Source organism: Trabulsiella odontotermitis (assembly GCF_001297775.1).
Lineage (GTDB): Bacteria > Pseudomonadota > Gammaproteobacteria > Enterobacterales > Enterobacteriaceae > Trabulsiella > Trabulsiella odontotermitis.
In genome coordinates, this window is the sequence record NZ_LIFX01000009.1 from 1 (window position 1) to 57,671 (window position 57,671).

The following is a 57,671-nucleotide window of genomic DNA, read 5'->3' on the forward strand; positions in this document are numbered from 1 at the left end:
CGGCAACCGGATAAGTTGTTGCAGATTGCCGGGGTTATCCTCACGCAACATATTCCCCCACTCATCAAATTCTGCGCTCCAGACTATCTCCCCGTTAGCGTTAATCAGCGCCAGCGGCAGGCCTCGGTGGTCGCAGTGATACAGGTGGATTTTCCGTTGCGGACTGTACTCTGGCTCTATCTGGTTTTTCATCTGCTCCGGCGTCAGCCCGCACTGCGTCAGCCATTGCCGGCTTTGCCCGCTGACCTGGTTCGCCTTCAGTTCCCGCTCCAGATTATCCAGCATTGCCACCAGTTCCGGTACAAACACCATTCCCGCCTCCTGCTGGTGTTTTTCCGCCAGCGTGCGGCGGCGGGCTTTCGTCAGCTCTCCGGTTGCGGTTTCAATGCGGATTAATGGTGTAAAACTGCCCGGCAGATACACCGTCTGGATACGGACGGTGTCTGTCTGCATGGTGGTCAGCCGGTCGCCATCCCAGCCGTACCATACGGTTTCCTTCAGTTCCGGCTTTGTACACGAACCATCGTCACAGACCGTACATTCCCATATCCGCTTACCCGTGCGGCGGCCCGTCGGGTCATAGATATACCGGCTTTCCGTCAGCAGACTGCCGTGCTGCAACTGACGGTAATGCGTCAGCCGGTGCTGGTTATCATAGCCATAATGATGAGAAAGGCTGCCACGCGGACGGGGGCGACGCTCACCCTTTTCAGTGAGTCTGCCGTGTTCATCGTAATGGTAGACATTATCCACATCCTGACCGGTACGGTTATTCCGGAAGTTATCCGGCAGCATCGGGTATTCATCCCGCTCCGCTATCCGGTTGCCCGCCGGGTCGGTCAGGGTCCACTGCGTCAGGTCATGATGCGCTGATTTAATATGCGTACTGCGCAGCCGACCGGCGGGACCGTACTGATAATCACGCTGTTCATTCAGCCCGCTGATGCGGACAAGATGCCCGTCAGCGCTCCAGATGTAGTCACGGTTAAGCCGGGGAATGTTCAGGTGGTGGCTCTGTAACATGCCGCCCGGCGTGTATGCCGTGGTCAGTTCGTAATTACCAAAGCTGCGTTGCGTCTCGCGGTGCAGGCGGTCACGGGTAAAGTCGAGAAGTGGTTCATCACCAAGTTTCATGCCAGCCAGATAACCGCTGCCATACGTCAGCCATTCCAGCGGGGGCAGGTTATCCGGTGTGATGCGGTTCAGTAGTGCGCTGTCGTTGTAATCGTACCGGGTGTCATGCTGCCACACCAGTTCACCCGTGTCCGGGTGATGCACCCTCTGGCGTTCGTGGACAGTACGGCCCTGGTCGTCGTGCCCGTACTGCACAGTGACGCGGTGCCCGTCACTGACGTGGCTGATTTCAGCCAGCCAGCCGCGCTCACTGTAACGCCACTGCTCCGCCGGTTCATCATTCACCGTGCGGTGCGTCAGTCGGTCTGCTGCGTCATAGTGCCAGCAGGTAATGAGGCTGTCATCTTCACTGCGGATGAGCAGCCCGGTGGCGCTGTAGCCGTAACGCTGCGTCCTGCCGTCAAAACCGGTTTCCTGCGTCAGCCTGTCCAGTACATCATAAGTGAACGTTGTGTGGCTGTTGTTTTCATTCGTGAGCTGCGTGACCCGGCCTGCAGCGTCGTATTGCATCCGCCGCGTCAGCCCGTCCTGTGTGCTGCTGAGGATGTGGCCCCGGGCGTCATGCGTGTTTTCGCGGCGACTACCGTCAGGGAGTGTGGTCGCTGTCAGATCGCCAGACACGTTGTATTCATAGTGAGTTTCGCGTTCCTGTGCATCTTTTACACAGGTCAGACGGCCCCGGCTGTCATACGTAAGGAACTGACTGACACCTTCTTCCCGGTGCACTGCCGTCAGTTGCCCGAAGCGGTCGTATTCATAGCGGGTTTCATAACCGGAGCAGTCGGTAAAGGTGAGTAACTGACCGTAGCGACTCCAGGTCATATGCTTCCGGCTGCCGGTGGCATCTTCGGTGGAAGAAGGATATTCGCTGCGCGGATTATCATAAAAATAACGGGTCGTACTGCCGTTGCGCAGGGTTTCAGCCGTCAGTCTGCCGTGGTCATCATATTCCTGCCGGCTCTGCAGCCCGTCAGGGTGGACCGTGCTGGTCAGCTGGCGCCGGGCGTTATAGCAAAACTCCGTCAGCCTGCCATCCGGTGTGACGAGCGCCGTCAGTTGACCTGAGGCGGGGCTGTGCCGGTATTCGGTTTTCCGGCCCGCCGCATCCGTCTGCGCCAGCAGTCTGCCGGCGATGTCAGTGTCGTTGCGGGTGATGCTGCCGTCGGCATGCTCCTTTTTCACCACCCGTTTCATCCCGCCGTCGCCGTCGGTGTGCAGTACCTCCCGGCGGCCCAGACTGTCGGTGACAGTGACGCGATTGTGTTCATAAACATAGGAATAACTTAAGCCTTCCGGATTATGCTGCGCCGTCACGCGCCCGGCAACGTCATACCGGTAGCTGGTTTCCGGCCTGCCCGCATAGCGGTGTGCCACCATCCGTCCCGGATACTGCATGTCATAGGTCAGGTCGTGAACTGAAGTACCGCTGCGGTCATACACCCTCGCCAGTTCACCCCGGGATGAATATTCATAACGCACCAGGGGAACGGCGGGCAGGTTATCCGGGTATTCCGGGTCGCGGGACAGCCACACTTCGGCGAGGCGAACGCCACTGTCTGCGCCATAACCCGTGGCGGGGGGCGCGTCCTGACAGGCGGTCAGCACCAGCCGGAAATGGCGGCCTGCACCGTCTGTCACGGCGGTAATGTTTCCGGAGAATGCGCCGGATGCGGCGCGCTGGAAAGTCATTGTCCGCCCGAAACTGTCCGCCAGACCGGTCAGCACCCGGTACGGCGGCAACGGGGCGGGCAGCGCTTCCTCCGGCCCGGCAATGCGCTCAGACCAGCCCAGGATCCACCAGGGACCCTGAAGGCTGTTGGTTGCAAGATAAATATGCGGGCTGATGCGAATATCCTGCGGCAGTGTCTGCCAGAGTGTGCTCAGCGGGTTACTGTCGTGCAGTGCCGGGACGCCACCCCGCGCCAGCCAGAAGGACTCGCTGTGGCTGAAGGCCGTTTCCCCCGGAAACAACGGATGAAAATGAATACTGCGCCCGCCATTGTCGTTGAGTATCAGTTCCGCATCATGTATCTGCAGGCAAATATCAAAGGGCGCCTTCCAGCCGGGGCCGAACACACCCACCGGGGCAGGTGTTCTGGTCTGGTAGCTGCTGTAGGTACGCGAGAGTACAAACGGCAGCGGGCCGGGCAGGGCAATATCGGTTTCGCCGGGCAGTACCTTTGCGCCCAGCAGCGGATTGACCGGGTTGCCGGAGGTCATGCCGCCCGGACAGACCGAACAGGCCACGCCGGTCGGTGCGCCAATCATCACCCCCGCCGAGCCCTGGATTATTGGGCCACCTGTCATGGTGCCGTCACCCTGACGTGCTGCCGGTTTTCCGATCATGTTCCAGTCCTTCTGTTTTGCTGAATGTAATGCTTATTTTTTATTTATCGTTTTGTACTGTCGCGGGCTCAGTACTGCCGCATATCCGGCGACGAACTGCCGTTTTCTTGCGGCGCTTTCGGTGGGTCTTCTGCAATACCGCAGTTCCAGTTGATCATCAGAGCGTCGCCGCTGATGGTCTGCATACCCTGGAGGTTAATCGCAGTACCGTTAAGAAATATTTTGCCGTCCTGCGTCAGCACCAGCCGGGCCTGCCCGCAACGCAACTCCAGATGTTCCCCGGCGGAATAGACGGCCACCTTCCCGGTACTCTCGGTTTTGCTTTTACCCACCGTAAAGGTGACATTCTCCCCGACGCTGACGTTATAACCCTTACCGACCAGCAACGACTTCTGTATCCCCACTTGAGAGGACTGTGTCAGCGCCACCGAGGTATTCATCACACCGCCTACCGTGGTCTGGTACGCCACACCCACCGTCAGTGCACGGACCACCCCCACCGTTTCTGCCTGGTTCAGGCCGACAGTAATACTCTGGTTCTGCCCCACGGTCTCTTTCTGGTTCTGCACCACCGTCTGCACCTGGTTCTGCTGCACGGTAATAACCTGGTTGCCGCCAATGGTTTCGGTATGGTTCACTTTCACATCGGTGGTGCGGTCATTCAGCACTTCGGTATCCATATTCTTCTGCGCATGGATATAAACCTGCTCCTGGCCGGTGGCGTCCTCAAAACTCAGCTCATTAAACCCATCCCCTTTATAGGTTTTGGAACGAATGGTCATCTTCGTTTTTGTGCCCGGCAGGTCTCCGGGAGAGCGGTTATCTTCATGGTAGGTGCGGCCCATAATGATGGGCTGGTCAGGGTCACCATTGAGAAAATCCACAATGACCTCCTGACCCACGCGGGGAATGGCCAGGTTGCCAAAACCGGCCCCGGCCCAGGCCTGGGAGACACGGATCCAGCAGGAACTGTCTTCCGTGCCGCCGTGATAACGGTCCCACAGGAATTTCACCCGTATCCGTCCGTGCTCGTCACAGAAAATCTCTTCCCCTGCCGGCCCGGTGACCACCGCACTCTGCGGACCATCCACTTTCGGTTTTGGATGGGGTCTGGCACGCCAGGTGCGTTCTGCGGGGATGACAGTGAAATGGTTGGTGAGTGAGGTTCCGGCGCCCTGATTTCCGTGTTGAGCCTGAGGTTGTATGCCTGTCAGGGAACTGCTCACCACCTGCCATTCCCGGTTGAGACTGACAGACGGATGTCCGGAAAGGGTGAAGCGGGTTCCCGGCCACAGTCCGGGTGAATTACTGACACCGGTGGCCGTTTCGGCACCGCTGCGCCAGCCTTCCATTCTGTAACGGGTGAAATTCTCTCCGTGCTGCTCATCCTTGAAGCGGCCGGGATAATCAAAAATCTCGTACTGTGCCCGCTGGCCGTTCAGGTTGTCGGCTTCATGGTCATAAATACCCGGCCAGTCGGGAACCTTGAAGGTGTAGTCCTGGCTCTGCACAGAAGAGGGACTGACGGTGGCTTCATAGCGGAACACGCTGATGCATTCTGTTGAAACGTCCGTTGTGGTGTTCGGGTTAAAGGCGACGGGGTCAGTCAGGCATCTGAGTCCGGCGACGTTATCGCACAGCGTCAGTTTTTGTTCCGGTGTATCCGGGGCAGATTTGTCAAAAAAGAAGATACCTTCCTCAGCCCAGAGACGGGTCAGGAACGCGAGGTCTGATTCACCGTACTGTACACAGAATTCACGGGGCGGATGGTCATCGTTAAACCCGTCAGTCCAGTCAGTGACACCGTTTTCCCTGAGGAGGATGTCGGAGACAGCCAGGATATCCTGTTGCTGGAATATGCGGAAATTCTGCCGCAGGCTGCAGCGCCAGAGGGGAGGGCGAATGACGAAGCGGTACAGCATCTGCCAGCCATTATTCTCTTTTGTGCCGAAGGTGGCGATGACACCGCTGATATGGCGCAGCACCTGCTGCCCCTGCCAGACCGTAAGGGTGGCGTTTTTTTCGAGTAATGTTTCTGCGGTCTGCCTGAAGGAATCACTGGCGACGTCGACATCAAGGACAAACGGAAGTGAATAGTCCTGTTTTAAGCCGAAGCTGATGACAGCGAAAGTATCCGGCTCCTGGCCATCCACTTCGAGAGTGAAGCGCAATCCCTGCTGTGGCATGTGTTTGTCCCTGTCTTATTTATGAGCGTGATGAATAACGAGAAATTATAAAATAAACATATAAAACAATGCGTTACGTCGCTGCGATGTTTGCATGAGCCCGGGTGGATGAATGTGATCTGTGTCACAGGCAAGAAAGTTTGTTTTAAGCGGTAGTAAGCCGGTGGGAGTTAAGGCAAGAGAAAAAGCAGAGTATGCCGATCCAAAACTGGAGGCAGGCAAAGGAAAGGCCGCAAAATACAGTAAAGCCTGGAGAAAAACAGCCAGTCAGTTGCTTAACTGGTGGGCATTGCCACAGAACGTCGGTTTTTTGTCCATACTGTCAATATTTGTTGACAGCCATCTTCCCGCCAGTTGAGAACTGTCCTATTATCCCTGAGTCATTGGCTTATAAGGGTGAACGTTTCCATGCGTCTTGAAGTTTTTTGTCAGGATCGGCTGGGTCTGACTCGTGAGTTACTCGACCTGCTGGTGCTACGCGGTATTGATTTACGCGGTATCGACATCGACCCCATTGGCCGAATCTATCTCAATTTTGCTGAACTGGAATTTACCACGTTCAGTAGTCTGATGGCGGAAATCCGCCGCATCGCGGGTGTCACCGACGTACGTACGGTGCCGTGGATGCCTTCTGAACGCGAACACCTGGCGCTCAGCGCATTGCTTGAGGCGATGCCGGAGCCGGTGCTGTCGCTGGATACCAAAAGTAAAGTCGAGCTGGCGAACCCGGCGAGTTGCCAGTTGTTCGGGCAGTCCCCGGAGCGCCTGCGCAATCAGAGCGCCGGGCAACTGATCCCCGGCTTTAATTTTCAGCGCTGGCTGGAAGCCACCACCGTGGAATCTCACGCCGAACATGTGGTGGTCAACGGGCAAAACTTCCTGCTGGAAATCACCCCGGTTTACCTCGAGGGTGAAAACGCCGAGCGGGTGCTGACGGGGGCGGTGGCGATGCTGCGCTCCACGGTGCGCATGGGGCGCCAGTTGCAGACCATGACCAGTCAGGATACCAGCGCTTTCAGCCAGATCGTGGCGGCGAGCCCGAAAATGCGCCATGTGGTGGAGCAGGCCCGTAAGCTGGCTATGCTCACTGCACCTTTATTGATTACCGGCGACACGGGTACCGGCAAAGATCTGCTGGCCCATGCCTGTCATCTTGCCAGCCCGCGCGCGGCAAAACCCTATCTGGCGCTGAACTGCGCTTCGATCCCCGAAGATGCCGTTGAAAGCGAGCTGTTTGGCCACGCGCCGGAAGGGAAAAAGGGCTTCTTTGAACAGGCGAACGGCGGTTCTGTGCTGCTTGATGAAATCGGCGAAATGTCGCCGCGCATGCAGGCCAAACTGCTGCGCTTCCTCAATGACGGCACTTTCCGTCGCGTCGGGGAAGATCATGAAGTGCACGTTGACGTCAGGGTGATTTGCGCGACGCAGAAAAACCTGGTGGAGCTGGTGCAGAAAGGCGCTTTCCGTGAAGATCTCTATTATCGTCTCAATGTGCTGACGCTGAACATTCCGCCGCTGCGGGATCGTCCGCAGGACATCATGCCGTTAACCGAACTGTTCGTGGCGCGCTTTGCCGACGAACAGGGGATCGCCCGGCCGAAGTTGTCTGCGGATCTCAATAACGTGCTGACGCGCTACGGCTGGCCGGGTAATGTTCGCCAGTTGAAGAACGCGGTGTATCGCGCGCTGACGCAGCTGGAAGGTTATGAACTGCGCCCGCAGGACATCCTGCTGCCGGACTATGACGCCTCAACGGTGGCTGTCGGCGAAGATGCAATGGAAGGGTCGCTGGACGACATTACCCGCCGTTTTGAACGTTCGGTGCTGACGCAGCTGTATCGCAGTTTCCCCAGTACGCGAAAACTGGCGAAGCGTCTCGGCGTTTCTCATACCGCGATCGCCAACAAACTGCGCGAGTATGGTCTGAGCCAGAAGAAGGGCGAAGAATAAAAAAAGCCTCCGTGATGGAGGCTTTGTTCGTTTTATGGCAAATCAGTTTTTCAGCGCGTCGAGTGCCGCGGTGTAATCCGGCTCAGTGGTGATTTCGTTAACCAGTTCGCTGTGGATCACGTTGTCGTTTTCATCAATCACGATCACCGCACGAGCGGCGAGGCCTTTCAGCGGACCAGCCGCCACGGCAACGCCGTACTGTTGCAGGAATGCTGGCGCACGCAGCGTGGAGAGCGTGACCACGTTGCTCAGGCCTTCTGCGCCGCAGAAGCGGGACTGGGCGAACGGCAGGTCGGCGGAGATGCACAGAACCACGGTGTTCTCCAGCTCGCCCGCCAGTTGGTTAAACTTACGCACGGATGCCGCACAAACGCCGGTATCGATGCTCGGGAAAATGTTCAGTACTTTGCGTTTGCCCGCAAACTGACTCAGCGTGACGTCGGAGAGATCTTTAGCGACCAGCGTGAAGGGTTGTACCTTTGTTCCTGGCTGCGGAATAGCGCCATCAACGGAAACGGGATTGCCCTGGAAATGCACGGTTTGTGACATGTTTATCTTCCTGTTTACATATAATTAACGTCGCAGCTAGTGTATTCCAACCGCAGTTAACACAGCAATTGAATTTCGTATCAATCTAAAAGGAGATGGAATGAGAAGTCTGCGCGTGTTTGAAGAATCCTGGCCGCTGCATACCCCGTTCGTGATTGCCCGTGGTAGCCGCAGCGAGGCGAAAGTGGTGGTGGTTGAGGTGGAAGAGGACGGCGTCAAAGGCGTCGGGGAATGCACGCCTTATCCGCGTTACGGCGAGAGTATTGCCTCGGTGATGGCGCAGATTATCACCATTACCGAACAGCTTGAAAAAGGCGCGACACGCGCTGAGGTTCAACAACTCTTACCGGCGGGCGCCGCCAGAAACGCCGTCGACAGCGCGCTGTGGAATCTGGAAGCACGTCAAAAGAATGTGACGTTGTCACAATTAACGGGCGTCACGCAGAACGACACCATCACTACCGCGCAAACCGTGGTCATTGGCGAGCCTGAAGCGATGGCCAGCTGCGCGAAAATTCTCTGGCAGAAGGGCGCCCGTCTGCTGAAAGTGAAGCTCGATGATCATCTCATCAGCGAGCGTATCGTCGCCATCCGCACCGCAGTGCCGGAAGCGACCCTGATTGTCGATGCTAACGAATCCTGGAACAGTGACGGTCTCGCGGCGCGCTGCCAGTTACTGGCGGATTTAGGGGTGGCGATGCTGGAGCAGCCGCTGCCCGCCAGCGAAGATGCCGCGCTGGCGAATTTTATCCACCCGCTGCCCATCTGCGCCGACGAGAGCTGCCATACGCGTGACAGCCTGGCCGCGCTGAAAGGGCGCTATGAGATGATTAACATCAAGCTCGATAAAACTGGCGGCTTAACGGAGGCGCTGGCGCTGGCAGAAGACGCGCAGGCGCAGGGGTTTGCCATTATGGCGGGTTGTATGCTCTGTACGTCTCGCGCCATCGCGGCATTGCTGCCGCTGATCCCGCAGGTCAGATTTGCCGATCTTGACGGCCCGACCTGGCTCGCCGTTGACGTTGAACCGGCGTTACGCTTTACCACCGGGCTGCTTCATCTCTGAGCGTGCCAGTGAAGCAGGTCGGTCATCGCCGCCAGATATTTTTCGCTCGCCTCATCGTTTGAGACGGGCGGGAACTCGGCGGTAATGCACGGCAAACCAATATCCGCACACCAGCTACCAAAGGAGCCAGGGGTTTCATAGCCGACGCTGGTGACCAGCGGCAGTGAAAACGCCTGCGACAACCATTCACCCAGCTCGCTGCGCTGCGGATCTTCAATGCAGGCCAGCGGATCGTGAAACGACACCACCCAGGCCGGGTGGATCTGATGGATAAGCTTGCACAGCGCCTGCGTCTCCGGCTCTGAGCCTGGCTTATCGCCGGTTAACAGCACGACATCACGGCTCTCCGCCGCGCTGTTCCAGCGATAGACCGTTTCGCCCGCCTTCCAGTTTGCCGCCGGGAAATTACGGTTCAAATCGACCCCGTTGGCGTTCGCGCGCAACCCTAACTGACAACCGTCCGGGTTGACCGTCAGCACCACGTGATGACGACGCAGATCCGGCGCCAGGGTACGCATTGCGCAGGAAAGGGTGACGATGGAGGCGTTTTCGTCGCCGTGCGTGCCCGCAATAATCAGCCCACTGGCATGATCGGCCAGCGGCGCGGGAAACCAGATCAACGGTGCGCCAAGCAGCGAGCGACCGTAATGTTGTGTGCCAGGCGGAAAGGCGCCGCGAAGGGCGCGAGGGCGAGTGACAGACATAGCGTTCCCGGATAAGTGGTGGCGTTACAGGCAGTGTTGTGCAAAATCGGTCGCGGATCAACGAGTTTCCGTATCGTTTAAAAAGCCGTCTGTGTCAATTTTCTCGCACAGGAGGTTTGCAATTCATATTGCTGAAACAAATAATTACCGGGTTTACCGGATGGTTATCATTTTAATAAAGGGGATCGTATGAAGCATCCTGTCTCACTGACATGTTGTGCACTGTGGCTCAGTACGCTGTCGTCGCTGGCGATGGCGGCGGAAGTTCCGTCAGGAACGGTTCTGGCTGAGAAACAGTCGCTGGTTCGTCACATCAAAGATGAACCCGCAACATTAGATCCCGCAAAAGCCGTGGGTTTGCCTGAGATTCAGGTGATTCGCGACCTGTATGAAGGCCTGGTGAATCAGGACGAAAAGGGCAATATCATCCCCGGCGTCGCCACGAAGTGGCAAACCAATGATAACCGTGTCTGGACATTCACACTGCGTAATGACGCAAAATGGTCGGATGGTACGCCAGTGACCGCCCAGGATTTTGTCTACAGCTGGCAGCGGCTGGTTGACCCTAAAACCACCTCGCCGTTTGCCTGGTTTGCCGCTCTGGCGGGCATCAACAATGCGCAAAATATCATTGATGGCAAAGCGACGCCGGAGAAACTGGGCGTGACGGCAATCAATCCGCATACCCTGCGCGTTCAGCTCGATAAGCCGCTGCCGTGGTTTGCGAAACTGACCGCCAGCTTTGCGTTTTACCCGGTGCAGAAAGCCGCTGTTGATGGCGATAAAAACTGGACGCGGCCAGGCAAGCTGGTGGGTAATGGCGCGTACGTGCTGAAAGATCGGGTGGTTAACGAAAAACTGGAGCTGGTGCCGAATACGCAGTACTGGGATAACGCGAAAACGGTGCTCAAACAAGTGACGTTTGTGCCGATCAACCAGGAATCTGCCGCCACCAAACGTTATCAGGCAGGGGACATCGATATCACTGAATCTTTTCCGAAAAATCTGTACCAGAAACTGCTTAAAGATCTGCCGGGACAGGTGTACACCCCGCCGCAACTCGGTACCTATTACTACGCCTTTAACACGCAAAAAGGGCCAACGGCTGATGCCCGCGTGCGCCTTGCGCTCAGTCTGACCATCGACCGGCGGATCATGGCCGAGAAAGTGTTAGGCTCTGGTGAGAAACCGGCCTGGCGCTTTACGCCGGATGCCACGGCGGGATTCAAACCGCTGCCGTCGCCGTTTGAAGAGATGAGCCAGGCCGAGTTGAACGCGCAGGCGAAAACCCTGCTGCAGGCGGCGGGATATGGCCCGACGCGCCCGCTCACCCTGACGCTGCTCTACAACACGCAGGAGATCCACCAGAAAGTGGCGATTGCGGTGGCGTCGATGTGGAAGAAAAATCTCGGCGTGGATGTGAAGCTGCAAAACCAGGAGTGGAAGACCTATATCGACAGCCGCAACACCGGCAATTTCGATGTGATCCGCGCCTCGTGGGTGGCGGACTATAACGAGCCTTCTACGTTCCTGTCGTTGCTCACCTCAACCCATAGCGGCAATATTTCACGCTTCAACGATCCGGCCTATGACAAAGTGCTGAATCAGGCATCGCTGGAGACGTCAGACGAGGCGCGCAATGCGGATTACAACGCGGCGGAAAAAATCCTCGCCGAAAAAGCGCCGATTGCGCCTATCTATCAGTACACCAACGCGCGTCTGATCAAGCCGTGGGTGAAAGGCTATCCCATTAATAACCCGGAGGATGTGGCGTACTCGCGCACGATGTACATCGTGAAACACTAGACGCGTAGACCAAAAGTGTGAACAGCGCCAGATTTTTTTCATGACGACCCCACTTTAACAGTAAGGTTTTGCCCGCCTGTGTCGATAACAGATCGATCCGGTAGTGTCGACAACGCAGGGGTAACTGAAGTGACGGAAGTCTGGGTAGTATTTTTAGCGGCATGCTTAGCGGCATTTGCCGCTATTGTTGGTTTGATGATTACAAAAGAAATAAAAATTGCAGAGTTTCGCCAGGCATGGATTAACGAGCTGCGCGCTTCGCTGTGCGAGTTAAGCTCGAAATTAGCGTACCTGTCTGAAAAGACGGCCAGAACATCCTCAGCAGCACGCGTTGACGGCCCGGTCATGGCCGGTTGCGCGAACGTGCTGAATGATGATGATATTTATGATATCTATAAAGTCATTTATCAGGTAAAACTGCGCATTAATTCGTTGTCGCCCAGTCCGGAAGAAAAGTCGCTATTAGAGTTCCTGGATAAACACACGCAATGCAATAACTTCTCGACGTTTTTATTAAAAGACACTCAGGAACAGTTTTTAAACTTGTGCGCCTCAGTGCTTAAAAATGAGTGGGAGCGCGTGAGAACCGGTGGGCGGTTTTACGTCAATTCGAGCAATCTGGCGAAAATTCTTTTTGTCTATTCAATGCTCGGCGTTTTCGCTTTGGGTATCTGGAATATTGCCAGCCAGCTGTTAGCTGACTTTCCCTGAAGAGGGGTTTTCCGGCGCCGTTCCGCGCGTTATGCCCGGCGGAACGGCGAATTCTCCAGCAACGCGGGGATCTCCTGCGCCGGAACCGGGCGACCAGGCAGGTATCCCTGAAGTTGTCCGCACCCCATCTGCGTTAATAATTGCTTCTGCTCCAGCGTTTCAATCCCTTCCGCCACCACGTTCATATTCATGGTAAGGGCGATATCAATAATGGCGGAGACAATTTTGATGTTCTTGCCGTTTTCACGTAACTCCTTCACCACACGCTTATCGATTTTTAATTCGCGGGCTGGCAGGTTTTTCAGTGCCAGCAGATTAGAATAACCGGTACCGAAGTTGTCAATCGAGACAGTCACCCCGAGACGGGCGAAATCGTTGAGGATCGCAATGCTGCGTTCAGGGTTGCACAGAGCCGTGCTTTCGGTCAGTTCCAGCGTCAGCCGGACAGGGGAAACGCCATAACGTGTGAGGGCGTTACTCACCTGCTCGTAGATATCTTCCTGCCCGAACTGCGCGGCGGAAAGGTTAACCGACAGCGACCAGTCGCCATGCCCTTCATCGCTCCACAACCGAAGCTGGCGACAGGCTTCGTCGATCACCCAGCGACCGACGGGCACCATCTGCCCGGATTTTTCCAGCAGATCCAGAAACCGCCCAGGAAGCAGCACGCCTTTCACCGGATGACGCCAGCGCAGCAGGGCTTCGAAACCGCAGAGCGTCAGCTGTTGTGCGTCAAATTTTGGTTGATACCACAGCTCAAACTGATTGAGCGCCAGCGCCTGAGTCAGATCCTGCAAAAACCGCGCACCTTCCCAGGCTTTTTGCATCATGCTGTCGTGATAAATCGCCCAGCCGTTTCGCCCCTGCTGTTTGATGTTGTACATCGCGGTATCTGCCCGCAATTTCAGGTCATGCAGCGTGACGCCGTGATCCGGAAACAGGCTGATCCCCATGCTGAGCGATACCTGAATGATTTGCCCGGACTCGTAAAACGGGCATTTGAGCCGCTCCGCAATCCGGGTGGCGAGATCGGCGGCATCGTGGGCATCGGTGTCCGGCGCCAGTAAAATGAACTCGTCGCCGCTGAGCCGGGCCAGCGTCATGTTTGCACTCAGACAACTGCTGATGCGGTTGGCGACGGACAGCAACAGATGATTGCCGACATGCGTGCCCCAGGCATCGTTCACCAGCCGGAAACGGTCGAGATCCATAAAAAGCAACGCAAAGTGCTGCCGGTTGGGCAGGGCATTTTCGATGCAGCGCTCGATGTTCAGATCGATTTGCGTGCGGTTGGCAAGCCCGGTCAGCCCGTCATAATGCCCCTGTTGCGCCAGTTGCTGATTGAAGCGCTGCAAATGCTCCGTCAGGCGACTGGTGCGTCGCTGGGAATCGAGTATTGAAATCACCAGCATCACGCCGAGGAGCGCAAGCGTGGTCGCCGAAACCCAGACAGACAAGCCCAGCTCGCTGACGCCACCGTCGGAAGCATGCGCATGCAGGCTGAACGTGGCGGCACTCATGCCGGTATAATGCATGGCGGCAATCGCCAGCCCCATGACGATAGCGGCGGCCATGCGGTTTACCAGCGCGCCCCGGCTGTTCAGGCGCAGGCTGAAGGCCAGCCACAACCCGACGCCGGAGGCGGTCACGGCGATGACGATAGACGCGGCGACCAGCAGCGGGCTCCAGCGAATGCCATTCTCCACCCGCAGCGCCGACATGCCGACGTAATGCATCGCCACGATACCGCTGCTGAGGGTGAGCGTCGCCAGCAGCAGATTTTTGCGCGTTAAAATCACGCCATTCACCGCGATAGTGATGGAGAGCATGGAGGCGGCTATCGCTGCCAGCAACGACACAAGGGTGAGGCTGATGTCGTAAGACATCGTCACTGGCATTTTCATCGCCAGCATGCCGATGAAATGCATCGACCAGATCCCCATCCCTAACGTCGCGCCGCCGGTTATTCGCCAGAACAGTGCGGAGTGTTTGCCGGACACGGCAATTTTGCCCGCGCTGTCGAGGGCAATAAAGGCGGCGAAAAAAGCCACCAGACACGAAATGCCGATCAGAACAGGGTCCCACGAGACAGGCAGCATCGTACCATCCACATTGATATTATTATTCAATCAATCTAGCAGTAAAAAGACATGGCGCGAGAAAGTTTTGCCAGGACCGCGAGCCGTGACTTAATCGACGATCATGTTATCGTTTATTTAAACGCCGCTTAATTTCACTGCAATAAAAATAAAAGATGACGGTTATTTCTTCAACAAAATATATTCTCGCAGCTAAAGTTGCCTAAAGTAAAATCACCGCATTTTGATGGGGAAAATAGTGTTTGCGCTGATTCCTTCTGGAAAACAATAAACGCGCTGCTATAAACAAATAACCTTCTGATGTTCTCTGCGAGCGCTGTATGTTAAGAAATACCAGTGTCAGAACCGTTATATTGCTGTTTTTATGTGCAGTCTTTATTTTGAGTACCGCCATTTCGCTTATTTTTCCAACGCAGCTCACACTATTACTGGTATTAAACGGTATCTGGTTATGCACGCTTTTGCTGTTGTGGCGTTATATGACGCAATATCTGGTGACGCCGATCAACACCGTGAAAAAAAGTATTGATGAAGTCACCGCGGGCAATTTATCGATCGTCATTCCTGAATTCGGGAATAACTGTGCCGGGCGACTGATTCCCGGTATCAATAATCTGTCCGGGAGTATTGCTTCGCTGGTCACTGAGATTCGCGCTTCATCACAAACGGCGATGACCCTCTCCGAACAACTCGCCAGCCGCAGCGCGGCGTTGTCGGTGATGACGGAACAGCAGTCTGCGACCCTGATGCAAACGGCAGCCAGCATGGAGGAAATGGCTGCCAGCACCCGTAATAACGCGGAAAATACCCGTCTCGCCAGCGAACGTGCCAGCGACGCCACCCTGCGCGCACGCAAAGGCGGGTCGCTGATGGGCGATGTGGCTAACAATATGGCCTCTATTACCGACTGCGCCCGCCAGATGACCGAAATCATCACCCTGATTGATGGTATCGCCTTCCAGACAAACATTCTGGCGCTGAATGCCGCAGTGGAAGCGGCGCGGGCGGGCGAACATGGAAAAGGTTTTGCCGTGGTGGCGGGGGAAGTCCGCAGCCTGGCGCACCGCAGCGCTGAAGCCGCGAAGAATATTAAAGCGTTGATCAGCGTCACCAGTGAAAACGTCACCCAGGGAGCGGACATCGTGGGTGAAGCGGAAAAGAACATGCAGGAGATCGTTGCCGGTGCCGGTCTGCTGAACGGCCTGATGGAGCAAATCTCGGTCTCAACTCTGCAGCAGGAAAGGGGGATCGCGCAAATTGCGCAGGCCCTGACCGAACTGGAAAAGGTCACTAACAGCAATGTCGCGGTGGTGGATGAGCTTGCCGGTTCGTCAGATGTGCTTAAACAGCAGGTGGTGGATCTGCAGTCACGCACGCGCCGTTTCCGCCTGCACGAGCAGACCGCGCCGGGGTTAACGTCCGTGAATGTGCGAGCGCTCGGGCGCGCGTTCTGAGCATGACCGGTTATTCATGGCGGTTCCAGGTGACGAAACAGTTTCGCCCCTGTTGTTTGGCCTGATAAAGCGCGGCATCGGCATGGGCAATCAGTGTGCGGGACGCCATGCCGTGCCGCCAGCTGGCGATGCCCTGACTGACGGTAACGCGGGGAACCACTGGCGAACCCGGATGCTCAATGTTCAACTGGCGAAGGTCTTCAGCAATGGCCTTCGCCACGTCGATGGCCTGCGCTTCATTACTCTTTGGCAGCAGTACCACGAACTCTTCGCCGCCAATTCGCCCCGGAATGCCCGTCGCATGCAACGATGCGCGCGCCAGACACTGCGCCAGCGTCGCCAGGCAGCGATCCCCGGTCTGGTGACCAAAGTTGTCGTTATAAAATTTGAAGTGATCAACGTCGAGCATGATCAGCGAAAAATCGCCGCCTTCGCGCTGGTGGCGAACCACTTCTTCTTCGAGGCGCAATTCAAAAGCCCGCCGGTTGGCGATGCCAGTCAGCGGATCGCGATTGGCCAGCAACTCCAGTTGACTGATGAGATCGGCATTTTTCTGCTGGGTTTGCAGCGCCAGAATGAACCAGTTATTCAGCATCCGCCGCCCGGACTCAATCAGCCCCGCCAGCAGTACCCACAGCAGCGAGTACAGCACCGTGATATTGGCGTTGTAGACCATCGAGGTAATAAAGATAGTCAGCCAGATCGGGGCGATAAAACTGAGCAGGACGTGAGGATTAAAGTAGAGCGAAATCAGGGCGCTGAACAGCAGTACGGCGGCAAACGGGAACACGATTTTTAAATCGTCACTGGCAATCAGGATATAAAAACAGGCCGACCAGCACAGACTCTGGGTAAGCACCGCCGCCTGCGCCAGCTTTCCCAGCCAGGGCGCGTTTTGAATTGGCGCCAGCCGCTGGATAAACAATCCCGACGAGGAGATAAAAAGCACCATCGCCATCACAGTCTCCATCACTGCCGACGGAAGGTGACTCGCCACGGGAAGGCTGTCGGTAGAAAAATAGGTGCGTCCCAGGATAAAAAGCGCGAAAAGAATATTCACCCACAGAAACCACACGCTACTGGTTTTTAACGCCAGCCCACGCATTTCAACGAGTAGCAGGTCAAAGGCCTGGCAGGGGGCATTGGTGGTCACTGTCCTCTCCGGATAACAAAATCGCTTCAATTCTACCGCTATTTGTTAACTTTACTGATATCGCGAACGTTGTCTATCCCTGGTGTCTATAAACGCGCTATTCATTAAAGAATTCATAGCCATGGCGACGCGCTTTATTGAATAACTTTGCCATGACGCTAGACTAGTGGGATCAACCTGTTGTGATCGGAGGCGGTATGGAAGCCATTAAAGGCTCGGAAGTTAACGTGCCGGATGCGGTATTTGCCTGGATACTGGACGGGCAGGGTGGCGTAAAACCGCTTACCGATACGGATATCATCGACAGCCAGCATCCCTGCTGGCTGCACCTTAACTATACCAACCCGGAAAGTGCGCAATGGCTCGCCACCACGCCGCTGTTGCCAAACAATATTCGCGATGCGCTGGCGGGCGAAAGTACGCGGCCACGTGTAAACCGTCTGGGCGAAGGGACGCTGATTACCCTGCGCTGCATCAATGGCAGCACCGAAGAGCGCCCGGATCAGCTGGTCGCCATGCGGCTCTATATCGACGAGCGGTTAATTGTCTCCACCCGGCAGCGCAAAGTGCTGGCGCTGGATGACATTGTTAATGATTTGCAGGAGGGGACCGGCCCGACAGGTTGCGGCGACTGGCTGGTGGATATTTGCGATGCGCTAACCGATCACGCCAGCGAATTCATTGAAGATTTACACGACCGCATTATTGATCTGGAAGATGATTTGCTTGATCAACAGATCCCTGCGCGCGGTGTGCTGGCGTTGCTGCGTAAACAGCTGATTGTGATGCGCCGCTACATGGCGCCGCAGCGGGATATCTATGCTCGTCTCGCCAGCGAACGTCTGCCGTGGATGAACGACGATCAACGCCGCCGGATGCAGGACATCGCCGACCGTTTAGGCCGCGGGCTGGACGAAATCGACGCCTGCATCGCCCGCACGGGGGTGATGGCGGATGAGATCTCACAGGTGATGTCGGAATCACTGTCGCGTCGCTCTTACACCATGTCATTGATGGCGATGGTATTTTTGCCGAGTACGTTTCTGACCGGGCTGTTTGGCGTTAACCTCGGCGGCATTCCGGGCGGCGGCTGGCACTTCGGTTTTGCGCTGTTTTGCATCATGTTGGTTGTGTTGATTGGTGGTGTTACCTGGTGGTTGCATCGCAGTAAATGGTTGTAAAAAATAACTTTTTTAACATTTATTGAACATAAAAACGCCGTAAAGATTGAGCGAAGTCAATAAACGCAGTTTCTGTTCAGGGCAAACTTTCTCTTGCAGGTGAATGCAACGTCAAGCGATGGGCGTTGCGCTCCATATTGTCTTACTTCCTTTTTTGAATTACTGCATAGCACAATTGATTCGTACGACGCCGACTTAGATAAGTCGGCTTTTTTTTGCCTCTTACTCACACTCTTCTACCCTTAACAGAGGGCGACAAGAAATGGAGGCAATAATGAATCCGTATCGATTCCACATGAGTGACCCCGTACCCACCGACCCGGTGCCGGTTCCCGATCCGTTCCCGAGACCAGACCCCATCCCGGATCCGCTGCCTGATCCCGATCCGCATCCGATTATCGATCCGCCGCCGCATCGTTAAAAAATGCCCTCCGTCGGGAGGGCATGACGCATCGCTTGAGCTGGCTCGCAGATTTTCTCTGAAAACCGCGGGATGAGATAACCCTTAAGCTAAACAGGGCGATATACTTCACAGGCGCATCCGGCGCGTTAACAGGAATCCGTGTGAGGCAGGGAATTATGCATCCTTTTAAGAAGACCACACCGCAGCAGCAGGAGCAGCGGCTCAATCAGTTGGCCCAACAATATCGGGATGCGATCGCGCAAAATGATTTTGCAGCCGGTAAAGCCGTCGCCGAAGCGACGCTGCGGCTGGTGCCGCGCAATCCCGGCGTGCTTTCCAGCTATGCGCTCTGTCAGATGCGCACAGGGGAGTATGAGAAGTCCTATAAAACCTATAAAAAGCTGCTGCAAAGCCTGCCGGTGGAACAACTGCCGGATACGACGATCGACGGTCTGGCGGAAGTCTGTGGCTGGCTGAATCGCCCTGATGAACTGCGCCGTTACGGGCTTCTTTCCCTCGAACTGGGGGATAAAAAGTTCGGCAGCGGCCAGGCTTATCCGTTACCGGCGGTACAGCCGCCCGCCTTTAACCCGCGTAATCCGCAGGAAAACGTTATCGCGTTTACGCTTTTCGGCGCACTGCCGCGTTACTGTGAAAGCGCTGTGATGAATGCGAAGGTCAGCAAGGATCTGTTCCCGGAATGGCGCTGCCGCTTTTATCTTGATGACAGCGTGCCGCAGGCGGTGCAGCAGCGTTTGCTGGCGGAAGGCGCTGACGTGATTAAAGTGGAAGGGGAGCAGCATCAGACCATTCCGCCGTTAATGTGGCGCTTTCTGGTACTTGATGATCCCGCCGTTAAACGTTATCTAATTCGTGATGCTGATTCGTTGTTGTCCGAGCGCGAACAGGCCGCGGTCAACGCCTGGTTGCAGAGCGACCGCTGGTATCACCATATGCGTGATTACTTCACCCATACCGAGCTGTTGCTGGCAGGCATGTGGGGTGGCTGCCGTAATGAAAATCTGCCGTCGATTATCGATCAGACGCGGGAGTATCTGAGCGATCGCGAAGGGCACCGCCGTTTTGTCGATCAATACTTCCTGCGCCAGCATCTGTGGCCGACCATTAAACAGAGCCTGCTCAACCACGACGAGCTGTTTGGTTTCCTTGACGCGCAGCCGTTTCCTGCGCATCCGCCCATCCGCTGGCAGACGGACAAATTCCATATCGGCAGCAACACCAGTTTTCAACTGGCGGGAAAAGAGAGTCAGAAAGACGATGGCGAAATGCAACGCTGGGAAGTGCTGGATGAGCACGGTAACCGGTTGTGCGAGTACGCCAGCCCGGTCGACCATCATCAGTGGAAGGACAGGCTACCGTTTTTCCTGCTCGACCGCGTACTTGCCGGTGAATGGCAAATCAGGAATATCGACTAACACCAGTAAAAAGCCCTCCGGCTGGAGGGCATTGTTTTATTTGATTTCGACCACATCAAGGCGCGTCGCCTGAAAATCAGTCTCGTCATCTTCCGGCTGCCATCCGGCAGGCTGCAGGGGGATCTCTTCACGATCAAACGCCAGATCGCCACCGGCAACGACGTCAGCGCCGTGTGCGAGACCTTTAAAGTCAAACAGCGATTCATCACACAGATGTGACGGCACCACGTTCTGCATCGCGCTGAACATGGTTTCGATACGCCCCGGGTAGCGTTTGTCCCAGTCGCGCAGCATGTCGGCAATCACCTGACGCTGCAAATTCGGCTGCGAACCGCACAGGTTACATGGAATAATCGGGAACGCTTTTGCTTCGGCAAAACGCACAATATCTTTTTCACGGCAGTACGCCAGCGGACGGATCACGATGTGTTTGCCGTCGTCGCTCATCAGCTTCGGCGGCATGCCTTTCATTTTCCCGCCGTAGAACATATTGAGGAACAGCGTCTGCAGGATATCGTCACGGTGATGCCCCAGCGCGATTTTCGTGGCACCGAGTTCGGTGGCGGTGCGATAGAGGATCCCACGGCGCAGGCGAGAGCAAAGTGAGCAGGTGGTTTTTCCTTCCGGGATCTTCTCTTTCACGATGCCGTAGGTGTTTTCTTCCACGATTTTGTACTCAACACCCAGCTGTTGCAGGTATTCCGGCAACACATGCTCCGGGAAGCCCGGCTGTTTTTGATCGAGGTTCACCGCCACCAGGCTGAAATTCACCGGTGCACTCTGCTGCAGGTTGCGCAGGATCTCCAGCATCGTGTAGCTGTCTTTGCCGCCAGAGAGGCAAACCATGATGCGGTCGCCTTCTTCAATCATATTAAAATCGGCGATGGCTTCGCCGACATTCCGGCGCAGGCGCTTCTGCAATTTATTCAGATTGTACTGTTCTTTTTTATTAACTGATTGATTTTCTGACATTATATCGTATCTCTGGTGTCGCCGGGAGCATGACAGTGGCAAACCATAAAGGAGAGGGTCGCATCAGGCATGCCAGGGTGTGGCGTGTATGGTACGGATTCTCGCGCCGAATGCCAGCGTGTTTTTGCAGACGCCATTGGCTGGCGAAAGCGAAATTTACAGATTTATCTAAAATAAGATGATATCAAAAAGCCCTTTTTTCCCGTTTACCCCACCCCGGAATAAACTTAAGGCAAATTAGCCGCTATTCTTTTTCCAACAATAGGAGAATTCCTTTTTATCAATCTGATTCAGCGATCATTAACGCGTTAGTGATAGTCTGTAGCTATCAAATGCTCTTGCACCGATCATTTTAAACGATTTTATTCTATTATTTACCTGTGTAATTCTCTGACAATATTTTAAAACAAAATACAGGATGTGCGGGAGCAAGGATTGTTATCGAACCTATGTTCTGAATTTATGTTAGAGCCCGTCATAAAGCGTTCCGGGAAAATACATTCCTGGGAACTCAAAAAGCAATCTGGTCATGTTAAGGTATTCTCCGGTAATAAGTCAGATGAGAATGTGCTTAACTTCGTCCCGGTGCGGGAGACGGCCTCTCTGGAAAGAGCGTTAACCTTTGTTTCCTCTCTGCCAACAGACATCACGGATACTTCACTCGTTACCGTTAACATCGATGACGAGGGGGCGGATTATATTCTCGATAACCCCGCCACGATGAAGTTTTTATTACAACATGATTTTTTGCGACTGGGCATTGGCAACGGATTTTCTGAATTTATGCCAAATTCGCCCATGAACAGACTCCGAAGGTTGTCAGCGCTTTGCCCGCTGTGGATTGATGATTTCGGTGAGGGCTCAACCAATTTGACATTGCTCACCCGAATGCCATTTGAATATATAAAAATCGCACCTTCTTTTTTCTATAACCACCTGAATACCCAAAGTCTTCGTCATATCATTTCCCACGCGTCACAGGCCTGTCGTGGCGCTATTGTGTGTGGCATCAATAATGAAGAGCAACTGAAAGCGTGCTGGGCCGCAGGCGCCATTGCCGGGCAGGGAGATTACTGGCACAAGCGGCAAATTAAATCATAGCGAAACAGAAGACATTGAAATAAAGCCCGCAGGTAAAAAAATAGCCCGACGTAAAATTCGGGCTATTTTGCTCGTCAGGCTTTAATTACTCAGACGATGCTTTTTCTGCTTTACCTGCCAGTTGTGCCAGAAAGTCATAACGCTTCTGTAAATCAGCGGCGGCCTCTTTCCACAATTGCTCAGCGACCTCGGGCTGCTGCGCGTTGAGGCGACGGAAGCGCTGCTCATTCAACAACGTTTCGGCCAGTGCGTCTGACGGTGGACGGGAATCCAGCGCCAGTGGCAGCTTGCCTTCATCGGCACGGCGCGGATCAAAGCGGTACAGCGGCCAGAAGCCGGTGGCAGTCAACTGGCGCATTTGATCATGGCTCAACGCCAGATCATAACCGTGCTCTTCACACGGGCTGTAAGCGATGATCAGCGACGGCCCCGGATACGCTTCCGCTTCCTGAATCGCTTTTACTGTCTGGTTAAGCTGGGCGCCAAGCGAGATTTGCGCGACATACACATGACCGTACATCATCATGCTGACGCCCAGATCTTTGCGCGCTTTGCGCTTGCCGTGTTCGCCAAATTTAGTGACCGCGCCGAGCGGCGTGGCTTTTGAGGCCTGGCCGCCGGTATTGGAGTAACACTGGGTATCCAGCACCAGAATATTGACGTTCTCGGTCAGGCTTAACACGTGATCCAGCCCGCCAAAGCCGATGTCATATGCCCAGCCATCGCCACCAATCAGCCAGATGGATTTCTCCACCAGCGCGTCGGCATCGGTGAGCAACTCCTGTGCGCCTTCAATACCTGCCAGATGCTGGCGCAGCGCGGCGACCTGTTCACGACGTACCTCCGGCGTGGCTTCCGCATGCAGGGCGTCGTTCAGTTCTGCAGGGAGGTAATCCGCAAAAGTCTCCAGCAGACGCATCACGCGCTGGCGATGTTGATCCACGGTCAGACGGAAACCGAGGCCAAATTCGGCGTTGTCTTCAAACAGCGAGTTGGCCCACGCCGGACCGCGCCCGTTGGCGTCGGTGGTATACGGCGTCGAAGGGAGATTACCGCCGTAAATCGACGAACAGCCAGTGGCGTTGGCGATCAGCATCCGGTCGCCATACAACTGCGTCAGCAGTTTGATGTACGGTGTTTCGCCGCAGCCGGAGCAGGCGCCGGAGTATTCAAACAGCGGGGTGATGAGCTGCGAGGTGCGAATATCAATGCGCTCAAGCGTACTGCGATCGATTTCCGGCAGGTCGAGGAAGAAGTCATAATTCACTTTCTCTTCTTCGACATGCTCGAGCCGCGACATCATATTGATGGCCTTGATGTCGGGGTTCTGTCGGTCTTTCGCCGGGCAGACTTCAACGCACAGATTACAGCCGGTGCAGTCCTCAGGCGCGACCTGCAGAACGTATTTCTGTCCGCGCATATCGCGGGATTTGACGTCCAGCGAATGCAGGCTGGCGGGCGCGTTTTCCATCGCTTCAGGAGGCACGACTTTGGCACGAATCGCCGAGTGCGGGCAGGCAGCAACGCAGTGGTTACACTGGGTACACAGCTCTTCTTTCCAGATGGGGATCTCTTCGGCGATGTTGCGTTTTTCCCAGCGGGTGGTGCCCATCGGCCAGGTGCCATCCGGCGGTAGTGCGGAGACCGGCAGCGCATCACCGAGCCCGGCCAGCATCGCGGCGGTCACGGTTTTGACGAAATCGGGCGCCGCGTCGGAAACCACTGGCGGACGATACGGGCTGGACGCGTTCACCGGTTGCAGCGGCACTTCGGCGAGGGATTCGCGAGCCAGCGCCAGCGCCTGCCAGTTGCGCTCAACGAGATCCTGGCCTTTGCTGCTGTAGCTTTTCGCAATCGCGCCCTGCAGTTCCATCAGTGCGCTGTCGCCTGGCAGGATCTGCGTCAGGTGGAAAAATGCCATCTGCATGACGGTGTTAATACGCGCGGCAAGGCCGCATTCACGGGCGATTTTCGCCGCGTTAACCACATAAAAGCGGGCTTTTTTCTGATTCAGCACCGCCTGAACATCCTGCGGCAGTCGCGCCCACACTTCGTCAGCGTTATAGGGCGTATTGAGCAGGAAGATCCCGCCGGGCTTCAGTCGCTCGGCCATCTGGTATTTATCGATAAACTGCAACTGGTGGCAGCCGACGAAATCGGCGTGTGAAACCAGATATGCCGAACGAATCGGCTGTTCGCTGACGCGCAAATGAGAAACCGTCAGACCACCGGCCTTTTTAGAGTCATAAACGAAATAGCCCTGCGCGTACCACGGCGTCGAGTTACCAATGATTTTGATGTTGTTTTTGGTGGCCGACACGCTGCCGTCGCTGCCGAGACCATAAAACAGCGCTTCAAGCTTCGCGGTTGCCGGGAGGGTATTTTCCGGCAGCGGCAGGGAGAGATTCGTGACGTCGTCGTAAATCCCGACGGTAAAACGCGGCTTCGGTTTTGCCTGGCTCAGTTCCTGATACACCGCCAGCACGCACTCCGGGCCAAACTCTTTTGATGACAACCCATAACGACCACCAATTACTCTCGGCAGGGTTTCACGCTCGCCGCGGTTAAAGGCTTCCGCCAGTGCGGTCATCACATCAAGGTAGAGCGGTTCCGCGTGCGCACCCGGCTCTTTGGTGCGATCAAGCACCGCCACTGCACGGGCCGATTCCGGCAACGCCTCCAGCAGATGTTCAGCAGAGAAGGGGCGATAGAGGCGAACTTTCAGCACGCCGACGCTTTCGCCGCGGGTCAGCAACTCGTCCACCACCTCTTCACAGGTGCCAATGGCCGACCCCATCACGATGATCACCCGTTCCGCCTGCGGATGGCCGTAATATTCAAACGGTTTGTACTGGCGACCGGTGGCGGCTGCGAAATCGTCCATCGCCTGGGTGACGTGATCGTAAACTGCGTTGTACCACGGGTTGGTGGCCTCGCGGGACTGAAAATACGTGTCCGGGTTCGCAGAGGTGCCGCGGATCACCGGGTGCTCCGGATTCAGCGCGCGGGCGCGATGCGCATCAATGGCTTTCTGTGGCATCAGGCTGAGCAGGGTGTCATCGGCCAGCGGCACGATTTTATTGATTTCGTGGGAAGTGCGGAAACCATCAAAGAAATGAATGAATGGCACGCGGCTGTTGAGCGTCGCCATCTGCGAGATCAGCGCAAAATCCTGCGCTTCCTGCACGCTGCCTGCACACAACATCGCGCAACCGGTCTGGCGCACGGCCATTACGTCGGAATGATCGCCAAAAATCGACAGCGCATGGGTCGCTACCGTACGGGCCGCGACGTGCAGCACAAATGGCGTTAACTGCCCCGCCAGTTTGTACAGCGTCGGGATCATCAACAGCAGGCCCTGGGAAGATGTAAAGGAAGTGGACAACGCCCCGGTCTGCAACGCGCCGTGAACCGCCGCGATGGCGCCGGCCTCTGACTGCATCTCGACCACGCGAGGCGTATCGCCCCACACATTTTTTAGCCCGTTACCTGCCCAGGCATCTGCCTGTTCCGCCATCGTTGAGCTGGGCGTAATCGGGTAGATGGCGATAACCTCACTGGTACGAAACGCCACCGAAGCGACCGCGCCATTACCGTCAATTGTGATCATATGGTTTCCAGTACTATCTAAAATGTTGAATAATAAAATATTTACTGTATTGCCATAACCCACCGGGTGCTCCCTGGCGTAAACACGGCAAGTATCCACTTTCCTTGTGTGCCATACATCATTCTGGCAGAAGACTGCTCCATTCGCGTCGCAATTAATGTCCATCAATCCAACGGCATGTGCCCTGGTGCGAACAAAAAAAGACAACCCGCCATATCAGCGGGTTGTCTGTTTAGTGCTATATACCAGAACGCCTGATGACAAATAAAAAATTATCAGGATGCTGGCCCCGGGTTAACTGATTTCTTGCCGTGCCGCGTCTGGTATTCGTTGCAGGTTGAAATCATTTTTCGTGCAGCGTCTTTTAATAAGGAAAGCATTAAGTCATCATAATCGACGTAGAACCGTGTTGTTTCCGTTTCAGTTTTCAACTCACCAATGGTTTTTATCTCAGTAATCAATTTCTGTTTAGCAGAATCGATATCGGTATTCGCCTGTTTGACCGTTTCAGATAAGTTCACAAAGAAATCCTGAACGGATTTTAGCTTTTTCTTTAACTCTGGTATTAATTTCCCTTCCACGACACCGGCGGCAATGGAATAGGAAACGATTAATCCAAATGGCCCTGCGACAACGCCAGCCGCTGCACCGCCGTAGGCTTCCCTGCGAATTTTATCGACCTGAGAATTGAAATAGCTACTTTTTTCAGAGAAATCATTGGTTAACTGGCTATCCAACGCCAGCAGTTTTCCTGATGCAGCGTTGAAGCTCTGGGAGCTTACCAGGAGCGATTTTTGAGCGTCACTGAGTTTTTTGATGCCGTCATCTAATATTTTAATTAAAATATCTTTTTGTGCGCTGGCTTTTTTTTCATTATATTCATCAAATAATGAAATATAAGCAGCAAGCAATTGTGAAGCGACACCACACCATTCATACACCGTCTGCGTCGCTTCAAAGTACTTGTCCTGGCTATCCATCAGCAGGGTTTTAATGTCGCCTACCAGCGTGGAGGCGGCCTGTGAATATTGATCCTTAAAACGGCTGAGCTCCTTTACCGTATCTTCAAACGTATTCCATGGTATAACCTGATCTAAATATTTGTTATAGAGATCTAATGCTTTGTCTGCTGTTTCAATGGATGTTTTAACGACTTCTACGGTTTGACCTGCAGTCATATCAGTCATAATGATTTCCTCCTGAATGTATTTATTCCTGGTAGTGCTTTTTATCTCTATACAATTAGATAGTTGCTCAATGGATTTATGTCAACGCGGCATCAGAGTTTACTATGACAAATATCAATCAACAGATGTCTCTTTTTTGTTTATATTTTAACGTATTGTTTTTAAAGGATATAGCGTTCTGTCGGTAATATATTGTGCGAATTATTAATATTCGCATAGTCCAAAAAAATAACCATAGTCTTTTACTGAAGGATCGCCTGCTCCGTGATGCCATTAATTATTAGCAACGCTGCAGGGTATCGCGGGTGAGATCAAAGGAACGGGAAAAAAATCGCTAAAAAATGTTTCTGTAGCGCATAAAATCGCATATTGGCTCTCGACGTCAGGCGTTGCGCTGCCTATGATGCATAGGATTTTGCTGATACTGAGGGGAGATAAAAAGATGCGAGCAGCTTTTTTAGTGGGATGTGCCGCGCTGTTGCTGTCGGCCTGTAGCAACGAACCCGTACAGCAGGCAACCGCCGCGCATGTCGCGCCAGGGATGCGAGCTGCGATGTCTGACACCGGGCAGGCAAATTGCGCAATGGTAGGTGGCTCGTTGTCCGTCGCCCGTCAACTGGACGGTTCCGCGATTGGCATGTGCGCATTACCCAATGGCAAAAGATGCGGAGAGCAGGCTCTTGCCACCGGGACGTGCGGCAACTACTAATTCACCAGATCAGACAGTCTGTACACCAGCGATTGTTCAGCCGTTGCCAGCGTTAACTGGTCACCGGTCAGGTCGACTTGTGCCCCTGTGCTGAGCATGGCGCTCAGAATGTTATCCAGTTCATTACGTTGCGCATCGGCGCACATCATGCGCGTCATCACCAGATCTTTCGCTTTCAGCTCGCCCTCGGAAAGTTTCCCCTGACCGGTAAAGCGGTTGCACATGCTGCCGGAGAGGTGCATTTTCTCACCGAAACTCAGTTCCGGCGGCGTTTTCCCTGCCGGGATATTTTTACCGTTCACGCTTTCCAGCACGAAACGATGATGCTCTAACTGTGATGCATTGACGGTAACTTTGCTGGTGTTAACACAACCTGCCAGCAGCATTCCCGCTGCCAACAGCAAAATGGTCTTGTTCATTACTACTTCCTGATTATTCACTACATGAATACTTTAGAGGGAGTGTAACTCTACCGCTGGCGACGTCTTTGGGGATTATCTGAAAGTGCTCCCCCGGCGCGGGGGAGCAGAAGGGCGAGGCGATGGATTACACCAGCGCATTCGGGCAGGTGTCGCCGCTTTCAATCTGGCGCAGGTTTTCCAGTGTGGTTTCTGAAATACTGGTCAGCGCTTCGGCAGTCAGGAAGGCCTGATGACCGGTAAACAGCACGTTATGACAGGCTGACAAACGACGGAAAACGTCATCCTGGATCACGTCGTTGGATTTGTCTTCGAAGAACAGGTCGCGTTCGTTCTCATAGACGTCCATCCCCAGCGCGCCAATTTTCTGGGTTTTCAGTGCTTCGATCGCCGCCTGTGAATCAATCAGCCCGCCACGACTGGTGTTGATCACCATCACGCCGTCTTTCATCTGTTCGAACGCGGTCTGGTTCAGCAGGTGATAGTTTTCCGGCGTCAGCGGGCAGTGGAGCGAAATGATATCCGATTCGGAAAACAGCGTCGGCAGGTCAACGTACTCTACGCCAATATCGAGTGCGGCGGCGCTCGGGTAGGGATCAAACGCCAGCAGACGCATGCCAAACCCTTTCAGGATCCGCAGAGCGGCGACGCCGATTTTGCCGGTGCCGATGACACCGGCGGTTTTGCCGTACATGGTGAAGCCGGTCAGTCCCTCAAGAGAGAAGTTGGCGTCACGGGTACGTTGATAAGCGCGGTGAATACGACGGTTCAGCGTCATCATCATGCCAATCGCGTGTTCGGCCACCGCTTCAGGCGAGTAGGCTGGCACGCGCACCACACGCAGACCCAGTTCTTTCGCCGCATCAAGATCGACGTTGTTAAACCCGGCGCAGCGCAGTGCGATATATTTCACGCCATGTTTTTTCAACTCTTCCAGAACCGGACGGCTACCGTCATCATTGACGAAGATACACACGGCTTCGCAGCCGTTCGCTGTTTTCGCGGTTTTTTCGGTTAACAGGAAGTCGAAAAATTCGAGTTCAAAGCCATATGCATTATTAACCTCTTGCAAATACTTTTTATCGTATTGCTTTGTGCTGTAAACGGCGATTTTCATAAGGCTTTCCTCCAGTGATTTATAGCGTCACGGTAGCATACTAAGAAATTTCTTACAATTTTTGAAGTGCTGTGTAATCAAAGGGTTATATGTTGTTAACCCGTGTAATTAAAACGTTATCAATATCTGTAAGCATAAACCTGAATGGGCGATGCCGTGTCCGAAAGCATGTTTGGGGCTTTCAAGGCGACGCGCTCTGCGTTAGCATTCTGTGATCAAGGTAACGCTTTCTGTCTCAGGAAGCTATCAATGGACGAACGGGAGCAATACGTGTTTGCGGAGTTTGGCGTTTTAAACTACTGGACCTACCTGATTGGCGCGATTTTCATCATTCTGGTTCCCGGACCGAATACTTTCTTTGTGCTCAAAACCGGTGTGGCTCACGGGATCCGAAAAGGTTATCTGGCGGCGCTGGGTGTCTTTATTGGTGATGCCGTGCTGATGTTCCTCGCTTACGCGGGTGTCGCGACGCTGATCAAAACCACGCCCGTGCTGTTTAACATCGTCCGTTATCTTGGGGCGATGTATCTGCTGTGGCTCGGCGGCAAAATGCTTTACGCTACGCTGACTCAGCGTGACAAGCACGTAGCCGATGGCGCGGAGCCGGGCAGCGCGATTCTGAAACGCGCACTGGTGCTCAGCCTGACCAACCCGAAAGCGATTCTGTTTTACGTCTCGTTCTTTGTGCAGTTTATTGATGTCAACGCCGCCAGTCCTGGCATCGCGTTCTTCATTCTCGCCCTGACGCTGGAACTGGTGAGCTTCACCTATCTGAGCTTCCTGATCGTCTCCGGCTCCTTCGTGACGCGCTACGTCAAAACCAAAAAGAAACTGGCAAAGATCGGCAACAGCCTTATCGGTCTGGTGTTCGTCGGTTTCGCCGCCCGTCTGGCGACGCTGCAGTCCTGATTAGCACAACGGGTATTCGCGATATCGCGCTTCTGGCGCTGCGTTGCGAATACCCTGGCGGCATCTATCCTTAAAGTGGCCGTGACTTCAACTGGCCTGGCGAACATGCCACAATACCGACTCTGTCTGGTCAGAATAACAATACAGCAGGATATTCGTTGCCCATGAAGGGTCGCTATAAAGCCGCCATTGCGCTGCTTGTGATTTTTTTTATTCTCCCCCTGGCGCTGCTGTTAACATTGACGCGCTGGGTGCCTACGCTCGCGGGGATCTGGCTGCCCGCTGGCACCCGCATCGCGCTTGATGACAGCCCGCGTCTGACCCGTTCAGCGGTTAAAATTCCCTCCCTGCGTTATCTGGTCGGCGACTGCGAACTGGCGCGCCTGTCTGGCGCGGAAATCACCCATCCCAGCCGCTGGCAACTGCATATTGCCTCATTAGATGTCGATTCCGTCTGCCTGAGTAAACTGCCGGAAAGCGAGGCGACACCCGGCGCGCCACGAACACTGGCGGAATGGCAGTCGATGCTGCCCAACAGCTGGCTGACCATCGATCGCCTGACGCTCTCGCCCTGGCAGCAGTGGCAGGGGAAACTGAGCGTCGCTTTAACGCCTGCGATTCAGGACATCACGTATCAGGGCGAGGCCATATCACTGCGTGCGCGCCTGAAAGGGCAGACGCTGACCGTCAGCGAATTCGAAGCGAAAACGGTGGAAGGGCAGCCGCCGGTGAAACTGGTGGGGGATTTCACCCTGCCGCTGGTCCCGGACGGTTTGCCGGTCTCCGGTCATCTTTATTCCTCGTTTGAGGTGCCGCAGGGGCCGGGGCTGGTGGATGCGGAACTGCTCTGGGAGAAAAACCGCGGGCAGCTTATCGTGACTGCCAGCGGCGACCCCGATCCGCTTCTCGATCTCCCCTGGGAAATTACCGAACATCTGGCAACCATCAGTGATGGCCGCTGGCGCTGGCCGTATCAGGGGCTACCGTTAAGTGGTCGCGTGGCGCTGAGAGCGGAGCAGTGGCAGCAGGGCCTCGACGCGATGCAAATCAGTGGTCGTCTTAATGTGCTGACGCAAGGCGATGCGGGTAAGGGCAACGCCGTCCTGACTTTCGGCCCGGGGAAACTGAGCGCGGACAACAGCGCCATGCCGATGCAGCTCACTGGCGAAGCCAAACAGGGCGATCTCATTTTTTACGCAAAGCTGCCCGCAGAGCTCAGCGGTCCGTTGAGTTCTCCGCAACTGGCGTTCGAGCCGGGCGCCTTATTGCGCTCCCGCGGGCGGGTGATTGATTCGCTGAATATCGATGAAATTCGCTGGCCGCTGGCGGGCGTCAGGGTCACGCAACAGGGCGTGGACGGGCGGCTGCAGGCCATTCTGCGCGCGCATGAACAGGAAATGGGCGACTTCACCCTCCATCTGGATGGTAAAGCGGATAACTTCCTGCCGGACAATGGCACCTGGCAGTGGCGTTACTGGGGCGACGGCAATTTCACGCCGATGCAGGCACGCTGGGACGTCGCCGGAACCGGCATGTGGCGTGACAGTGCCATCGTGCTGAACACGCTTTCCACCGGTTTCGACAAGCTGGAATATGGCACTATGCGGGTCAGCGAGCCGCGGCTGACGCTCGACGAGCCGATTGAGTGGCAGCGCGACGAGCAGCATCCCAAATTCACCGGCGCACTGTCGTTTGATGCCGGGCAGACCACCTTCACTGGCGGCAGCGTGTTACCGCCGTCGACGTTGAAATTCAGCGTTACCGGGCGCGACCCGACGTATTTCCTGTTTAAAGGCGATCTTCATGCGGACAGGATCGGCCCGATTCGTCTGCACGGACGCTGGGACGGCGAACGTCTGCGTGGCGAGGCCTGGTGGCCGAAACAGTCGCTGACGGTTTTTCAGCCGCTGGTGCCGCCGGACATGAAAATGACCCTGCGTGAAGGGGAGTTATATGCGCAGGTGGCGTTCTCCGCCGCAGCTGGTCAGGGGTTTGAAGCGGGCGGTCATGGCGTGCTGAAGGGCGGCAGCGCCTGGATGCCGGATAACGAAATTAACGGTGTCGATTTCGTCCTGCCATTCCGTTTCAGTGAGGGCACCTGGCAGCTCGGCACGCGTCGGCCGGTGTCGCTGCGCATCGCCGAAATCATCAACCAGGTTACCGCAAAAAATCTGACGGCGGATCTGCAGGGCAGCTATCCGTGGAGTGAGGAAAATCCGTTATTGCTGAGCGATGTCAGCGTCGACATTCTCGGCGGGCAGCTCACCATGCAGCAGTTGCGGATGCCGCAGCATGACGCGGCGCTACTGCGCCTGCAGAACATCTCGACCAGTGAACTGATTAGCGCGGTGAATCCGAAGCAGTTTGCCATGTCCGGCCCGGTCAACGGCGCGTTGCCATTGTGGCTGAATAATGAAAAATGGATTATTAAAGATGGCTGGCTGACGAATCCGTCGTCGATGACGCTACGCATCGACAAAGACACCGCCGATGCCGTGGTGAAAGACAACATCGCTGCCGGGGCGGCCATCAACTGGCTGCGCTATATGGAAATTTCCCACTCGTGGACCCGTATCAATCTGGATAATCTGGGGCTGCTAACGCTCACGGCGACGATCACCGGCATCAGCCATGTTGAAGGCAAAAGCAATACGGTACATCTGAACTATGCCCATGAAGAGAATGTCTTCGACCTGTGGCGCAGCCTGCGTTTTGGCGACAATTTACAGGCGTGGCTTGAACAAAATGCGGCGCTACCCGCGCCACGCTGCTCAGGCGGCAAGGAATGTAAGGAGCAACAATAATGAGAATATTAACAGTCCTGCTGTGCGCACCGGCGGCCATGATGCTGACAGGCTGCACGCCGCGCATTGAAGTCGCCGCGCCAAAGGAGCCGATTACCATCAATATGAATGTCAAAATTGAACATGAGATCCATATTAAGGTGGATAAAGACGTTGAAAACCTGCTGAAATCGCGCAGCGATCTTTTCTGAGGTGCCGATGAATAAATATCTGCTGGCAACGCTGCTCGGCCTGAGCCTGATGAGCACCTCAGCGCTGGCGCTGACCCTCACCGAGGCGCGGCAGCAGGGGCGCGTGGGTGAAACCCTGAACGGTTATCTGGCGCCCGTCGCGCAGGATAAAGAAACCCTGGCGCTGGTGAAAAGCATCAACGATGCCCGTAGCGAAAGCTACCAACAACTGGCGGACAGCAATAATCTGCCGGTCGATGAAGTGGCGAAAATGGCCGGGAAAAAACTGGTGGCCCGCGCACAGCCTGGCGAATACGTAAAAGGTCTTAATGGTAAGTGGCTGAAGAAATAGTTAACGGTGGCGCTTACGGTATTCCCCCGGCGACACCCCGAAACGCTGCTTAAACGCCGTTGAAAAATGGCTGTGGTCAGTAAAGCCCCAGTTGTAACCAATCCCCGCCAGTTTCTCATCGTCGTGCGCATTGCGCAGCGCCTGCGCGCAGAGATCAAGACGACGATTTTTGATGTACTGCGCCACCACCAGCCCTTTATCGGCGAACATCCGGTACAGACTGCGCACTGACATGCCGGTTTCACTGGCCAGCCATTCAGGGCGCAACTGTTCTGACTGAATGTATTCATCAATCAGCGCCATGATCTTCTGGTACTGCCGCTCGCGGCGCGTGGGTCTGGCGTCCTGCTGATACAGTACCGGGCGCAACAGGCAGATAATGGCTTCCAGCGCCGCCTCGCTTTCGTTCTCATTCATCCCCGGACTGGTCATGCTTTCCTGCAACAGACGGTGACTCAACTGCACCATTGGCAGGGTTTTCGCCAGCCGCTCTGCGCTGCTGATCGCTCGCAGATGCTCCAGTTTCTGGCGTGGCAATAACAGCGACACCTGGCGCGACGTTTGCTGCCAGTAAAATGAGCAGGGGCGCGCGGCGTCGATAAGCGTGATGTCGCCTGCTTCGAGGATCACTTGCCGGTCATCCTGCTCCATGATTGCCTGTCCTTCGAGCTGAAACACGGTATAAAACCAGGCATCGTTGCCGCGTTTGATCTCCTCCTGCGAGCGATACAGATTCACCCCGCGCGTGGTCACGGTGCTCAGTTTTAACCCCCGCGCATAGCCGGATTCGATCTCACCGTAAAATTTTCCGTCCAGCGGACGTGCGGCAAAGTTTCCACATAGCTGGTTGACCTTCGCCAGCCATGCCCGGTAACTCTCTTTGTCGTCTGCCTGCGTCATAGACCATCCCGCCAGGAAAATTGTTTTATTATTGTTACTGTTATGTTGATTAAAACAACCCCATTTCGCCAACTATATGAAAGAACTATTACCCCCGGCACACTTTTACTGCATGAAAAATGCCGTTTGCAGCGCCTGTCACAGCGGCAAAAACGAATGTCAGAGAGAAAAAAGCGCGATCCGCTATCCGCCCCTAGACTGAATGCACTATTGATGAAAAGAAGGAGTGGGTATGTCCGGTTCTCAGGTCGCAACGCTTGCCAGCGTGCAGATGTTTCTGGATCGTCAGCATGGTCTCTATATTGATGGAGGGCAGCAGGCGGCACAAAGTGAAAAGCGCTTAACGATCTACAACCCGGCCACCGGCGAGCCCATCGCCACCACTGCCGATGCCAGCGCCGCTGACGTTGATAAGGCGGTGATGTCGGCATGGAAAGCGTTCGTCGCCCGAACCTGGGCCGGGCGTTTACCGGCGGAGCGTGAGCGCATTCTGCTGCGTTTCGCTGATCTGGTTGAGCAGCATACGGAAGAGCTGGCGCAGCTCGAAACTCTCGAACAGGGGAAATCGATTCATATCGCCCGCGCTTTTGAAGTCGGCTGCACCCTGAACTGGATGCGCTACACCGCCGGGTTGACCACCAAAATCACTGGCAGCACGCTGGATGTCTCCATTCCGATGCCGGAAGGGGCGCGCTATCAGGCATGGACGAAAAAAGAGCCCGTCGGCGTGGTCGCCGGGATCGTACCGTGGAACTTCCCGCTGATGATTGGCATGTGGAAGGTGATGCCAGCCCTGGCGGCGGGCTGTTCAATCGTCATTAAACCGTCGGAAACCACACCGCTGACGCTGCTGCGCGTGGCTGAACTGGCGACTGAAGCGGGGATTCCCGATGGCGTGTTCAATGTGGTGACCGGCAGTGGCAGTGAGTGCGGCGCAGCGCTGACCTCGCATCCGCAAGTGGCAAAAGTGAGCTTCACCGGTTCAACGGCGACCGGTAAGCAGATCGCCCGCAGCGCCGCCGACCGTTTAACCCGCGTCACGCTGGAGCTCGGCGGTAAAAACCCGGCAATCGTACTGAAAGATGCCGATCCGCAGTGGGTCATCGAAGGGCTGATGACCGGCAGTTTTCTCAATCAGGGGCAGGTGTGTGCCGCCAGCTCGCGGATCTACATCGAAGCGCCACTCTTTGACAACCTGGTGAGCGGCTTTGAACAGGCGGTGAAATCCCTGAATGTCGGGCCGGGTATGTCCGAAGCGGCGCATATTAATCCGCTGGTATCCCGGGCGCACTGCGACAAAGTGCAGGCATTTCTGCAGGAAGCGCAACAAAATAACGCCGAGCTGTTGAGCGGCAACGCCGGACCGGGGGGCAACGGTTATTACGTGGCGCCAACGCTGGTGGTTAACCCTGACGCCAGCCTGCGCCTGACCCGCGAAGAGGTGTTCGGCCCGGTGGTGAATCTGGTACGCGTCGCCGACGGCGAAGAGGCGCTGCGGCTGGCGAATGATACCGAATACGGACTGACCGCCAGCGTCTGGACGCGCGACCTGTCGCAGGCGCTGTCTTACAGCGATCGTCTGCAGGCGGGAACCGTGTGGATCAACAGCCACACGCTAATCGACGCCAACCTGCCGTTCGGTGGCATGAAACAGTCTGGCACCGGCCGCGATTTCGGCCCCGACTGGCTGGACGGCTGGTGCGAAACGAAGTCGGTGTGTGTGCGGTATTAACCGTCTGAATAACAAAGGGGCTTTCGCCCCTTTATTTATTTCTGCTTTTCCCCCAGCGTCGGGGTTTCATCGAAGAAGTTCCACGGTTTCAACAGCGCATGCACCCACTCTGTCGGCATGATTGGCCACTCTTCGGCGCGGGCGACGTGAGTCGTGCCGGTGGTTACCCACACCACATCATCATGATTATCCAGCGATTCATTGTCTTTGCTGTACAGCCCCAGCCCGGTATCGTGCGTCGAGCGGTTCGGGTATTTGCCTTCCGGGAAACGCTCATTTGGATGGTAGCGCGTCACCCACAGCTGCTTATCCATAAAGCTCAGACGATGGTAAATCCACTCGTCCGGGGCAAATTTCGCGCCGGTCGCTACCGGGTGTGTACCACCTGCGTAAGGGATAATCTGATATGACACCGGGTTACCCATGCGGTTTTCTTTCTGCGCATTGCTGAGCAAGCGGATGGTGCCAGGGTCAAATTTCTGCGCTGCCTGTTGTTCGCTGTCGATAGTGTACTGATTCACCTGCATGGTGCTGGTGCGCGGGCCGCCAGCGGTGTTTGGTTTCACCTCAGGATCCATCGCCACCAGTCGGTTGTTTTCGCCGTCAACGTCGAGATCGAGACGGAAATTGTAGATATGCTGGTGCGTGGTGCCGACGATGTTATGGTCGATCAGCGTGCCATAGCGGGTATCGTCCTTGGCCGAGGGATCGTGCATGGTTTTCGCTTTCACGCCTTTCACCGCTTCAATGCCGGTCGCGCCTGCATCGATGCCGATGGTACCGTTTTCGTGGAAAATCCAGTCAAAGATGTAATCATAGTTGCCGACGGTGCTGATCCAGCGGATCACCAGTTCGCGGCGTTCAGTGCTGACGTTCGGTTTCCCCAGTTCCTGATGCTTATACTCCGGTCCGGCATAGCGTTCGAACACGGCGATAGCGCGGGGAATGTCCATCGGCGCACCGGTATAGTCGGCAATGGTTTCATCAAGCAGCACGGCGTTGGATGGCGCATCTTTCCCGCGCACGATCGGCGAGGTCAGGGTGCCCATACCGTAATCACCGGAATCAAGATAGGCTTTGAAATACCAGCCGATATCCGGGTCGCCGTAGGGGACGATCATCCCGCCGAGCGAACCTTCGTACATGATTTTGCGTTTCCTGCCATTGTCGTTATACGTCACGGTGGACAGAATCGGCCCGACTCGCGAGTTCAGGCGCAGGTGGAAATCCCAGTTCTGCCAGTGGATCATATCGCCGGTAATGGTGTAGTTCTTGCCTTCAGGTTCGATGATCTCCAGCGGTTTCAGCGCTGGTTTCACGCGGTCACGGCCGTCATACGGGCGCGGCGTCAGCGGCACCGGGATCACCGGGCCTTCCTCAATCTTAATGATCTTCTTCTGCTCGAGATCAACCACCGCCACCAGATTTTCAATCGGGTGCGCCCAGTAGTTGCCGTCTCCAGTGTCAAGATAACTAATGACTTTCAGCAGCCGGGCATCCTGTTTCAGGCCATCTTTACCGTCAAAATAGCCGACAGTCAGCGGGGTGGTGATGACCTTTTTCGGATCGTCGATGCCATGTTTTTTCAGCACCTGCGCAAACTCGCTGCTGTTGTCGATAACATTCTGCACAGTGGCGAAATCATCCAGCAGCACCATGCCGTGGGCGTCTTTAACGGATTGCCAGGCAGTCACTTTTTTATTCTGCAGATCAACCACACCTTCGATGACATGTTTACCGTCGAGCATGATGACACTGGCTTCGCGCGGTGCATCGACCGCTTTACCGGTGAGAGCAAAATCCCAGACTGCGGCTTTGTCGGGTTCGCGCAGAGAAATCTCGGTAAAGCGGGTGTTCGGTTTAAAATCCGGCGCGGCTTTGACAATCTCTACCGCCGCGCGGATCTCATCGGCGGTCAGCGAGTTGAGCGGGTGCGGTTTCTTCTCGACCTGAAAGGTCTGGTCCAGCCCGGACTGAAACACGTCGTTGATGAAGGTGTCGGAAACCCAGGCTTTATTCTCTTTCATCACCACCGGCACCTGCAGCGTTAGCGGCTTGCCGTTGACGATGGCGGTTTTCGCGCCCGGTTTTACTTTGACGTACGCGCCATCCTTGATCAGGGTAAAAACCTGCGCGTAATCATCCCACTGCACGTCAACGCCGAAATCCTGTAGCGTTTTGTCCATCGGCACCATGTGTGCTTCGCCGCCGTGGGCGAAGGCGGGAGACTGCCAGGTGCAACACAGCGCGACAGCCAGCGCCAGCGTCGTTTTGCGGGGAGAGAAAAAAGAGCGGCTTCCCATGTTTGACCTCGTCTTATTGTTTTGTTGTGTTGTGAGTGTTGTGACAGCGTTATCCTGACAGGCAGGCGCGCAAAGGTGTTTGCCTGCTGCTGCCAGGTTGTTTGTCAGATGTGCCAGGTTGGGAAGTTTTTGCGTGCCGGGCAGGCGGAGTGCTGCCCGGCAATGTTACTGCGGATCAGAGGTCGCCTTTCTGGCGCGCGACCAGCGTCAGAATGGAGTAGAGCGCTACCGTCTGCTGATGCTGATTGAAAATCTCTACGGCCCATTCCACCACGCCGGTCGGTTTCTCTTCAGCGGTTTTCTGCCGTTTCACCGTCTTGCGCTTACAGGTCAGGCGTACCTGAATGGTGTCGCCAGGTTTTACCGGCTCGATAAAGCGCAGGTTTTCCATGCCGTAGTTGGCGATCACCGGCCCGACGCCATCGTCCACGAACAGCCCGGCAGCGGCGGAAATCACGAAATAGCCGTGCACCACGCGCTCACCAAACAGAGATTCTGCCGCCGCGATTTTATCCATGTGGGCGTAGAAGTGATCGCCGCTCAGGCAGGCAAAATTAACGATATCCGCTTCAGTCATGGTCCGGCGCGGCGTCAGCAGGCTGTCGCCTGGCTGCAATTCTTCGAAATATTTACGGAACGGATGGATACGGTCTTCTGTCACCTGCGCACCGCGCACCCATTGCCTGCTGATGGCGGCGAGCATCGTAGGGCTTCCCTGAATTGCCGTACGTTGCATGTAGTGTTTCACCGCCCGCAGACCACCAAGCTCTTCGCCGCCGCCCGCGCGTCCCGGGCCGCCATGCACCAGTTGTGGCAGCGGCGAACCGTGTCCGGTGGATTCCTTCGAGGATTCTTCATTCAGTATCTGAATACGACCATGCGCCCGTGCGGCGCCGAGGATAAAGGCGCGTGCCAGTTCGCCATCGGCGGTGACCAGCGACCCGGCGAGGCTGCCTTGCCCGGCGCGCGCCAGCGCCAGCGAATGTTCACGGTCGCGGTAGGGCATCAGCGTGGCAACAGGGCCGAAGGCTTCCGTCTCATGCACGGCGGGAGTCTCGTCCGGCTGCGGGCACCACAACAGTGTCGGCGGGAAAAATGCCCCGGCGGCATTGAGGTCAGCCTTACCCCCGAGACGAACGTCACAGCCCGCGGCGATCAGCGCATTCACCCGTTCCTGCACGTCCTGTCGCTGTTCGGCATTGACCAGCGCGCCCATTTTCACCCCTTCCTGCGCCGGATCGCCCACCGTCACGTTCTCAAGCCGCGCAATCAGCGCATCGCTGACCGCCTGCACTTGCACCTGCGGCACAATAATGCGGCGGATCGCGGTACATTTCTGCCCGGCTTTCGCCGTCATTTCCCGCACCACTTCGCGGATGAACAGGGCGAATTCCGGCTGTTCCGGCGTGACATCATCGCCGAGCACACAGCAGTTCAGAGAATCCGCTTCCATGGTGAACGGTATCGAATTTGCCACGATATTGGGGTGAACGCGCAGCATCTGGCCGGTTGTTGCCGATCCGGTGAAAGTCACCACATCCTGTGTATCCAGATGATCCAGCAAATCTCCCGCGCTGCCGCAAATCAGGCTGATGGCGCCGTCCGGCACCAGACCGCTGTCGACAATGGCTTTCACCATCGCCTGAGTGACCTGTGCCGTGGCGGTGGCCGGTTTGATGATGGCGGGCATACCCGCCAGCCACGTCGGTGCGAGTTTTTCAAGCATTCCCCAGCAGGGGAAGTTAAAGGCGTTGATATGTACGGCGACGCCGGATTTTGAGGTCAGCACGTGGCGGGCGGCAAAACCACCGGCTTTCGACAGCGGGATCAGCTCATCTTCCGGCCACAGGGTGTCGTCCGGCAGTTCGCGGCTGCCGAGCCCGGCATAGGTAAACAGCGTGCCGATGCCGCCTTCAATGTCCACCCAGCTGTCGGCCCGCGTGGCGCCGGTTTGTGCCGACAGCGCGTAAAAGGTCTCTTTCTGCTCCAGCAGGTGGCGGGCGACGGCTTTGAGCATCGTCGCGCGCTCAATGAAGGTCATCGCCTGTAACGCTTTGCCGCCGTGCTCAATTGCAAAACGTCGCGCCTTCGCCATATCGAGACCTTCACTGCTCACTTCCCACAGCACGTCGCCGGTAATGGCGTGATGGATTGCGCGCGCACGACCGCGGCCTGACTGCCACGCGCCGGATAAGTAACTGGTTAACTGCTGCATCACCGTTCTCCAAAGTGTTACGTTGCTTTGTATTACATAGTTTGATTATGAATCATAAAAATCAAGGATGAATTTAATAATTTATTAACAATGCGATCGCTGTCTTTACACGCTAAAAAATCAATTCATTGAAAATACGTAATATTAGTAAATGAGTTGCGAGTGGCATCACAGAAAACATAAACATAATTTGTGGTTTTAGTTAACCGTTATGTAACTTTTATAAAACAAAGTGATTCGCAAAATCACGAAAAACAGGTTTAACAGGAATCATAAAGGTGATGACGTGACAGAAGAGCAACGCTTTAACGAGCGCATCGCGCAGGAAACCGCCATCGAGCCGCAGGACTGGATGCCGGATGCCTACCGTAAAACGCTGATCCGCCAGATTGGTCAGCATGCGCATTCCGAAATCGTCGGCATGCTGCCGGAAGGGAACTGGATCACCCGTGCGCCGTCGCTGCGCCGGAAGGCCATTCTGCTGGCAAAGGTGCAGGACGAAGCGGGTCATGGCCTCTATCTCTACAGCGCGGCGGAAACCCTCGGCTGCGCGCGCGAGGATCTCTACCAGAAGATGCTCGACGGCAAGATGAAATACTCGTCGATTTTTAACTACCCGACGCTGAACTGGGCGGATATCGGGGTGATCGGCTGGCTGGTGGATGGCGCGGCCATTGTTAATCAGGTGGCGCTGTGCCGGACTTCGTACGGCCCGTATGCCCGGGCGATGGTGAAAATCTGCAAAGAAGAGAGTTTTCATCAGCGTCAGGGGTTTGAAGCTTGCGTGACACTGTCACAAGGGAGCGAAGCCCAGCGCCAGATGCTACAGGACGCCATCAACCGCTTCTGGTGGCCGTCACTGATGATGTTTGGCCCTAATGACGACAATTCGCCGAACAGCGCCCGCAGCCTGGCGTGGAAAATCAAACGCCATTCCAACGATGAGCTGCGCCAGCGCTTTGTCGACAACACCATTCCGCAGGTGGAAATGCTGGGTATGACCGTGCCGGATCCGGATCTGCATTTCGACGAGGCCAGCGGCCATTACCGTTTTGGTGATATCGACTGGCAGGAATTTAACGAGGTGATTAACGGACGCGGCATCTGCAACCACGAACGCATTGCCGCCAAACGCAAGGCGTGGGATGACGGGGAGTGGGTGCGCGAAGCCGCACTGGCCCACGCGCAGAAACAGCAAACCCGCCACGTCGCCTGAGGAGGATCATGATGAGCAATGTTTACTGGCCACTGTATGAAGTGTTTGTCCGCAGCAAACAGGGGCTTTCCCATCGGCACGTCGGCAGCCTGCATGCCGCGGACGATCGTATGGCGCTGGAAAATGCCCGCGACGCCTACACCCGGCGCAACGAAGGCTGTTCTATCTGGGTGGTGAAGGCAAGCGAAATCGTCGCCTCACAGCCGGAAGAGCGCGGTGAGTTTTTCGACCCGTCAGAGAGCAAGGTGTACCGTCATCCGACGTTTTACACCATTCCTGACGGCATTGAGCATATGTGAGGTGGTGATGATAACCAACGATCCCATCGCCACTTACGCGCTGCGCCTCGGTGATAACTGTCTGGTACTGGCACAGCGGCTTTCCGCCTGGTGTGGTCATGCGCCGGAGCTGGAAATCGATCTGGCGCTCGCCAATATCGGTCTTGATCTGCTGGGGCAGGCGCGCAATTTTCTGACGTACGCCGCGGAACGTCACGGTGAAGGCGATGAAGACACGCTGGCCTATTTCCGTGATGAACGCCAGTTCAGCAATCTGCTGTTGGTTGAGCAGCCGAACGGCAACTTCGCCGACACCATCGCCCGCCAGTACCTGATGGACGCCTGGCACGTCGCGCTGTTCAGCCGCCTGACCGCCAGCCGTGATTCGCAAATTGCCGCCATTGCCGCCAAAGCCATCAAAGAAGCGCGTTATCACCTGCGTTTCAGCCGCGGCTGGATGGTGCGTCTTGGACAGGGTACCGAACTGTCCACGCAGCGCATGCAGCAGGCGCTGGACAACGTCTGGCGCTTTACCGCCGAACTGTTTGACGCCGATGCGCTGGATATCGCGCTGAGCGAGCAGGGCATTGCTGTCGATCCGCGTACCTTGCGCGCCGAATGGGACGCGGAAATCCACAATGGTTTACGCGAGGCCGGGTTAGCCGAGCCTGCCGATGCGGCTTACCGTACCGGCGGCAAACAGGGGCTGCATACCGAACATCTCGGCCCAATGCTGGCGGAGATGCAATATCTGCAGCGAATGTATCCCGCGCAACAGTGGTAACCGGAGGTCAGCATGCAACGTCTTGCCACCCTTGCCCCGGCCGAAGTACACCAGATCTGGTCGCTGCTGGGGCAGATCCCGGACCCGGAAGTGCCGGTGCTCACTATTACCGATTTAGGCATGGTGCGCAGTGTGGCGCCGCAGGGTGACGGCTGGGTGATTGGCTTCACGCCGACCTATTCCGGCTGCCCGGCGACCGAACATCTGCTGGGCGAGATCCGCCGCGTCATGACCGACAACGGCTATACGCCGGTGCATATTGTGCTGCAGCTCGATCCGCCGTGGACCACGGACTGGATGAGCGTTGATGCCCGCGAACGGCTGCGTCAGTACGGTATTAGTCCGCCACAGGCGCACGCCTGCCATGCCGGGATCCCCGAAACGGTCAGTTGCCCGCGTTGCGGCAGCCACCACTCGACGCTTATCAGCGAATTTGGTTCGACGGCCTGCAAAGCGCTGTACCGCTGCGACAGCTGCCGCGAACCTTTTGATTACTTTAAATGTATTTGAGGTTGCCATGACGACGTTCCATTCGCTTACGGTGGCAAAAGTTGAACCCGAAACCCGCGATGCGGTAACCATCACCTTCGCGGTGCCCGACGCGTTACAGGCGGCCTACGCCTTCCGTCCCGGGCAGCATCTGACGCTGAAAACCCGGCTGGGTAATGACGAGTTGCGCCGCTGTTATTCCATCTGCCGCGGTGCAAGACCCGGTGAAATCAGCGTGGCGGTGAAAGCCATTGATGGCGGGCGTTTCTCGAACTACGCCCGTCAGGAGATCAAACAGGGCATGGCGCTGGATGTCATGGTGCCGCAGGGATTGTTCGGCTATCAGCCACAGCCAGACCGCCGCGGCAATTATCTCGCCATCGCAGCCGGTTCCGGTATCACCCCGATGCTGGCGATCGTGGAGACCACGCTGGCGACCGAGCCGGACAGCCTGTTTACCGTGATTTACGGCAACCGCAGCAGCCAGAGCATGATGTTTCGCCAGGCGCTGGCTGATCTCAAAGACCGCTACCCGACGCGTCTGCAACTGGTCTGCCTGTTCAGTCAGGAAACCCTCGACAGCGATCTGCTACACGGGCGCATTGACGGTGAAAAACTGCAGGCGCTGTCTCGCACGCTGATTAACTTTAGTCAGTTTGACGAAGCCTTTATCTGCGGTCCGGCAGCGATGATGGACGAGGCGGAAACCGCGCTGCTGGCGCTCGGCATGGCGAAAAAATGCATACACCTTGAGCGCTTTAATACACCCGGTAGCGGCGTGCGCCGTACCACCAGCGTACAGGCGCAGGGGCAGACGGTCACCGTACGTCAGGATGGTCGCGATCGTCAGGTGACGCTAACGGCTGACGACGAAAGCATACTCGATGCGGCGCTGCGTCAGGGGGCCGATTTGCCGTATGCCTGCAAGGGCGGCGTCTGCGCCACCTGCAAATGCAAAGTGCTGCGCGGTAACGTCTCGATGACCACCAACTACAGCCTCGAAGCCGATGAGCTGGCGGCGGGGTATGTGCTGAGCTGTCAGGCGCTGCCGACCACGCCGGACGTGATTGTCGATTTTGATGCGAAGGGGATGGCATGAGCGAACTGCTGGCTGAACAGCACGACCGCGTGCTGCTGCTGACCCTCAATCGCCCGCAGGTGCGAAATGCGCTGAATAACGCGTTACTGGCGCAAATTGCCGGTGCGCTGGAGTCTGCTGCGCAAAATCCGGCGATTGCGGCCTGTGTAATCAGCGGCAATGAACGCTTTTTTGCTGCCGGGGCAGATCTCAACGAAATGGCGGATAACGATCTCGCCGCGACATTAAACGACGTTCGCCCGCGGCTGTGGGCGCGGATCGATGCTTTCAATAAACCACTGATTGCGGCGGTGAACGGTTATGCGCTGGGCGCGGGCTGTGAGCTGGCAATGCTCTGCGACATCGTCATGGCGGGTGATAACGCCCGTTTTGGTCTGCCGGAAATCACGCTCGGCATCATGCCCGGTGCCGGTGGCACCCAACGGTTGATTCGCTCTGTCGGTAAAGCGCTGGCCAGCCGTATGGTGCTGAGCGGTGAAAGCATCGACGCCAGACGCGCCCACGAGGCAGGGCTGGTGAGTGACATTTGTCCGCCCGCGCTGACGCAGGAATACGCGTTACAGCTGGCGAAAACTATCGCGGCGCGCGCGCCACTGGCGCTGCAGGCGGCAAAACAGGCGCTGCGCCAGTCGCAGGAGGTCAGTCTCCACGCCGGGCTACAGCTTGAACGCCAGTGGTTTACGCTGCTCAGCGCCACCGACGATCGGCAGGAAGGCATTGCCGCGTTTCGCGAAAAACGTACCCCCGAATTTAAAGGACGCTAACAATGGACGCTTTAATTCTCAGCAATGTGGAACAGGGTGTAATGACCATTACCCTGAACCGCCCGGATCGCCTGAACAGTTTTAACGATGAGATGCACCAGCAGTTAGCTGATTGCCTGAAGCAGGCCGAGCGTGACGATACTATCCGCTGCCTGTTGATCACCGGTGCCGGGCGCGGTTTCTGTGCCGGTCAGGATCTCAACGACCGTAACGTTGACCCGCAGGGTAACGCTCCGGATCTGGGGCTGTCGGTGGAAAATTTCTATAACCCGCTGGTGCGCAGACTGGCGGCGCTGCCCAAACCGGTCATCGCCGCGGTGAACGGCGTGGCGGCAGGCGCCGGTGCGACGCTGGCGCTTGGCTGCGATATGGTCATCGCTGCCCGCTCGGCCAGTTTCATCATGGCCTTCAGTAAGCTGGGGCTGGTACCGGACTGCGGCGGCACCTGGTTTTTGCCGCGCGTGGCAGGCCGGGCAAGGGCGCTGGGGCTGGCGCTGATGGGCGATAAGCTCAGCGCGGAACAGGCGCACCAGTGGGGCATGATTTGGCAGGTCGTGGATGACGCGCAGCTCTCCGACACCGCACTGACCCTGGCGCGACATCTGGCGACGCAGCCGACGTATGGTCTTGGCTTGATCAAACAGGCGCTGCTGGCGGCAGAAACCAACACCCTCGACGCGCAACTCGATCTTGAGCGCGACTACCAGCGACTGGCCGGACGCAGCCCGGACTACCGCGAAGGGGTCAGCGCGTTCCTGGCCAAACGACCACCACAGTTCAGCGGGAAATCATCATGAGCCAGCGAATTGACATCATCGCGGTGATTGGCAGCGGCACCATGGGGGCGGGGATCGCCGAAGTGGCGGCGTCCGCAGGCTATCAGGTTTTGCTGTATGACATTGCCAGCGAGGCGCTGACTCGCGCGATTGACGCGATCCGCTCACGGCTGGAATCCCGCGTGGCGCGTGGCAAACTCAGCGCGGAAGCCAGTGCCAGTACGCTGCGTAATCTGTATCCGGTGTCGGATCTGTCGGCGCTCGCCGCCGCCGGGCTGGTGATTGAAGCGGCCAGCGAACGGCTGGAGGTGAAAAAAGCACTGTTCAGCCAGCTGGCGGAAATCTGCCCGCCGCAGACGCTGCTCACCAGTAATACCTCATCGATTTCCATTACCGCCATCGCCGCCGATGTGCGTCATCCGGAGCGGGTGGCAGGGCTGCACTTTTTTAACCCGGCCCCCGTAATGAAACTGGTGGAGGTAGTCAGCGGGCTGGCGACCTCGCCGGAAGTGGTGGAGCAGCTTTGCCAGTGCGTCACCCGTTGGGGCAAACAACCGGTGCGCTGTCACTCGACGCCGGGCTTTATCGTGAACCGTGTTGCCCGCCCGTTTTATGCTGAGGCGTGGCGGGCACTGGAAGAGCAGGTGGCCGACGCAGCAGTGATCGACACCGCGTTGCGTGACGGCGGTGGTTTTCCGATGGGGCCGCTGGCGCTGACTGATCTGATTGGTCAGGACGTTAATTTCGCCGTGACCTGTTCCGTCTTCAACGCTTTCTGGCAGGAGCGTCGCTTTTTACCGTCGCTGCTGCAACAGGAACTGGTGCTGGCGGGGCGGCTGGGCAAAAAAAGCGGGCAGGGTGTCTATCACTGGCCGGAAGGGGCGCCCGTGGTGGCGTTTCACCCTGCGGTTGCTGAGCCTTTGCGCGCCCGTCAGATACATAAATCAGGTGACGTTGTCACGCTAGATGATGTGCAACTGATGACCACGGACGGTGAAACCGCGCAGGCAAAAGCGGCACGGCTGAAATGCCCGGTGGTGCTGATGGATTATCGCGAGGGAGAGGTGGTAGCCATCGCCGCCGCCGACAGCAATCGCCCGGAAGAGACCGCAAAAGCCGTTGCCTGGTTGCAACAAAAGGGCAAACAGGTGCTGGTGATCGCCGATTATCCCGGCCTGCTGGTCTGGCGCACCGTCGCGATGGTGATTAACGAAGCGCTTGACGCCCTGCAAAAAGGCGTCGCCAGCGAAACTGACATCGATACCGCGATGCGCCTGGGGGTGAATTACCCTCGCGGACCGCTGCAGTGGGGTGACATCCTCGGCTGGCAGCGGGTGCTGACGATGCTGGAAAACCTGCAACGTCATTATGGTGAAGAGCGCTATCGCCCGTGTTCACTGCTGCGCCAGCGTGCGCTTCTGGAGTGTGGTTATGAGTCATAACGCCTGGCACAACGCCCGCGTGATGTATGAAAACGATGCCTGTGCGCAGGCGCTGGGGATCGATATCGTGGAGATGGATGAAGGGTATGCCATGGTCACCATGACCGTGCTGCCGCAGATGCTCAACGGCCATCATACCTGCCACGGCGGGCAAATTTTCTCGCTGGCAGATACCGCGTTTGCCTATGCCTGCAACAGCCAGGGGCTGGCCGCGGTGGCCTCTGCCTGCACCATCGATTTTCTGCGTCCGGGGAAGGCGGGCGACAAGCTCACCGCCACCGCCCGCGTCAAACATCAGGGCACTATCGCCGGGGTGTATGACATTGAAATCGTTAACCAACATCAAAAAACGGTCGCCCTGTTTCGCGGTAAATCGCACCGCATCGGCGGCCGTGTGACAGGAGAAGCCTGATGCGTGATGCGTTTATTTGTGATGGCGTGCGAACGCCGGTAGGACGTTACGGCGGCGCGCTTTCGGGCGTGCGGGCGGACGATCTGGCGGCTATTCCGTTGCGGGCGCTGCTGAGTCGTCATCCGCAACTGGATGCGGCGCTGATCGATGATGTGATCCTCGGTTGCGCGAATCAGGCGGGGGAAGACAACCGCAACGTCGCGCGTATGGCGACGTTGCTGGCGGGGCTGCCGCCAACGGTATCCGGCACCACCATCAACCGTCTGTGCGGTTCCGGGCTGGACGCGCTGGGGTTTGCCGCGCGCGCCATTCGTGCTGGTGATGCCGATCTGCTGCTGGCAGGCGGCGTGGAATCGATGTCGCGCGCGCCGTTTGTGATGGGCAAAGCGACGTCGGCATTTTCCCGTCAGGCCGAAATGTTTGATACCACTATTGGCTGGCGTTTTGTGAATCCGCTCATGGCGCAGCAATTTGGTACTGACAGCATGCCGGAAACGGCAGAGAATGTAGCTGAATTGTTAAATATCAGTCGTGCCGATCAGGATGCTTTCGCGCTGCGCAGCCAGCAGCGGACGGCAAAAGCGCAGCGTGACGGCATTCTGGCGCAGGAAATTGTGCCCGTCACCGTCAAAGGCAAAAAAGGCGCTGTCGTGGAAGTAAAAGACGATGAGCATCCGCGCCCGGAAACAACCATTGAACAACTGTCCGCGCTTAACGCGCCGTTTCGCGCCGGTGGCGTCATCACGGCCGGTAATGCCTCAGGGGTGAATGACGGCGCGGCGGCGCTGATTGTTGCCAGCGAGAAGATGGCGCTGACGCAGGGGCTGACCCCACGCACGCGTATCGTCGCCATGGCAAGCGCCGGGGTGGAGCCACGTCTGATGGGACTTGGTCCGGTACCCGCCACCCGCAAGGTGCTGGAACGCGCCGGACTGAATATCAACGATATGGATGTGATTGAGCTGAACGAAGCCTTCGCCGCGCAGGCGCTGGGTGTGCTCAGACAACTGGGGCTGCCGGATGATGCCCCGCATGTGAACCCCAACGGTGGCGCCATCGCCATCGGCCATCCGTTGGGGATGAGCGGCGCCCGACTGGCGCTCGCCGCCAGCCATGAGCTGCACCGGCGCGGGGGCCGCTATGCGTTGTGTACGATGTGTATCGGTGTGGGTCAGGGCATCGCCATGATCCTGGAGCGTGTTTGATCTGTGAGCTAATCAACCTGCGAGTACCCTATAATGATAACGACATCCAACCTTGATCCGATTGAAACCGCGTCCCGCGACGAACTGCATGCGCTGCAGACGCAACGCATGAAATGGACGCTGAAACACGCCTACGAGAACGTGCCGATGTACCGGCGCAAATTCGACGCGGCGGGCGTGCACCCTGATGATTTCAACGAGCTGGCGGATATCCGCAAATTTCCCTGCACCACTAAACAGGATCTGCGCGACAACTATCCCTTCGACACCTTTGCCGTGCCGATGGAGCAGATCGTCCGTATCCACGCCTCGTCAGGCACCACCGGCAAACCAACAGTAGTGGGCTACACGCAAAACGACATCGACAACTGGGCCAACATCGTGGCGCGTTCCCTGCGCGCAGCGGGCGGCAGTGCAAAAGATAAAATTCATGTCGCTTATGGTTATGGTCTGTTTACCGGCGGGCTGGGCGCACATTACGGCGCGGAACGTCTGGGCGCGACGGTGATCCCGATGTCCGGCGGCCAGACCGAGAAACAGGCGCAACTGATCCGTGATTTTCAGCCAGATATGATTATGGTGACGCCGTCGTATTGCCTGAACCTGATTGAAGAACTGGAGCGGCAGATGGGCGGCGACGCCAGCCAGTGCTCCCTGCGCGTCGGTGTGTTTGGCGCGGAGCCGTGGACCTGTGCGATGCGCGGTGAAATTGAACGCCGTCTTGGTATTACCGCGCTGGATATCTATGGCCTGTCAGAAGTGATGGGGCCGGGGGTGGCGATGGAGTGCATCGAAACCACCGATGGCCCGACTATCTGGGAAGATCATTTCTATCCGGAAATCGTCAACCCGGACGACGGTACGCCGCTGGACGACGGCGAGCAGGGCGAACTGCTGTTCACCACGCTGACCAAAGAAGCGCTGCCGGTGATCCGCTATCGTACCCGTGATCTCACCCGTCTGTTACCCGCCACCGCACGTTCAATGCGGCGTATGGACCGTATCAGCGGTCGCAGTGATGACATGCTGATCATTCGCGGAGTCAATGTCTTCCCGTCACAACTGGAAGAGGAGATCGTCAAATTTGAGCACCTGTCGCCGCATTACCAGCTGGAGGTGAACCGTCGCGGGCATCTTGATTCACTTTCGGTGCGCGTGGAGCTGAAAGAGAGCAGCCTCAGCCTGTCGCATGAGCAGCGCTGCCAGGTGTGTCATAACTTGCGTCACCGCATTAAGTCGATGGTGGGTATCTCAACCGATGTCACCATTGTCAATTGTGGCAGCATTCCACGCTCCGAAGGCAAGGCCTGCCGGGTCTTCGACCTGCGTAAAGTCGCCGCTAACGGATAATCACGGTTTCGCCCCGTCGCCTGGTGGGCGGGGCAATATGCTATGATTCATCCAGGATAAAAAAGATAAAAGAATGAATCAGATGAGCAAACTTGACGCGTTTATTCAACAGGCGGTTTCTTCTGTGCCCATCAGCGGGACGTCGCTAATTTCGTCGCTGTATGGTGATGCGTTGTCGCACCGTGGCGGCGAAATCTGGCTTGGCAGCCTGGCGGCACTGCTGGAGGGGCTGGGTTTTGGCGAGCGCTTCGTGCGCACTGCGCTGTTCCGGCTTAACAAGGAGGGCTGGCTGGATGTCGATCGCGTCGGGCGTCGCAGCTACTACCGGCTGAGTGACAAAGGCCTGCGCCTGACGCGCCGCGCGGAAGGCAAAATTTACCGTGCGGAACAACCCGCCTGGGACGGCACCTGGCTGTTGCTGTTGTCAGAGGGGCTGGATAAATCCACGCTCGCGGATGTAAAAAAACAGCTGATCTGGCAGGGGTTCGGCACGCTGGCGCCGAGCCTGATGGCGTCGCCATCGCAAAAACTGGCCGATGTGCAGGCGCTGTTGCACGAGGCGGGCGTAGCGGAAAACGTGATCTGCTTTGAGGCGCATTCGCCGCTGGCGATGTCAGTGGCGGCCCTGCGCGCGCGGGTAGAAGAGTGCTGGCAACTCAGCGAACAGAACGTCATGTACAATGCGTTTATCGACTCTTTCCGGCCACTGTTGCCGCTGTTGCGGGAGGCGGCGCCGGGTGAGCTTACCCCTGAGCGCTGCTTCCATATCCAGTTACTGCTGATCCATTTTTACCGCCGCGTGGTGCTGAAAGACCCGCTGCTGCCCGAGGTGCTGCTGCCCGCACACTGGGCCGGACAGGCGGCGCGCCAGCTGTGTATTAATATCTATCAACGTGTTGCCGCCGGTGCGCTGGCCTGGGTAAGCGAAAAAGCAGAAACCTCGGTCGGTGAATTACCGCAGCCGGGCAGTCTGTTTTATCAGCGTTTCGGCGGCCTGCAACTCAATTAAGGAGGCGTGATGCCTGTCTATCAAATCGATGGTCTGACGCCAGTCGTACCTGAGGAAAGCTATGTGCATCCCACGGCGGTGCTGATTGGTGATGTGATCTTAGGTAAGGGCGTGTACGTCGGGCCGAACGCCAGCCTGCGCGGGGATTTTGGCCGTATCGTGGTAAAAGATGGCGCCAATATTCAGGATAACTGTGTGATGCATGGCTTTCCGGAGCAGGACACCGTGGTGGAGGAAGACGGCCATATCGGTCACAGCGCAATCCTGCACGGCTGTATTATCCGCCGCAACGCGCTGGTGGGCATGAATGCGGTCGTGATGGACGGCGCAATCATCGGCGAAAACAGCATTGTCGGCGCCGCCGCGTTTGTGAAAGCGAAGGCCGAAATGCCTGCAGATCATCTGATCATCGGCAGCCCGGCAAAAGCGATTCGCGCGCTGAGTGAGCAGGAGATGGCCTGGAAAAAACAGGGCACACGTGAATATCAGGTGCTGGTGGAGCGCTGCAAACAGACGATGCACCAGGTGGAACCGCTGCGCGAAGCCGAAGCCGGTCGTCAACGGCTGGTATTTGATGAGAATCTGCGGCCGAAATCAGCCTCTTAAAAACGTTAGCCCTCTCCGAAGAGAGGGCTAAGAGGTGCGCTGAGTGCCAGACCCTGCCGTGGTGACGCGGGGATTGCTCCCCGCGCGCGTCAGCTACTTCCTCGATTCGTAAGCGAGAACAGCTTTGATCTCCATACCACGTTCTTTTACGCTCAACTCACAAAGCGTTTCGCGTACCAGAAACGTGAAACCAAGTACCGCAAGACACAGCACAATGATTGCCACAAGGGCGTATTTCGTCAGCATGTTATTGCCTCCTTTCTGAGAAGGGGCTAACATCCCACCTGCTAGGGTTAGGATTGTCAGCCCCAGGTGGATAACACTATCTCCTGGGGCTTTTCACTATCCGGACTCCTGCAAATTGCCTGAGACCAGACAGTCTCAAGCACCCGCGGTGATTCTATGGGTTTCTTAACGCATTGAAAACATGAGATTTGAGTTTTACGAGCAGGCTCGTAAAGCGGGGACACCGCGGGGGAATAAAAACCCTCCCACCGGGCGGTGAGAGGGGGAAATCTTAAGCAGCGACGAAGCTGTCGATAGCCAGTTTTGCGTCAGACTGCGCTTTAGCCGCCACTTCCGGGCCGTACGCCACACCTTCTGCGAACACGAAGTTCACGTCAGTAATGCCGATAAAACCAAGGAACAGTTTCAGGTACGGTGCGACCAGGTCGGTCGGGGTGTCTTTATGGATCCCGCCACGGCTGGAAAGCACGACAGCGCGTTTACCGGTCACCAGACCTTCCGGGCCGTTTTCGGTGTAACGGAAGGTGACGCCAGCACGGGCAACCAGGTCGAAATAGTTTTTCAGTTGTGTCGGAATGTTGAAGTTGTACATCGGCGCGGCAATCACGATAACATCGTGCGCTTTCAGTTCAGTAATCAGTTCGTCAGAGAGCGCCAGCGCTTCCTGCTGACGCGGCGTCAGCGGCGCGTCGCCCGGACGCATTGCACCCACCAGTTCACCATCCAGAACGGGGATCGGGTTGGCAGCCAGGTCGCGAACGGTGATGTGATCAGCCGGATGCTGTTCACGCCATTGTTCAACGAAATAGTCGGTCAGCTGACCAGACTGTGAGTACCCTGCCAGAATACTGGATTTGAGAACTAATACTTTGCTCATGGGTGTTTCCTTATGTGAGATTGACGGGCCCGTGCCCTGTTGCTTGATGCCACTTTATTCACAATCCTGCCACATGGATAGCGCAATATATCGAAGTCTTTGTTCGAAATTATTGAATAAGAGACGAAAAGCGTGAATGTGGTACTCTATACCGAACGTTGACGTAAGCCTTTTTCCGGCAGTGCGCTGCCCGATAACACTATGACAGAACAGAATAAAATCACCGTCGCTTCCCTCCACCGCCAGCTCGATGGCCTGATGCTGCGCGACAAACAGCGCTTTACCCGCCGTCTGCAGGGCGCGAAGAAGGTTAAAAATCCTGAAGCACAACAAGCCATTTTCCAGGAGATGGTAAAAGAGATTGAACAGGCTGCCGGTAAAGTCCTGCTGCGTGCCGCCACGCGCCCGGAAATCACCTATCCGGATAACCTGCCGGTCAGCCAGAAGAAAGAAGACATTCTCAACGCCATCCGTGACCATCAGGTGGTGATCGTGGCGGGTGAGACCGGCTCCGGCAAAACCACGCAGTTACCGAAAATCTGTATGGAACTGGGGCGTGGCATTAAGGGGCTGATAGGCCATACGCAGCCACGTCGTCTGGCGGCGCGGACGGTGGCTAACCGTATTGCCGAAGAACTGCAGAGCGAGCCGGGCGAGTGCATCGGTTATAAAGTCCGTTTTAGCGATCGCCTCAGCGATAACACCATGGTCAAGCTGATGACCGACGGTATCCTGCTGGCGGAAATCCAGCAGGACCGGCTGCTGATGCAGTACGACACCATCATTATCGATGAAGCGCATGAGCGCAGTCTGAATATCGATTTTCTGCTCGGCTACCTGAAAGAGTTGCTGCCGCGTCGCCCGGATCTGAAAGTGATCATCACCTCCGCGACCATCGATCCAGAGCGCTTCTCGCGACACTTTAACCATGCGCCGGTGATTGAAGTCTCTGGCCGCACGTATCCGGTGGAAGTGCGCTATCGCCCGATTGTGGAAGAGGCGGACGACACCGAGCGAGACCAGTTACAGGCGATTTTTGACGCGGTGGACGAACTGAGTCATGAAAGCGCAGGTGATATTCTGATCTTCATGAGCGGTGAACGCGAAATCCGTGATACCGCAGATGCCCTGACGAAACTCGAGCTGCGCCACACGGAGATCCTGCCGTTGTACGCGCGGTTGTCGAACAGCGAGCAAAACCGTGTGTTCCAGCCCCACAGCGGACGGCGTATCGTTCTGGCGACCAACGTCGCCGAAACCTCGCTGACCGTGCCGGGCATCAAGTACGTTATTGATCCGGGAACCGCGCGCATCAGCCGCTACAGTTATCGCACTAAAGTTCAGCGTCTGCCGATCGAGCCGGTTTCACAGGCGTCGGCAAACCAGCGTAAAGGCCGTTGCGGGCGTGTCTCGGAAGGGATCTGTATTCGTCTCTATTCGGAAGATGATTTCCTGTCGCGCCCGGAATTTACCGACCCGGAAATTTTGCGTACCAACCTGGCATCCGTCATTCTGCAAATGACGGCATTGGGGCTGGGTGATATCGCGGCGTTCCCGTTTGTCGAAGCGCCGGACAACCGCAACATTCAGGACGGCGTGCGGCTGCTGGAAGAGCTGGGGGCAATCACCACTGACGAACAACAAACCGCGTACAAACTGACGGCCATGGGGCGCCAGCTCAGCCAGTTGCCGGTGGATCCGCGTCTGGCGCGGATGGTGCTGGAAGCGCAAAAACACGGCTGCGTGCGTGAGGCGATGATCATCACCGCCGCGCTGTCAATTCAGGATCCGCGCGAGCGCCCGATGGATAAACAGCAGGCGTCCGATGAAAAACACCGTCGTTTCCACGATAAAGAGTCCGATTTTCTGGCCTTCGTCAATCTGTGGAACTACCTCGGCGAGCAGCAGAAAGCGCTGTCGTCGAATCAGTTTCGCCGCCTGTGCCGCACGGATTTCCTTAACTATCTGCGCGTCCGCGAATGGCAGGATGTTTATACCCAACTACGCCAGGTGGTGAAAGAGCTGGGCATTCCGGTGAACAGCGAACCGGCGGAATACCGCGAGATCCATCTGGCATTGTTAACCGGTTTGTTGTCGCACATCGGTATGAAAGATGCTGACAAGCAGGAGTTTACCGGCGCGCGCAACGCCCGCTTTGCCATCTTCCCTGGCTCCGGTTTATTCAAAAAACCGCCAAAATGGACGATGGTTGCCGAGCTGGTGGAAACCAGCCGTTTGTGGGGCCGCGTGGCTGCGCGCATTGAGCCGGAATGGGTCGAGCCGCTGGCGCAGCACCTGATCAAACGTTCCTGGAGCGAACCGCACTGGGAGCGGGCGCAGGGGGCGGTGATGGCGACAGAAAAAGTCACCCTGTACGGTCTGCCGATCGTCGCCGCGCGGAAAGTGAACTACAGCCGGATCGACCCCGCGCTGTGCCGCGAGCTGTTTATCCGTCATGCGCTGGTGGAAGGCGACTGGCAGACCCGCCACGCGTTCTTCCGCGACAACCTGAAGTTACGGGCTGAAATCGAAGAGCTGGAGCACAAATCCCGTCGTCGTGACATTCTGGTGGATGATGAATCGCTGTTTGAGTTTTACGACCAGCGCATCAGTCATGATGTCATCACCGCGCGTCACTTCGACAGCTGGTGGAAAAAGGTCAGCCGGGAAACGCCCGATTTGCTCAATTTCGAAAAGAGCATGCTGATCAAAGAGGGCGCGGAAAAGGTCAGCAAACTGGATTACCCGAATTTCTGGCATCAGGGCAACCTCAAGCTGCGGCTGAGCTATCAGTTTGAACCGGGTACTGATGCCGATGGCGTCACGGTGCACATTCCGCTGCCGTTGCTGAATCAGATCGAGGAAAGCGGTTTTGAGTGGCAGATCCCCGGTCTGCGCCGGGAACTGATCATCGCGCTGATCAAATCGTTGCCGAAACCAGTGCGCCGCAACTTTGTCCCGGCGCCCAACTATGCGGAGGCATTTTTAGGCCGCGTCACGCCGCTGGAACTGCCGTTGCTGGATGCGCTGGAGCGCGAGCTGCGCCGGATGACCGGTGTCACCGTTGATCGCGAGGACTGGCACTGGGATCAGGTGCCCGATCATCTGAAAATGACATTCCGCGTGGTGGACGACAATAACAAGAAACTTCAGGAAGGCAGCAGCCTGACCGCGCTGAAAGACGCGCTTAAAGGGAAAGTTCAGGAAACCCTGTCCGCAGTGGCGGATGACGGTATTGAACAGAGCGGTCTGCACATCTGGAGTTTCGGTACGCTGGCAGAAAGTTTCGAGCAGAAGCGGGGCAATTATAAGGTTAAAGCCTGGCCTGCGCTGGTGGATGAACGCGACAGCGTGGCCATCAAACTGTTCGACAACCCGCAGGAACAGCAGCAGGCGATGTGGCGCGGTTTGCGCCGTTTACTGCTGCTCAACATTCCGTCGCCGATCAAGTATCTGCACGAAAAATTGCCCAACAAAGCCAAGCTGGGGCTCTATTTCAACCCTTACGGTAAAGTGCTGGACTTGATTGATGACTGTATCTCCTGCGGCGTCGATAAACTGATTGCTGACGCGGGCGGTCCGGTCTGGACGGAAGCGGGCTTTGCCACGCTGCATGAGAAAGTTCGCGCTGAGCTGAACGACACGGTAGTCGAGATTGCGAAGCAGGTGGAGCAGATCCTCACCACGGTGTTCAACATCAACAAACGGCTGAAAGGGCGCGTGGACATGACCATGGCGCTTGGTATGTCGGATGTGAAAGCGCAGATGAGCGGGCTGGTGTACCGCGGGTTTGTCACCGGCAATGGGTTCAAAAAGCTGGGCGATACGCTGCGTTATTTGCAGGCGATTGAGCGTCGTCTGGAAAAACTGGCGATTGATCCGCACCGCGACCGCGTACAGATGTTGAAAGTGGAAAGCGTGCAGCAGGCCTGGCAACAGTGGCTCAACAAGCTGCCACCCGCGCGTCGTGAGGATGACGATGTGAAAGAGATCCGCTGGATGATTGAAGAGTTGCGCGTCAGCTACTTTGCGCAGCAACTGGGTACGCCGTACCCGATTTCGGACAAGCGTATCCTGCAGGCCATGGATCAGATTTCAGCGTAAGAATTGCCCGGTGGCGCGTGGCTTACCGGGCCTACAAAAGCAGTCTATTGACCCGCAAGCCAGCCGCCGCCCAGCGCCCGGTAAAGGTCGATCTGCGCCAGCAGCAGATTGTTTTTCACCTGTACTTCGCTGAGTTGGGTCGAAAACAGGGTGCGCTGCGCATCCAGCACATCAAGATAGGACGCGTACCCGTTGTTGTAGCGGTTGCGGGCGATGCGCAGGGTCTCCTGCGCAACCTCTTCCTGACCGCGCAGTTCGGCGAGCTGTTCATTCAGCCGCGTAATGGCATCCAGGCTGTCATTCACCTCTCTGAACGCATTACGCACCGTTTTTTCA

General features: G+C 56.4%; 47 protein-coding genes (1 of these 47 running past the window's edge). 30 read left to right on the forward strand and 17 right to left on the reverse strand.

Going from position 1 to position 57,671, the window contains the following annotated elements:
* Positions 1 to 3,480 (reverse strand): DUF6531 domain-containing protein (locus AOY23_RS12890; RefSeq protein WP_054181314.1); only part of this gene is annotated, 3,480 nt, incomplete at its 3' end.
* Between the two features lie 68 nt (positions 3,481 to 3,548).
* Positions 3,549 to 5,666 carry a type VI secretion system Vgr family protein gene (locus tag AOY23_RS12895; RefSeq protein WP_054181222.1) on the reverse strand — a complete coding sequence of 706 codons (2,118 nt, stop codon included), beginning with the start codon at positions 5,664 to 5,666 and terminating at the stop codon, positions 3,549 to 3,551.
* Between the two features lie 121 nt (positions 5,667 to 5,787).
* Here AOY23_RS12895 and AOY23_RS22595 point away from each other — a divergent pair, with 121 nt between their 5' ends.
* Both AOY23_RS22595 and tyrR read left to right on the forward strand, forming a co-directional pair.
* On the forward strand, positions 5,788 to 6,024 hold the full coding sequence (locus AOY23_RS22595; RefSeq protein ID WP_152958545.1) for a hypothetical protein: 237 nt from the start codon (positions 5,788 to 5,790) through the stop codon (positions 6,022 to 6,024).
* Positions 6,025 to 6,074: 50 nt separating this feature from the next.
* Positions 6,075 to 7,616 (forward strand): transcriptional regulator TyrR, encoded by a 1,542-nt coding sequence (gene tyrR, locus AOY23_RS12900; protein ID WP_054180016.1) that lies wholly within the window; start codon positions 6,075 to 6,077, stop codon positions 7,614 to 7,616.
* Between the two features lie 42 nt (positions 7,617 to 7,658).
* Here the strand turns inward: tyrR and tpx are convergent, their stop codons facing one another.
* Positions 7,659 to 8,165, reverse strand: a complete 507-nt coding sequence (gene tpx / locus AOY23_RS12905) for a thiol peroxidase (protein WP_054180017.1) — start codon at positions 8,163 to 8,165, stop codon at positions 7,659 to 7,661.
* Positions 8,166 to 8,265: 100 nt separating this feature from the next.
* Between tpx and ycjG the strand changes: the two genes are divergently transcribed.
* Entirely contained in the window at positions 8,266 to 9,231 is a 966-nt protein-coding gene (gene ycjG / locus AOY23_RS12910; RefSeq protein ID WP_054180018.1) for an L-Ala-D/L-Glu epimerase, read from the forward strand.
* Here the strand turns inward: ycjG and mpaA are convergent.
* Positions 9,222 to 9,935 (reverse strand): murein tripeptide amidase MpaA, encoded by a 714-nt coding sequence (gene mpaA, locus AOY23_RS12915; protein WP_054180019.1) that lies wholly within the window; start codon positions 9,933 to 9,935, stop codon positions 9,222 to 9,224. The genes ycjG and mpaA overlap by 10 nt on opposite strands.
* 189 nt (positions 9,936 to 10,124) lie before the next feature.
* Between mpaA and AOY23_RS12920 the strand changes: the two genes are divergently transcribed.
* Both AOY23_RS12920 and AOY23_RS12925 read left to right on the forward strand, forming a co-directional pair.
* Positions 10,125 to 11,741: a peptide ABC transporter substrate-binding protein gene (locus AOY23_RS12920; RefSeq protein WP_054180020.1), complete on the forward strand. Its 1,617-nt coding sequence runs from the start codon at positions 10,125 to 10,127 to the stop codon at positions 11,739 to 11,741.
* A gap of 129 nt (positions 11,742 to 11,870) precedes the next feature.
* Positions 11,871 to 12,452, forward strand: coding sequence for a hypothetical protein (locus tag AOY23_RS12925; RefSeq protein ID WP_054180021.1), 582 nt, complete (start codon positions 11,871 to 11,873; stop codon positions 12,450 to 12,452).
* A 29-nt stretch (positions 12,453 to 12,481) separates the two neighbouring features.
* Here AOY23_RS12925 and AOY23_RS12930 read toward each other — a convergent pair whose 3' ends face one another.
* Entirely contained in the window at positions 12,482 to 14,551 is a 2,070-nt protein-coding gene (locus tag AOY23_RS12930; protein WP_054180022.1) for a putative bifunctional diguanylate cyclase/phosphodiesterase, read from the reverse strand.
* A gap of 773 nt (positions 14,552 to 15,324) precedes the next feature.
* Here AOY23_RS12930 and AOY23_RS23210 point away from each other — a divergent pair.
* Positions 15,325 to 16,005: a methyl-accepting chemotaxis protein gene (locus AOY23_RS23210; RefSeq protein WP_407830028.1), complete on the forward strand. Its 681-nt coding sequence runs from the start codon at positions 15,325 to 15,327 to the stop codon at positions 16,003 to 16,005.
* A gap of 10 nt (positions 16,006 to 16,015) precedes the next feature.
* Here AOY23_RS23210 and AOY23_RS12940 read toward each other — a convergent pair whose 3' ends face one another.
* Entirely contained in the window at positions 16,016 to 17,158 is a 1,143-nt protein-coding gene (locus tag AOY23_RS12940) for a GGDEF domain-containing protein (RefSeq protein ID WP_054180024.1), read from the reverse strand.
* Between the two features lie 197 nt (positions 17,159 to 17,355).
* On the opposite strand from AOY23_RS12940, the gene zntB reads away from it, so the two are divergent.
* From zntB to AOY23_RS12950, 3 genes are all read left to right on the forward strand, one after another.
* Entirely contained in the window at positions 17,356 to 18,339 is a 984-nt protein-coding gene (zntB, locus tag AOY23_RS12945) for a zinc transporter ZntB (RefSeq protein WP_054180025.1), read from the forward strand.
* Positions 18,340 to 18,613: 274 nt separating this feature from the next.
* Entirely contained in the window at positions 18,614 to 18,760 is a 147-nt protein-coding gene (gene ynaL, locus AOY23_RS22885; protein ID WP_200906049.1) for a proline-rich small protein YnaL, read from the forward strand.
* Positions 18,761 to 18,918: 158 nt separating this feature from the next.
* A complete protein-coding gene (locus AOY23_RS12950; protein ID WP_054180026.1) occupies positions 18,919 to 20,178 on the forward strand; it encodes a hypothetical protein in 1,260 nt (419 codons plus the stop codon).
* A gap of 36 nt (positions 20,179 to 20,214) precedes the next feature.
* Here the strand turns inward: AOY23_RS12950 and ttcA are convergent, their stop codons facing one another.
* Positions 20,215 to 21,150, reverse strand: coding sequence for a tRNA 2-thiocytidine(32) synthetase TtcA (gene ttcA, locus AOY23_RS12955; protein WP_054180027.1), 936 nt, complete (start codon positions 21,148 to 21,150; stop codon positions 20,215 to 20,217).
* Positions 21,151 to 21,612: 462 nt separating this feature from the next.
* Here ttcA and AOY23_RS12960 point away from each other — a divergent pair, with 462 nt between their 5' ends.
* Positions 21,613 to 22,251 (forward strand): EAL domain-containing protein, encoded by a 639-nt coding sequence (locus AOY23_RS12960; RefSeq protein WP_054180028.1) that lies wholly within the window; start codon positions 21,613 to 21,615, stop codon positions 22,249 to 22,251.
* An 85-nt stretch (positions 22,252 to 22,336) separates the two neighbouring features.
* Here AOY23_RS12960 and nifJ read toward each other — a convergent pair whose 3' ends face one another.
* Both nifJ and hlyE read right to left on the reverse strand, forming a co-directional pair.
* Complete coding sequence (gene nifJ, locus AOY23_RS12965) at positions 22,337 to 25,861, reverse strand: pyruvate:ferredoxin (flavodoxin) oxidoreductase (RefSeq protein ID WP_054180029.1); 3,525 nt, start codon at positions 25,859 to 25,861, stop codon at positions 22,337 to 22,339.
* A 275-nt stretch (positions 25,862 to 26,136) separates the two neighbouring features.
* On the reverse strand, positions 26,137 to 27,048 hold the full coding sequence (gene hlyE, locus AOY23_RS12970; protein WP_054180030.1) for a hemolysin HlyE: 912 nt from the start codon (positions 27,046 to 27,048) through the stop codon (positions 26,137 to 26,139).
* Between the two features lie 442 nt (positions 27,049 to 27,490).
* Between hlyE and AOY23_RS12975 the strand changes: the two genes are divergently transcribed.
* Positions 27,491 to 27,757 carry a putative hemolysin gene (locus AOY23_RS12975; RefSeq protein WP_054180187.1) on the forward strand — a complete coding sequence of 89 codons (267 nt, stop codon included), beginning with the start codon at positions 27,491 to 27,493 and terminating at the stop codon, positions 27,755 to 27,757.
* On the opposite strand, the gene hslJ is transcribed toward AOY23_RS12975, so the two are convergent.
* Together hslJ and AOY23_RS12985 are read right to left on the reverse strand one after the other, a co-directional pair.
* Positions 27,754 to 28,176, reverse strand: a complete 423-nt coding sequence (gene hslJ, locus AOY23_RS12980) for a heat shock protein HslJ (RefSeq protein ID WP_054180031.1) — start codon at positions 28,174 to 28,176, stop codon at positions 27,754 to 27,756. The genes AOY23_RS12975 and hslJ overlap by 4 nt on opposite strands.
* Before the next feature lie 127 nt (positions 28,177 to 28,303).
* On the reverse strand, positions 28,304 to 29,293 hold the full coding sequence (locus tag AOY23_RS12985) for a 2-hydroxyacid dehydrogenase (RefSeq protein ID WP_054180032.1): 990 nt from the start codon (positions 29,291 to 29,293) through the stop codon (positions 28,304 to 28,306).
* Between the two features lie 270 nt (positions 29,294 to 29,563).
* Between AOY23_RS12985 and leuE the strand changes: the two genes are divergently transcribed.
* From leuE to AOY23_RS13005, 4 genes are all read left to right on the forward strand, one after another.
* Positions 29,564 to 30,202: a leucine efflux protein LeuE gene (gene leuE / locus AOY23_RS12990; protein WP_054180188.1), complete on the forward strand. Its 639-nt coding sequence runs from the start codon at positions 29,564 to 29,566 to the stop codon at positions 30,200 to 30,202.
* A 164-nt stretch (positions 30,203 to 30,366) separates the two neighbouring features.
* Positions 30,367 to 33,006, forward strand: coding sequence for a YdbH family protein (locus AOY23_RS12995; protein WP_054180033.1), 2,640 nt, complete (start codon positions 30,367 to 30,369; stop codon positions 33,004 to 33,006).
* Positions 33,006 to 33,197 (forward strand): YnbE family lipoprotein, encoded by a 192-nt coding sequence (locus AOY23_RS13000; protein WP_054180034.1) that lies wholly within the window; start codon positions 33,006 to 33,008, stop codon positions 33,195 to 33,197. The genes AOY23_RS12995 and AOY23_RS13000 overlap by 1 nt, the downstream gene beginning before the upstream one ends.
* A gap of 7 nt (positions 33,198 to 33,204) precedes the next feature.
* The gene (locus tag AOY23_RS13005) at positions 33,205 to 33,528 is read left to right on the forward strand and encodes a YdbL family probable chaperone protein (RefSeq protein WP_054180035.1); all 324 of its coding nucleotides are present in this window, start codon (positions 33,205 to 33,207) and stop codon (positions 33,526 to 33,528) included.
* Here the strand turns inward: AOY23_RS13005 and feaR are convergent, their stop codons facing one another.
* The gene (gene feaR / locus AOY23_RS13010) at positions 33,529 to 34,428 is read right to left on the reverse strand and encodes a transcriptional regulator FeaR (RefSeq protein ID WP_054180036.1); all 900 of its coding nucleotides are present in this window, start codon (positions 34,426 to 34,428) and stop codon (positions 33,529 to 33,531) included.
* A gap of 232 nt (positions 34,429 to 34,660) precedes the next feature.
* Here feaR and AOY23_RS13015 point away from each other — a divergent pair, with 232 nt between their 5' ends.
* The gene (locus AOY23_RS13015; protein WP_054180037.1) at positions 34,661 to 36,160 is read left to right on the forward strand and encodes an aldehyde dehydrogenase family protein; all 1,500 of its coding nucleotides are present in this window, start codon (positions 34,661 to 34,663) and stop codon (positions 36,158 to 36,160) included.
* 35 nt (positions 36,161 to 36,195) lie between these two features.
* Here the strand turns inward: AOY23_RS13015 and tynA are convergent, their stop codons facing one another.
* Together tynA and paaZ are read right to left on the reverse strand one after the other, a co-directional pair.
* Positions 36,196 to 38,463, reverse strand: a complete 2,268-nt coding sequence (gene tynA, locus AOY23_RS13020; protein ID WP_054180038.1) for a primary-amine oxidase — start codon at positions 38,461 to 38,463, stop codon at positions 36,196 to 36,198.
* Between the two features lie 175 nt (positions 38,464 to 38,638).
* On the reverse strand, positions 38,639 to 40,678 hold the full coding sequence (gene paaZ / locus AOY23_RS13025) for a phenylacetic acid degradation bifunctional protein PaaZ (protein ID WP_054180039.1): 2,040 nt from the start codon (positions 40,676 to 40,678) through the stop codon (positions 38,639 to 38,641).
* A 286-nt stretch (positions 40,679 to 40,964) separates the two neighbouring features.
* On the opposite strand from paaZ, the gene paaA reads away from it, so the two are divergent.
* The 13 genes from paaA (at position 40,965) to paaY (ending at position 52,108) form a co-directional block, all read left to right on the forward strand.
* A complete protein-coding gene (gene paaA / locus AOY23_RS13030; protein WP_054180040.1) occupies positions 40,965 to 41,894 on the forward strand; it encodes a 1,2-phenylacetyl-CoA epoxidase subunit PaaA in 930 nt (309 codons plus the stop codon).
* Between the two features lie 11 nt (positions 41,895 to 41,905).
* Positions 41,906 to 42,193, forward strand: coding sequence for a 1,2-phenylacetyl-CoA epoxidase subunit PaaB (paaB, locus tag AOY23_RS13035; protein ID WP_038154213.1), 288 nt, complete (start codon positions 41,906 to 41,908; stop codon positions 42,191 to 42,193).
* Positions 42,194 to 42,200: 7 nt separating this feature from the next.
* Positions 42,201 to 42,956, forward strand: a complete 756-nt coding sequence (gene paaC, locus AOY23_RS13040) for a 1,2-phenylacetyl-CoA epoxidase subunit PaaC (protein WP_054180189.1) — start codon at positions 42,201 to 42,203, stop codon at positions 42,954 to 42,956.
* Between the two features lie 12 nt (positions 42,957 to 42,968).
* On the forward strand, positions 42,969 to 43,466 hold the full coding sequence (gene paaD, locus AOY23_RS13045) for a 1,2-phenylacetyl-CoA epoxidase subunit PaaD (protein WP_054180041.1): 498 nt from the start codon (positions 42,969 to 42,971) through the stop codon (positions 43,464 to 43,466).
* Between the two features lie 7 nt (positions 43,467 to 43,473).
* Complete coding sequence (gene paaE, locus AOY23_RS13050) at positions 43,474 to 44,544, forward strand: 1,2-phenylacetyl-CoA epoxidase subunit PaaE (protein WP_054180042.1); 1,071 nt, start codon at positions 43,474 to 43,476, stop codon at positions 44,542 to 44,544.
* Positions 44,541 to 45,308, forward strand: coding sequence for a 2,3-dehydroadipyl-CoA hydratase PaaF (gene paaF, locus AOY23_RS13055; protein ID WP_054180043.1), 768 nt, complete (start codon positions 44,541 to 44,543; stop codon positions 45,306 to 45,308). Before paaE ends, paaF begins: the two co-directional genes overlap by 4 nt.
* A 2-nt stretch (positions 45,309 to 45,310) precedes the next feature.
* The gene (paaG, locus tag AOY23_RS13060) at positions 45,311 to 46,105 is read left to right on the forward strand and encodes a 2-(1,2-epoxy-1,2-dihydrophenyl)acetyl-CoA isomerase PaaG (RefSeq protein WP_054180044.1); all 795 of its coding nucleotides are present in this window, start codon (positions 45,311 to 45,313) and stop codon (positions 46,103 to 46,105) included.
* Complete coding sequence (gene paaH, locus AOY23_RS13065) at positions 46,102 to 47,526, forward strand: 3-hydroxyacyl-CoA dehydrogenase PaaH (RefSeq protein ID WP_054180045.1); 1,425 nt, start codon at positions 46,102 to 46,104, stop codon at positions 47,524 to 47,526. The genes paaG and paaH overlap by 4 nt, the downstream gene beginning before the upstream one ends.
* The gene (gene paaI, locus AOY23_RS13070) at positions 47,516 to 47,938 is read left to right on the forward strand and encodes a hydroxyphenylacetyl-CoA thioesterase PaaI (RefSeq protein ID WP_054180046.1); all 423 of its coding nucleotides are present in this window, start codon (positions 47,516 to 47,518) and stop codon (positions 47,936 to 47,938) included. Before paaH ends, paaI begins: the two co-directional genes overlap by 11 nt.
* On the forward strand, positions 47,938 to 49,143 hold the full coding sequence (pcaF, locus tag AOY23_RS13075; protein ID WP_054180047.1) for a 3-oxoadipyl-CoA thiolase: 1,206 nt from the start codon (positions 47,938 to 47,940) through the stop codon (positions 49,141 to 49,143). The genes paaI and pcaF overlap by 1 nt, the downstream gene beginning before the upstream one ends.
* Positions 49,144 to 49,176: 33 nt before the next feature.
* Entirely contained in the window at positions 49,177 to 50,493 is a 1,317-nt protein-coding gene (paaK, locus tag AOY23_RS13080; RefSeq protein ID WP_054180048.1) for a phenylacetate--CoA ligase PaaK, read from the forward strand.
* Positions 50,494 to 50,566: 73 nt separating this feature from the next.
* The gene (gene paaX / locus AOY23_RS13085; protein ID WP_054180049.1) at positions 50,567 to 51,502 is read left to right on the forward strand and encodes a phenylacetic acid degradation operon negative regulatory protein PaaX; all 936 of its coding nucleotides are present in this window, start codon (positions 50,567 to 50,569) and stop codon (positions 51,500 to 51,502) included.
* Between the two features lie 9 nt (positions 51,503 to 51,511).
* Complete coding sequence (paaY, locus tag AOY23_RS13090; RefSeq protein WP_054180050.1) at positions 51,512 to 52,108, forward strand: phenylacetic acid degradation protein PaaY; 597 nt, start codon at positions 51,512 to 51,514, stop codon at positions 52,106 to 52,108.
* Positions 52,109 to 52,201: 93 nt separating this feature from the next.
* On the opposite strand, the gene AOY23_RS21830 is transcribed toward paaY, so the two are convergent.
* Positions 52,202 to 52,354 (reverse strand): Hok/Gef family protein, encoded by a 153-nt coding sequence (locus tag AOY23_RS21830; protein ID WP_162838555.1) that lies wholly within the window; start codon positions 52,352 to 52,354, stop codon positions 52,202 to 52,204.
* A gap of 271 nt (positions 52,355 to 52,625) precedes the next feature.
* On the reverse strand, positions 52,626 to 53,231 hold the full coding sequence (gene azoR, locus AOY23_RS13095; protein ID WP_054180051.1) for an FMN-dependent NADH-azoreductase: 606 nt from the start codon (positions 53,229 to 53,231) through the stop codon (positions 52,626 to 52,628).
* A gap of 201 nt (positions 53,232 to 53,432) precedes the next feature.
* Here azoR and hrpA point away from each other — a divergent pair, with 201 nt between their 5' ends.
* Positions 53,433 to 57,335: an ATP-dependent RNA helicase HrpA gene (gene hrpA, locus AOY23_RS13100; RefSeq protein WP_054180052.1), complete on the forward strand. Its 3,903-nt coding sequence runs from the start codon at positions 53,433 to 53,435 to the stop codon at positions 57,333 to 57,335.
* A 44-nt stretch (positions 57,336 to 57,379) separates the two neighbouring features.
* On the opposite strand, the gene AOY23_RS13105 is transcribed toward hrpA, so the two are convergent.
* Positions 57,380 to 57,671, reverse strand: the 3' end of a protein-coding gene (locus AOY23_RS13105; protein ID WP_054180053.1) for an efflux transporter outer membrane subunit. 1,082 nt of this gene lie beyond the right edge of the window; 292 of the gene's 1,374 nt are visible here — the last part of the coding sequence; its start codon lies beyond the right edge, outside the window; the stop codon is at positions 57,380 to 57,382.

Coding starts and splice junctions, on each gene's coding strand:
- AOY23_RS12895 (WP_054181222.1), bottom strand. CDS start 5,666: ATGCCACAGCAGGGATTGCGCTTCACTCTCGAAGTGGATGGCCAGGAG.
- tyrR (WP_054180016.1), top strand. CDS start 6,075: ATGCGTCTTGAAGTTTTTTGTCAGGATCGGCTGGGTCTGACTCGTGAG.
- tpx (WP_054180017.1), bottom strand. CDS start 8,165: ATGTCACAAACCGTGCATTTCCAGGGCAATCCCGTTTCCGTTGATGGC.
- ycjG (WP_054180018.1), top strand. CDS start 8,266: ATGAGAAGTCTGCGCGTGTTTGAAGAATCCTGGCCGCTGCATACCCCG.
- mpaA (WP_054180019.1), bottom strand. CDS start 9,935: ATGTCTGTCACTCGCCCTCGCGCCCTTCGCGGCGCCTTTCCGCCTGGC.
- AOY23_RS12920 (WP_054180020.1), top strand. CDS start 10,125: ATGAAGCATCCTGTCTCACTGACATGTTGTGCACTGTGGCTCAGTACG.
- AOY23_RS12930 (WP_054180022.1), bottom strand. CDS start 14,551: ATGCTGCCTGTCTCGTGGGACCCTGTTCTGATCGGCATTTCGTGTCTG.
- AOY23_RS23210 (WP_407830028.1), top strand. CDS start 15,325: ATGGCTGCCAGCACCCGTAATAACGCGGAAAATACCCGTCTCGCCAGC.
- zntB (WP_054180025.1), top strand. CDS start 17,356: ATGGAAGCCATTAAAGGCTCGGAAGTTAACGTGCCGGATGCGGTATTT.
- ynaL (WP_200906049.1), top strand. CDS start 18,614: ATGAATCCGTATCGATTCCACATGAGTGACCCCGTACCCACCGACCCG.
- AOY23_RS12950 (WP_054180026.1), top strand. CDS start 18,919: ATGCATCCTTTTAAGAAGACCACACCGCAGCAGCAGGAGCAGCGGCTC.
- ttcA (WP_054180027.1), bottom strand. CDS start 21,150: ATGTCAGAAAATCAATCAGTTAATAAAAAAGAACAGTACAATCTGAAT.
- AOY23_RS12960 (WP_054180028.1), top strand. CDS start 21,613: ATGTTAGAGCCCGTCATAAAGCGTTCCGGGAAAATACATTCCTGGGAA.
- nifJ (WP_054180029.1), bottom strand. CDS start 25,861: ATGATCACAATTGACGGTAATGGCGCGGTCGCTTCGGTGGCGTTTCGT.
- hlyE (WP_054180030.1), bottom strand. CDS start 27,048: ATGACTGATATGACTGCAGGTCAAACCGTAGAAGTCGTTAAAACATCC.
- AOY23_RS12975 (WP_054180187.1), top strand. CDS start 27,491: ATGCGAGCAGCTTTTTTAGTGGGATGTGCCGCGCTGTTGCTGTCGGCC.
- hslJ (WP_054180031.1), bottom strand. CDS start 28,176: ATGAACAAGACCATTTTGCTGTTGGCAGCGGGAATGCTGCTGGCAGGT.
- AOY23_RS12985 (WP_054180032.1), bottom strand. CDS start 29,293: ATGAAAATCGCCGTTTACAGCACAAAGCAATACGATAAAAAGTATTTG.
- AOY23_RS12995 (WP_054180033.1), top strand. CDS start 30,367: ATGAAGGGTCGCTATAAAGCCGCCATTGCGCTGCTTGTGATTTTTTTT.
- AOY23_RS13000 (WP_054180034.1), top strand. CDS start 33,006: ATGAGAATATTAACAGTCCTGCTGTGCGCACCGGCGGCCATGATGCTG.
- AOY23_RS13005 (WP_054180035.1), top strand. CDS start 33,205: ATGAATAAATATCTGCTGGCAACGCTGCTCGGCCTGAGCCTGATGAGC.
- feaR (WP_054180036.1), bottom strand. CDS start 34,428: ATGACGCAGGCAGACGACAAAGAGAGTTACCGGGCATGGCTGGCGAAG.
- AOY23_RS13015 (WP_054180037.1), top strand. CDS start 34,661: ATGTCCGGTTCTCAGGTCGCAACGCTTGCCAGCGTGCAGATGTTTCTG.
- tynA (WP_054180038.1), bottom strand. CDS start 38,463: ATGGGAAGCCGCTCTTTTTTCTCTCCCCGCAAAACGACGCTGGCGCTG.
- paaZ (WP_054180039.1), bottom strand. CDS start 40,678: ATGCAGCAGTTAACCAGTTACTTATCCGGCGCGTGGCAGTCAGGCCGC.
- paaB (WP_038154213.1), top strand. CDS start 41,906: ATGAGCAATGTTTACTGGCCACTGTATGAAGTGTTTGTCCGCAGCAAA.
- paaC (WP_054180189.1), top strand. CDS start 42,201: ATGATAACCAACGATCCCATCGCCACTTACGCGCTGCGCCTCGGTGAT.
- paaD (WP_054180041.1), top strand. CDS start 42,969: ATGCAACGTCTTGCCACCCTTGCCCCGGCCGAAGTACACCAGATCTGG.
- paaE (WP_054180042.1), top strand. CDS start 43,474: ATGACGACGTTCCATTCGCTTACGGTGGCAAAAGTTGAACCCGAAACC.
- paaF (WP_054180043.1), top strand. CDS start 44,541: ATGAGCGAACTGCTGGCTGAACAGCACGACCGCGTGCTGCTGCTGACC.
- paaG (WP_054180044.1), top strand. CDS start 45,311: ATGGACGCTTTAATTCTCAGCAATGTGGAACAGGGTGTAATGACCATT.
- paaH (WP_054180045.1), top strand. CDS start 46,102: ATGAGCCAGCGAATTGACATCATCGCGGTGATTGGCAGCGGCACCATG.
- paaI (WP_054180046.1), top strand. CDS start 47,516: ATGAGTCATAACGCCTGGCACAACGCCCGCGTGATGTATGAAAACGAT.
- pcaF (WP_054180047.1), top strand. CDS start 47,938: ATGCGTGATGCGTTTATTTGTGATGGCGTGCGAACGCCGGTAGGACGT.
- paaK (WP_054180048.1), top strand. CDS start 49,177: ATGATAACGACATCCAACCTTGATCCGATTGAAACCGCGTCCCGCGAC.
- paaX (WP_054180049.1), top strand. CDS start 50,567: ATGAATCAGATGAGCAAACTTGACGCGTTTATTCAACAGGCGGTTTCT.
- paaY (WP_054180050.1), top strand. CDS start 51,512: ATGCCTGTCTATCAAATCGATGGTCTGACGCCAGTCGTACCTGAGGAA.
- AOY23_RS21830 (WP_162838555.1), bottom strand. CDS start 52,354: ATGCTGACGAAATACGCCCTTGTGGCAATCATTGTGCTGTGTCTTGCG.
- azoR (WP_054180051.1), bottom strand. CDS start 53,231: ATGAGCAAAGTATTAGTTCTCAAATCCAGTATTCTGGCAGGGTACTCA.
- hrpA (WP_054180052.1), top strand. CDS start 53,433: ATGACAGAACAGAATAAAATCACCGTCGCTTCCCTCCACCGCCAGCTC.